Below are 56997 nucleotides of genomic sequence, written 5' to 3'. Positions count from 1 at the left end.
TGGCCTGGAAGCAGTATCCCGTTGTTCTGACTGCCGGGTACATCATCGGCTTCCCGAACGACACCCGGGAATCCGTCCTGAACGATATCGGCGTCATCAAAAGGGAGCTCGCTGTCGACATTCTGTCTCTGTCGATCCTCACTCCCCTGCCCGGTTCAGAAGACCACCGCAATGCGGTTGCCGCTGGTACCTGGATTGATCCGGATCTCAACAAATACGATCTCACCCACAGCGTCATTCGCCACCCGAATTTTCCGGACGGAGAGCTGGACAGGCTCTATCTGGACGCCTGGGCCTCATTCTATGAACCTGAACATTGCCGCACAATCTTGCGCCGGGCGGCAGCCCTTGGCAGCAATAAAAAGATCTCCACCATGAACCGCCTCCTGATCTATGGAACCGGATCACGGCTCCACAATGTCTTTTCTCTCGATGGCGGTTACCTCAGGCTGAAATACCGGAAAGACCGGCGCCCCGGCCTGAAACTTGAAAACCCACTTGTTTTTTATCCGAAATACTATCTCAGCACGGTCCGCAACATGTCACTTCTGGCTGCCCGGCGCTGGCAATACCTGCGTTTCATCAGGAAACTGTGGTCGGACCCCAAACGCTTTGACTATACCGACCAGGCCATCGCGCCGGCCGGACATGGCGACTTTGAAACTCTCGACCTTTATACCGCCACCCGGGGCGGGCGGCAGGCCGTTGCAAGCCATCGCAAGATGGAAGGCATCAAACGGAAAGCCCGCAGCAAGACCGTCGCAAGCGCCTGACCCGGAAACATTTAGTTGGAAGCAACACGAAGCAGCCCCAACCGGCTGAGCGTCTGACGCGACTGGCGGCAGAGACCCTCATGGCTCCTACCGCGATAGTAGCTCAATGCGATCACCGCGTTATGCAGAGCCCAGGCACGCGCGCGGCACCAGTCGGGGTCCGAAACACCCGCTGTTTCCCGGAAGGTTTCGCGTGATGCGGGAAGCACCCACGACCAAGCTGCGGCAAAATCGGCAGCCGGGTCGCCGACAGCGGTCAGCCCCCAGTCGATGACAGCCGTCAGTCTGCCCTCACTTGCAATCAGGTTGTCGGCCTTCAGGTCACCGTGCAGCCATTTGGCCGGTCCCTCAAACGGGGTTTGCAAAGCCATTTGCCAAAAGCTCCTGGCCTTGCCGGCATCGATCTCATCGGCCAAGACATCGATACAAGACAGCACGAAATCGGTCAGCTCTTCCAGGGCGGCACCCCGTTTATGATTGCTCTCCCCGGCATGCGGCGCGCCGTCAGTCAGCACACCCTGCAGGCCCTTCAGGAACACAGCTAAATCCCGTGCCGCCTGCTCCTGGTCCACAAGGGCATCAGGCGTTGCCTGCACCCCTTCGATCCAGTCATAGATTGCAAATCCATGTTCGCAGCCCGCGCCCGGGCGTTTGCGAAAGCGCACAACAGGCACGTTCAGCGCAAGGCCAGACAAACGGGGCAGCCAATCGGCTTCCTTTTGCAGAAGACCAACGGCAGAAGCGCGCTTCGGCAACCGCGCCACCCGCTCCTCGCCGATCCGGTAGAGCGCATTGTCCGTGCCGCCTGATGCCACAGGCCGGACTTTCAGACCGCTCCACTGCGGGGCATGCTCATCGAGGAGCTGTCTCAAGAGCCCGTCATCGGACGGCAACTCATCCTGCTGGTCCGGCATGAAGGTCCTTCCCGCGTCTCGTCCAGGCGTACATGTAAAAGTCTTCGCCGCCTCGCCCATAGCTTTTAAGCAGTCCCTCCCGCTCCGCGCCAAGCGCTTCGATCCAGCCATGCGCGAGATCGTGGTTCTTATAGCTGATCACCTGCAACCGCCGGCAGTGCTTTTCGATCTCTGGCCGCAAATTCAGGATATGGCGTGTCATGAGGGGCACACAACGCCGGAACCTGTCGGTGCCGAATGCCCAGGCCTGCCAGAAATCCGGGTCGAAAGCAGACGCCCGGCTGAAACCGAACGCCGCCGCGGGCTGCCCTTGGTACCACACGGACCAGACCCAACCGGGCACCGCGGTTTCCATCGCGCAGATCCCGAGCGCGCGCGTATCCCAGTTTTGCCAGAGACAGGCAATTTCACGATAGTCTTCCGGGCGCATGTTGGCCGCGATGAAACTCGCGTCGCGCACGCAGAGATCCTTGATCAGAAGCCGTCCAGAGGGTCGTCCAGCGGGCGGGCGCGGGCGGTGTTCTGCTGCCGTACGATTTTCTTCGCGTCCGCTTTGTCTTTCCATCCAAGTGCCTCGACGATTGCATCGGCCTCGTCCGGGGACGCTCCAAGCCGGTCTTTGATGTCTTCCTTGCTTTCAATCAGGATCTTGCCGTTTCTGATTTTCCAGCGATGTGCCGTCAGCTGCGCCTTGATGGTCGCTGAGCGCTTGATTGCCAGCCCCGATCCGCTCTTTGGATGCAGGGCCTCCCGCAGCCGCCAGTAGAGCTGAGCACGCAAGTTGTAAAACGGCATGCGGCTGTCCTTGGCCGTTTCCCCCGACTGGGCCGAGAAGACGCATTTTTCGACCGGGATATTGTTTTCACGGCTGAGAAACCCGACCGTGTCCCCGCCCCAGCCGCCGGTGCAATCGACAACAATCAGCGCATTGTCGCGCCGTTCCTTGATGATCAATGCGCCGACATCCGATCCGTCCTTGGTGTCGGCGCCTTTGCGCACGATGCTTTCGCCAAACCGTCTGCCATGGAGCGGCTGCAGCACGGTCTTGTCCTTGCCGCCCTGCGCCACGTCGACGGCCAGCACATCCATCGGCTTGTCCGCGTCCACACCCTCTTCATAGCGCTGGAAAGCCAGATCCACCCAGTCCGATGGGATCACCTGCCAGTCATGGTCCTGGCGCGCTGCCTGAAAGTCCCCGGTCTTCAGCGCGGTGCGCATCGGCTCGGGCATCTGGTCAAGCTGTGCATCGTAACTCTCACCCAGATACTGGTTGTCCTGCCGTTTTGCCGGAATGAACGTCCGGCTCTTCGGCGTGCGAACCTCGCCCTCGATCTCGACCGGCTCCGGTCCATCCACCCAGACGGTGCGCACAGCGTCGCCATCGTCGATAAAGACCGCCCATAGCAGAGCGCCCGGCTGCACCGTTCCATAAAGCGGATGCAGCGGATCAAGCCAGGGCGCAAACCACTCCATCAGGTAGTCGCCTTGTCCGCCCAAAGGCGGGTTGGTGGCGATCAACCCCCGGCAGCGTTGCCCCGGCCGTGTCGACCGAAGCCACCCAAGAACGAAGATGATCTTGCGTGGATCCATCTGTGCGCCTTCATCAAAGGCTTTCAGATCATGGTCCCGCCCCTGCCAATCTTCTTCAGAGCCCGGCAGACCCAGATGCCCGAACTCGATCATCCGCTCCTCCGGCCCGACCCAACGCGGTGGATTGCCCGATATCTTGCCCATGCCGGACGTCCGCATCAGCGCATTCATGCGCTCGATCAAACCTTTGAGCGACTTCAGCGATTGACGGAAAACGGCCGCCTTGTGATGTGCAAAAAGGGCAAGCCCGGCAATCAGATCCGTCTTCCCACCCCCGGCCGCACCGCCATAAAGCGTCAGGTCGGCTTCGGAAAAATAGCCCTCCGTTTGCGGCCCTGCCTGGGGCCGCCAAACCTTGAACTGGTCCAAAACACCCGCTTCATCCAGTTGTTTTTGCAGGGCAACGCGGTCATTCGCTGCCATCTGGTCAATGTGGTCAATCAGCGTATCAAGCGCCGTTGTCATCCCGCCTGCTGTCCTTTTCGGTTAGAAGCGCCATCACACCCAGGGCAATTTCCTCTGAACTGCGCGGCTTGAACTTGTCGATTTGCCCAGCCTCCTCCGGCCCGCCCCAAATTCCCCAGGCCTCCACCTCGGATCGATCCCGCCAACCGGCCCGGTTCTTCATATTGAAGCTCCAGGCGCTGGCATTGAATTTGGCAAGGTCTCCTCGAGCTCCCTCCTTGCCGATCTTTTCCCATTCCAGCAGCCCGCGCCGTGCCGCCTCATCCAGTTTTTCCGGCGGAAAGTCCTCCGGAAACTGCTCTGCGTAGTAGCGAATGGTCTTGCGGTCGGCGTCCGGGAAACTCTCGATCGAAAACCCCGCCGCCAGATGCCCGCAAAACGCCTCGCAAACCCGCCTCCGCATCTCCGCCGTCGGCCATTTCAAGGCACGCTCTTCATCAGTCATGTCACCCATGCCTGTTTTCCGTTTGATTGGATTGATTGTTGAGGTTGGATCGTCAGCGCCAACGTGTTCAGCTTGAACACGTACCAGCGACCACAAACGTATCGAGCGTCAGACGAAAATCTGACAAGAAGGGCAGTCGCAACTGCCCCCTTTAGAACTTCAACTAAAAAAATAACTCTGTTTTGACGATACTGTCCAATTGCAAGTCTGTCTTGAACACCCTGTTTAGACACGTGCTTTCAATTTCGACTGGATGCACAAGGTGCTGTTGTCGATCTGACGTTAAGCGCCACAACTCCTAACTTCTGGCCGGGCGGCTTCGCTCCTTTCCTGTGAGACTTCAGCATATGGCCAGGCGGCCCCTTTCTCGGCCAGCTTCTTCAAAATCGCCCGGTTACGGCTCGCCACCGTCGTTCGCTTCCAGCCATATTTTTCGCAGATCCGACTGAATTTTCCGCCGCCTGCCTTACACATGACTTCAAACTGCAAGGCACGGCGGCTGTCGGGGTCTTCCACTAGCGAGAACCAGGTGATTGCTTCTTCAGCTCGGCTGATCGCTGATGGCGGAAAGACCCTGCCCCTTTTGGCAATCTTGCGTCGATAATCCGGCCAGGCGCTGAACAGGTTCCGTGGGCCATCACCTTTACCGGTCACTGCAATAATCTCGGTCGCCTCGATCAAACGATCGAGAATTTCTTCCGGCGTGTTCGGCAGCATTTGATATCCTTTCCAATGAATTGTGTGCTTGTTCACGTCATCGACACGACTGATCCGGCGCGGCTGAAATGCCAGAGCGCGCCGAAGCATTCATTCGTCGGAGGGAAAAACTAGGCCGCTGCCTTAAACGGCGAGCTGTCTGTTGAAGCCATCCGTTTCTCCAGCTCATAAGAAAGCAGCACGGCCAAAGTGATCGTCGGCGCGCCTGGGTTGATCTCCTTGGCCTTTGTCATCAGGTCCTCAAGATCGAGCTGATCAAAGCAGTCCAGGAAATTCCGTCTCTCAATCCATTCCGGCTTGTTCAACACCAGCCAGGAGACCGCAGTGACACAAGGGGCCGACCAATTGCCCCGGTTTTCAGCCGTGTTGATCAGCCCGAACACAAGCCTCAAGTGCTCCGCACCGTGTTTATTCAGCAGCGTCTGACAGGTTCGTCTGGCCTTGGATTGGTGCCGTCCTGAGATCCGCTTGGTGTGCGTGACAAAATGCACCCCATATTCCGCAGCGATCCTGTCCACTATTCCGCCTGATGCCATCAAGTGGTTTCCTTCTTTGGTCCGTTCTTTTGCCCCAACGCGCTGAATGCAGCTTCCGCCCGCTCGCGCGCTGACGAAGGACGCCGCCTAAATTGTTCTCTATTTGTTCCTACAAGTTTGCTGCGCCTTTCGCTTTGCCGATGGCTTTCGCCACGCGTGACCGATGAAACACTTGTGCTGCGTTGCTTGAGATGCCGCAGCTCAAGCGTCAGCAGCCTCGTTCGCGCCTTTTCAAGTGCAAACTCATCCTCAAGCCTTGCGTCCGGCCGCTCCGCCCTGATCCTCAAATGCGCGACTTTCGCACGGGCTGCATCGATTTGATCCCTAAGCTCGCTCATCGCCGCCCCCCCCAATCACCTCGGCACATAGGGCACTTGTCGCCTGCGCCTCCGGATCGGCTGAAAGCCGGGTCGATTTCATTGCAGTTTTCATTGTGCTTCCCTGAACATACTCTTTACACGAGCAATTCGTACGCGTATTGCGTATACACGTCAAGATGGATTTCAGCAAATTTGTATGTTATTGCGTACGTCATCACGAACAAACGGCATCAGCGAGCATGAGTGAAATTGAACAATCCGCTGTCTCAAAACAGCTTGTCGACCTGAAGGACCGAAGCGGCTTATCCATTCGCGCGATCGCTCGCGAAATGGGCTATCAGAACGCTTCGTCCATTCAGCGCTATTTCAGTCAGGACTTTTCAAAACCTGCCCTGCCTTCGGACTTTGTTGCAAAGCTGCTGCCCGTTCTCGTCGGAAAGGGTGAGCATCCGATCACACGCGAAGATGTACTGACTCTTGCCCCCGATTCCATAACCGATCTGGAGGCGGCAAGCACGCCAGCAAGAGCTGCTCAGGCCCTGGAAATCAAGGGGCAGGTTGCTGCCGGTCTTTGGATGGAGGCTGGCCTTTTTGAAACGGACGCAACAAAAAGGGCGACACTTTCCGGTGATCTGAGATTTCCTTCAGAAAGCCAATATCTCCTAGAAATCAATGGCGAAAGCCTCAATCGAATTGCGCGCAATGGCGATTTCATTCTGTGTCTGGACTTCATGGAAGCCGGCATCGAAATCAAGTCTGGTGATCTTGTCGTGGTGGAACGCTCTCGTGATGGCGGACACACGATCGAACGCACCGCAAAACGTATCTTGCGTCACAATGGTCAGATTGAACTCCATCCTGAATCGGACGATCCTCGGTTCCAGGAACCGGTGGTTTATAACGAGCATGATGAGGAAGCCACAGAAGTCCGCATCATTGCAAAGATACTGAGCGTAATCCGTCAAATCGTCTAACGATCTTAAATCACGTCGCTGTATCGACGCATGAAAACGTGCTGAATTATGCGCTTCGATTTGGCGCAATACTTTAGGTATCGCGGTCGAACGAAGCTCCTTATCTTTCTACGCATCAGGCATACATCCAGATTCAATTCGCTTGAAATGTACGCAATATGCGTATAAGTTGATTGCGTATTAACATACTGGAGGTTTTTGAATGGCGCTGAACTTGGATCGATCATACTTTTCCATCGTCTGCGATCTCGGCAATTGTCTCTATACGCCCGAACGAGAGCTTGAGGAAATGAGCCTCACGAAGCTCGTTGAAGACGTTCGAGGCGGCCAATTGGAAAACATCATTGCAATCTTCGAATTCAATCCGGAAGAAGGTTGGTGCAACGACATCACAGATGCCGTGCTGTCAGATGCCTGCCCGGAACCTGGACAAAAGACCGGACAAGGCGCTACCTGGTCCGACTATTCAGACGAGCTGATCGATGGAAAGCGCGCTGGCGTCCAACTCCTTGCAGCCGCATGAAACACGAAACTGTTGCAAGCAATGGCAACGTTTAGTTCAGATCCTTCAAAAGCCTGCCATGCCGCCTGGTTTGCTGAACAACTTGCCCGAATGTTTCAAATCCAAGCGAGATCAGGACCGGCAACAACTTGCATAACGCCTCGGCGGTTGCCCGCGCATCGCCCAGCGCGGTGTGGCGAAGGTTATCAGGAATTTCGACACCAAGCCTGTCGCATAATCCGTCGAGGGAATGATCTTCACCTGTCCCGAATACAACGGCCGAAAGCAGCACTGTATCCAGGATCGGGTGCTCCCACGCAAGCCCTGACAGCCTGCCATGCCGCCGGAGAAATGCCATATCGAATGGCGCATTATGCGCAACAATCACGGCATCCCGGGCAAAATCGTGAAAGAGCGAAACAGCTTGCTCTGCGCCCGGCGCATCCGCAACCATGTCGTCACTAACCCCGTGAACCTTGGTTGATGCCGGCGGTATAGGACGCCCCGGATTGACGAGCTGATCAAGCGTTTCACCTTCAACAATGCGCCCATTCACAACCCTGACTGCGCCAATCTGCACGATCTCGTCTTTGTTGGGCATCAATCCCGTCGTCTCGGTATCGAACACAACGAAACTGATATCTTTTAGCGGGATATTCTCAATCTCGCGCTCCGTCTCGCGCGCCGACAAATCAAAATCATAGATCAAGGGCCGTGCCGCATCCGGTGCGATGGAGGCGTCTGTGCCATCGATCAGGATCATGTACCCGGTGGCTGCGGAAAGCTTTTTCAGGCGCAACCTGAATTTCAAGTTGCCACGTGTGCCGCGCACACTTGCCTCAACCTCCTGTCGGGCTTCATCGAGCTGTTCAAGTCCCGATGTCAGATCGGCTTCCTCAAAATAGTCGAAGATGGACGCGCTTAAGCGCGGCACCTGAACCTGCCCCAACACATCCGCCGCCTGACCGTCATAAAGCATGATGCGGTTTGCGGGACTGACGAGAACGATCGCCACCGGAATTTCGGTCAGCAGCAAAGCCAGATGCGCTCGCTCAGCTGTCAGCCGGCTGGTTTCCTCGGCAACCAGCTGGTCAGCATCTTCTGATACTTCAGACAATCTGCCCGATACGGCCCGAAGAGCCGGCGCAAGATCACCAAGATAACGTGCCTGATCCAGATCGAATGGAGCGTCCGTGTTGGCATGAATACGCGTACGCATCGCAGATGCCATATGTTCAATTGGCTTGGCGACGTTTTCATCAAACAGCAACCAGACGCCAGCACTAATCGCCAGCAGCCCAAATCCGGAAAGGATAGCTGCAAACACAAATCCAGAGGCCGGGCTGGTTTCCGTTGTTCTCAAAAATCCGAAATAGAGCGAAAACCCAACTACTAGAATGCTACCGGCGGTGACCCCGGCAAACAGCAAGAAAATACGGAAGCGAAGGCTGAGCGAGGTAAACATCACTCTGTCCTGCAGACTGTGGAAACGATCGGGTCTTCGGCTGCAACTTGCGTCCAGGTGATGCCGTTTATCGCCCCGTCATCTTCAAAGCTCACGCCATCCATCAGAGCGGCCCGCTTGAGGGCAACGCAATCGGCAACGACAGGCAATTTGCTAACTGGAGACCATCGACCGAAAAAATAGGTTTCTGCCAGCCTGACTGCTGGTTGCGCCGGATGGGTGCGAACCGATGCCATGTCTATGGCAACGAACCGCTCAACAAACGGAAAGACAAATGTCCATGGTCGATAAAACGCTGTGTTCTCAACGGTCTGTGCAACCACGACATCTTTCGGCAACGAGTCCTTGACCCTAGGATACCAACCATATTCATTCGCAATGGTTGTTGCCAACATCGCAAAACCGGCAGCGACAGGCGCAAACCAGCGTGGAAGACGTCCCTTTAGCAATCTGTTCAGCAGCATCACGAGACCGGCGGCAGCTACCCCTGCAACGATCGTCGCGATCAGTTCCACAAACATGGCTTCCTCCCGTGGGCCACTGCGTTCTTGGCTGTAGCGGCCTCTTTGTAATCTGTCAGCTTAGCATGCCTCTTCCGTGCCCCACGGCGGACTGCATCGTCTTCACCACGACAAAGGCGTCCCGGAGATGGCTCCGTTCGAAATCGGACAGGCTGGACGGTTGTAAGAAGTTGTCCGGCGCTTGTCCCTGCTTGATCAGGTTGGATTGATGCTCCAACCGGGTCTCTGCGATCAGGTCATAAGCATCCAACAGATCCCCTGCACCCGATTGACTGAGCTGCCCCGTTTGCCGCGCTTCTTCAAGCCGCGCCCTCGTATTGACAGCACCGATTTGTCCCCGCAATGCATAAATTCGTGCAAGGTCGACGATCGGCACAACCCCGTTGAGCTTCAGGTCGAGCGCATTTTTGTGCTCACCTGAGCGGATCGTTGCAAGCCCACGCAGAAGATTTAAAGGCGGCATGTGTTTCAGGGAATTGCTGATCATGTGAGCGACAAAAATCGAATTTTCGCTCGCGACTTTGAGAGTCGTTTCCTGCAAATCCTCAAACAGGGAAGCGTCTCCGCCAATCGGTCGCAGATCGAACATGACAGAACTCAACATCTGCGCTTCAGGGTCGGGCTTGGCGATCCATCCCTCGTAGTAGGACTTCCATACACGCACAGGCTGACACCATCGCGGGTTGGTCGCCATCATGTCGCCCGGACAGTAGACGTATCCGCAAGTGTTGAGGCCGTCTGAGACCAGACGCGCCAAATCAGCAAAATAGCCGTTGCGGTCATCGTCGCTCACGTCATCGGACAAAAACAGGCAATTGTCCTGGTCGCTGACGCCTGTCTGCTCCTGGCGTCCCTGCGACCCGCAGGCAAGCCAAAGATATGGTACCGGCGGCGGGCCGAGTTCGTCTTCCGCTAGAGCCAACAACCGACGCGTTGCCGTGTCGGCTATATCTGTAATGAGCCGTGTGACAATCTCGTGCCGACTGCCGCCCGCGACAAGCTGAACCAGTAAGGCCGGTATGCGCGCCGTAACGCTGGAGATCTCTTCAGCATTGGCACAGCGGGAAATCTCTCCGACCAGCTCAGCGGAACTTATCGCCTGAAAGGTCGTCAAATCCGTCTGCGTGACAATTCCGGCAAGGCGCCCACCCTCGACAATCGGCACATGACCAATCTTTCGCTCCATCATCAGATGCAAAAGGTCCGAACCGATTGCAGATTTTGGAAGCGTCACCGGGTTGGCCGTCATGATATTTCTGACGGGCGTCTCGGGATCCAACCCTTCCGCGAGCACTTTTCCAGCAAGGTCACGAATGGTGACGATACCGACAAGCGTTTCGCCCGTGTCAGTGACGCAAAGGGACGACACCCTGTTGTCGCGCATTTCTCTGGCTGCAAGTCGTGCGCTGTCAGAAGGTCGACACGTGAGAGGGTCTTTCGTCATGAGCGTTTCCGCTCGAGTTGTCGCCAACTCATTGCCGCGTGTCTGTTTCTTGTGCGCCCTGTCAAAGAACTTCGAGACAGGCGGATGGGTCGCCATAAGGCCGTTAAACACTGCCGGCGGCAACACCAGCAAGAGAGTATCCTCGCTCGTTCGTGCAGAAGTTACGGCCACACCATCAAGCAGCAATCCCCGTTCACCGAAGGAGTTGCGTAACCCCAGTTGGCTTATGAGTTCGTCGTTTTCGTCGCGAACCTCAACGGACCCGTCATAAATCAGGAAGAGGCCGCGCAGTGTGTCGCCAAGATCGTAAACAACGCTGTTGGCAGTCAAATTCCACACGTCGATCTGACCGGACAATTGCTCCAGCACGGTTTCCGGCAGCACATCATACGGATGGACCGATTTCAGGAACCGCAGGATCTGATCCGGTTTCAGGGGCATGTGAGTCGGCCTTGTCTGAGAAACGCAAGGTTCCTGCCCGTTCAAGAACGGACAGGACAGGTCTGGGAGAAAGGAGGAGCCGAATTTCGGCTCCTCTGTGGCTGCCTTAGTGCGCCTGGGCTTCGCCCGCACCCCGCGGCACGCGTACGCTCTCGACGAGATCTTTTATCTCCTGAGGCGTTTCCTTGGACATGCCGGAAACAACATATGCCACTGCAAAGTTGACCAGCGCGCCGATTGCACCAAAGGACGTTGACTTGATCGGCCCAAGGAGCGGATCGGCGTCCGAGAAGGAATTGGTGTCGGGGATGAACAACCAACCCTTGTGCAGGAAGATATAGACCAGGGTCACAACAAGGCCTGCCAGCATGCCCGCCACAGCACCGGTGTTGTTGATGCGGGTCGAGAAGATACCCATCATCAAGGCAGGGAAGATGGAAGCCGCCGCCAGTCCGAAGGCAAGCGCCACCGTCTGAGCTGCGAAGCCGGGCGGATTGAGCCCGAGATATGTTGCGACGACAATCGCAACCGCCATGGCAATTCGGGCAGACAACAGTTCCTTCCGCTCCGAGATCTGCGGGTTGATCGCCCCCTTGATGAGATCATGACTGACCGCCGACGATATCGCTAGCAAGAGCCCCGCCGCTGTCGAGAGCGCTGCTGCCAGACCACCTGCGGCCACCAGACCGATCACCCAGCTGGGTAGGTTTGCGATCTCCGGGTTCGCCAGAACCAGGATATCACGGTTGAACTTGGTCAACTCGTTTCCAACCCAGCCTTTTTCTTCCGCAACCACCTGCATTTCGGCATTCTGGTCGTTGTAATACTGGATCTTGCCGTCGCCGTTCTTGTCTTCCCAATCAAGAAGACCGGTTTTCTGCCACGTGTCCATCCAGTCGTACTTCGGATCCTCGGCAATCGTTTCGACCGCAACAGCACCCCCGTTGATCCCGCCATTTGGCCACATCATTTCCGTGATGTTGAGCCGCGCCATGGCACCGACAGCCGGAGCAGTCAGATAAAGAAGCGCGATGAACACAAGCGTCCAACCGGCGGACCAGCGTGCGTCGGAGACCTTCGGCACGGTGAAGAAGCGCATGATCACATGCGGCAACCCGGCAGTACCGATCATCAGCGACAGGGTGAAGAGCACCATGTTCAACGTATCGGAGTGGTGCGCCGTATAGGAATTGAAACCGAGATCCGTCACCACCTGATCCAGCTTCGTCAGAAGCGGTACACCGCTGGCAACATCATCTCCAAAAAGGCCGAGACCCGGGATCGGATTGCCTGTCAGCTGCAATGAAATGAAGACCGCCGGAATGGTATAGGCAGTGATCAGAACCACATATTGCGCCACCTGCGTGTAGGTCACGCCTTTCATGCCACCGAAAACCGCATAGGCGAAGACGACGCAGGCACCGATCAAAAGACCGGTCGTGTTGTCCACTTCCAGGAATCGGCCAAAGGCAACGCCTACTCCGGTCATCTGACCGATAACATAAGTGGTCGAGGCAACGATCAGACAGATAACTGCGACGATGCGAGCTGTCTGGCTGTAGAACCGGTCTCCAATGAATTCAGACACCGTGAACTTGCCGAATTTGCGCAAGTAAGGCGCAAGCAGCAATGCCAGCAGCACATAGCCACCTGTCCAACCCATCAGAAAAGTGGAATTGTCATAACCGGTGAAGGCAATCAGGCCGGCCATCGAAATGAACGAGGCGGCCGACATCCAGTCGGCGGCAGTCGCCATACCGTTGGTGACAGGATGAACACCGCGGCCTGCGGCGTAAAACTCGGACGTCGAACCCGCGCGGGCCCAAACTGCGATGCCGATGTAGAGCGCGAAAGAGCCGCCCACAAACAGCAAGTTGATTGTAAACTGATCCATTTGTACGGGCGCCCTTATTCTTCGTCCACACCGTGTTCACGGTCGACCTTGTTCATCCAGAATGCGTAGAAGAAGATGATCGCCAGAAAGACGAGGATGGAGCCCTGTTGAGCGAACCAGAAGCCGAGATCGGTGCCGCCTACTGATATTCCGCTCAGGAGCGGCCGCAGCAAGATGCCGAACCCGAAGGAGACCAGCGCCCAGATAACGAGGCTGATCGAAATGATACGCATATTGGCTGCCCAATATCCGTTTTTGGATGAGTTGTCGGACATGATGTCTCCTCCGCCTAAACCCGTGTTGTCCCTTGAGGTGTGGCTGCAGCCACAACCTGCTCCGCTTGTCCCGCGGCAGAGTGCTTTGCCGTCGCGGTCCATCCTCCCGCCCGACTTCCATGAGCGGGCACCCAGCTGCGGCGAGCACCCCGTGGTGCCGCGGCCGGTTTGCAATTTCAGAAACTTGGCGTCCGGAATAGCCTGTCGCTGACGGAGCGGTCGGCACCTCAGCATCGGACTGGGTCCGGTTGCTGTGGTCGAAGTAGCACCCTCGCCGGCGCAAGTGTCTGATTGCTGCAACGCAGTGTAGTAACAGCACGAACCTGTCAGACAAGACTACTTACGTATGGCCTACTTACGTATATCAATACTTAGGTATATAATCACTTTGGCTGACGAGTACGTATTTTCCCTGATAGGTCGAAAATATCACCTTGAAAAATTGTAAAAATACCCGCAATGACTGTAAATTCGAAGAAACTAACCACAGCACGAAATCAACTTTTGAAGAACTTTAGTTATATAAAACAATTATTTAAATGACTTTCTTTCGAATGCTGACCATTATTTGACAGTCTGAAATTTACTTACAATCAAAATATTAGAGAGTAAATTTGATGTAGTTCAAAGAACTAAAGCGCGCCCTATGAACGATATACATCGTTTGCCACTTTTCGGAAAAGTTGCCAAAGCCAATCGATTGACGGTGTTGGGCAGCAACGCAGCCGAACTTGCCGTCTAAATTCAAAACGCCAATGCCCACCCTGGTCATTTTTAGAGTCTTGACAACATATATACATCGAGATATTTCGATTTATGGACATTGAAAAATCGATATCGGCCCTGAACAATCCGGTTCGTCGCAGGATTCTAGAGTGGTTGAAGGACCGCTCAAACTTTCCGCCTGCTTTGCCGGGCCATGAAGACCTGGAAGGTGTGTGCGTCGCCTATATTCAGGAGAAAGCAAAACTCTCTCAGTCCACAATCTCAAATTATATGGGGCTGCTGAAACAAGCGGGTTTCGTGGTCGCAGAACGCCACGGACAATGGACGTTCTACCGGCGCAACGAAGAAAATATTCAAGCATTCATCTCCGCAGTCAAAGACGAACTTTCGAAGCCTTGAAGCACAGAGGCCGATCTTGATCCAATCAGACTCGTCTTCAATCGAGTCGGTATATCGAAATATTTCGATGGAAAGATAAGATGAAAATCCAACCTGCAACAAATCTGCTGGCGCTGCCACTAGACCTCCCCTGTGGCGTGCGATTGAAAAACAGATTGATCAAGTCAGCTATGTCTGACTCCCTAGGAGATGGGGCTGGAAACCCAACGAAAGCGCAAATCCGACTGTATGAAAGATGGGCGGAAGGCGGTGCTGCTCTGTCGCTGATCGGAGAAGTCCAAACGAGCCCGCACTATCCGGAGAAGCCGGGCAACCTCGTTATGGCAGCAGGCGTGGACTTGACCGCCATGAAGGCACTGGCCAAACGCGGATCAACCAATGGTGCACATATCTGGCCACAGCTTGGTCACGCAGGCGCGCTGGCTCATGAACCGATCAGCACCCCCAAAGGGCCCTCTCCCTTGGATGTCGAAGGTTTGAAATGCGAGGGCATGTCCTTGGCAGAAATCCGTGACCTTCCCATGTCCTACGCACAAGCAGCCAAGCTTGCGCAAAATGCTGGGTTTGACGGTGTCATGATCCATGCCGGTCATGGGTTTTTATTCAGTCAGTTTCTCTCCCCTCTTTTCAACCATCGGTCAGACGCCTATGGCGGCTCCGTCAAGAAACGTTTTCGCATCATCGGTGAGGTAATAGACGCTGTTCGAGATGCTGTTGGACCGGCTTTTCCGATTGGCATAAGGATCAACGCGACCGACAAGCTCGAAGGTGGAATCTCTGCGGTTGATGCGCTGGAAGTTGTGCGACTACTGGACGAAACGTCGGTCGATTTGATCGATATCAGTGGCGGCACTTATTTCCCAGGCGCTAAATCGAGTTCTGATGGCACCTCGTCATCTGGACCCTATTTCACAGACTTCGCCAAACGCGCCAAAAAAATCACGTCCAAGCCGCTCATTTTGACAGGAGGATTTGAGACCCGGGATCAGGCTCGGCAAGCCTTACAGGATGGCTCGGCCGATGCAGTCAGCTTGGCTCGTGCAATGGCGCTGAACCCGTCGCTTGCGAATGAATGGTTAAGCGATACAGCTGGCGATCCTGAGTTTCCGGTGTTCGACAAACCGCCGCGCGGAGGTATCACCGCGTGGTACTCAATGCTTTTGACAGCCTTGGGAGAAGATAGGGAAGATCATTTCGATCAAACTCCGGCAGAAGCTCTGGCAACATATGAAGCGAGGGATGCCGAGCGTTGCACGATTTGGCTAAGTCGGTTCGGTTGATCCGCTCGAAAAGGGCTCCGAATGTTCCTGAACTACTCTGGCCGTAATTACTTTGACGGTAAGGTGAACACCCTCCCATTCGGAATCAATTTGATCCAAGGTGCGACAGTCTGCTTTGTCCGGCTTTGGCTTCCGGTCTATTGGTCCACGTCCACGAAACTACTCAGCCAAATCCTGCTCAAGAGAAACAACAGAGGACGCTCCCTGCCCCTTCTCCCTCGTGTAACGCATTTGGTTGCCACAGCCCTCGATAATTTCACAGTCCAGTTCCAGCGCTTCTCCATTCAGCGTCGCGGTCCTGCAAAAATATCCGTCTTCCCAATACCACTCACCGTTCAGCTCAAGACCATCCACGTGGCCGGAGATATTGCCAGTCGAATGGATCGTAAATCGCAGCTCTTCCCCGACGAGCACCTTGTCCGCATAAGCCTCCACAAACTCTTTCCGAGACGTGACCCGGCGCCAAGCAACATCCTTCATGGGCATTTTTTATCCTTCCGCGCGATGATCTCGCCTGTGCTTCAGATGCCCTTCCAACATTCTTTGGCAGATCAAGCGTTGTCATGAATTGGTATTCTTGAATGTTTTCAACAAATCAGCGACGAGAGGGTTTGGAAACCGCCTTTGCAGCGTCACGGCAAAAAACTCTTCCTTGATGCCCTCAAGTCGTCCAAGTTCCATCAAGGTGCCAGCTGCCAGTTCATCCCTCACAACAATTGGCGGAATCACAGCAAGACCGGCATTCTCACGTGCAAGCAAACGCAACATCGCCATGTCATCAGCTTCTGCTGCGATCTTTGGCACGATCCCAAGCTGCACCAGTAGCGCATCAAACGACGCCCTGAGAGCCGACTCCGGTGTCGGCAGGATCAGGGGTTCTGTTGCAAGCAACTCGGTCCAAGGGCGTTCCGCCAGCTCCGGCAGGCCAATTGGGCCAACCAGACTGACCGGCTGTTCAGACAGAGTGTGAACAAGATACGGGCTCGAGGCATCGCGGGCCGGAACGAGATTGGTCAGCACAACATCTGCCGAAAGCGCTTCAAGCGCCCTCAAGAGGTCTCCTTGCGGGCCAGACCTCAGGACGACTTCGACATCCGGCCGCCGGATCATCGGCTTCAGAAACCCGATCTGGAAATTCCGCGAAAGTGTCGCCAGCGAACCGACCCTCAGGACTTTGCGCTCCGTACCGGAATGTCGAAGCGTTGCCGTCAGGTCTTCAGCCGTCCGAAAAATCGCGTCCGCATGGTCCAGCGCGATCCTTCCGGCCTCGGTCAGCAGGAGGCCGCGCCCGCGCCGCTCAAAAAGATCATGTCCAAGAGCAGCTTCGAGCGTTTTGATCTGAGACGACAGCGCAGATTGTGAAAGGTTCAAGACACGTGCAGCACCCGTCAGTGTTCCTTCCCTTGCAACGGCCCGAAACAATCTCAGGTGATGAAGGTTCAACATAATTAGTTCCAGAAAATAGAACGAATTATGATAATATATCTATTTTTTAAAATTAATACCAGCCGCTATATGCACTGCGACACATGCAACGATCGCGAGGCACCCCATGTCGCAGCTCATTCCATTGGCCCTACTGGCCCCGGTACTTTTGCTTGCAACAGCATTGTTCGCAAAAGTTCGATTTGGCGGTCAGCCGGGTTTTTCGGGAAGGCTTTCGGAATACGCAGCGCTTGCTGCGCTATTTCTTTCTGTCGGCGGCCTTGCGCAGTTACTCACTTTCGGGTCATGGCAATTTGCGCTATCCGGCGGCCCTTTTGCTCTGGCAATTCGACTGGATGCCCTCAGTGCGACGATGACAATGCTTGTGGCATTCATCGGCTGGATCGTCCTGCGGTATTCTCGCACCTATTTGGAAGGTGAGCCACGCGAAAGTTCATTTCACGGATTGATGCTCGCAACGCTTGCCGCGGTGCTGTTCCTTGTGCAGGCTGGAAGTCTTCCGGTGCTTGTGATCGGATTTATCGGCCTTGGATTTGGCCTGCGAAGACTGTTGCTTTTTTATCCTGAACGGGCGGAAGCACGCAGGGCGGCGACCAAATTTGCCATTGTCTGGCATGCTGGAGATGCGGCGCTGATCCTGAGCAGTATCCTGTTCATAACCGCCTATGGGACCACAGATCTTGGAGCGCTTGCCCAGGCTGTAAAACCGGAGCTCACTTTCACGCAGCACCTTGCCATCGTCTTTCTTGTAGTTGCCGCAGTTTTAAAGACTGCAACTTTCCCGCTCCACGGTTGGCTGACGGAAGTCATGGAAGCACCCACGCCGGTTTCTGCACTTCTTCATGCGGGCATCATCAATGCTGGCGGGTTCTTGTTGATCCGGACCGCCGAACTTGTACAGGCCAGCCCGGGTTCCATGAGTGTGCTCGTTGCCCTCGGTGGTCTGACGGCCCTGTTCGGCGCAGTGGTCATGCTAACCCAAAGCGCCGTCAAAACGGCTCTTGCATGGTCGACGATTTCGCAAATGGGGTTCATGTTGCTTCAGTGCGGTCTCGGCTTGTGGCCACTCGCACTCCTGCACATCGTGGCGCATTCGCTCTACAAGGCACATGCATTCCTGTCATCGGGTGAGGCAATCGTCGCTGTTGCCGGTCTGCGCAAGCCTGGCCCAATTGCCGTGCCGAGTATGACAAATGTCGCAAAATCATTTGCGATAGCTCTAGTTCTTTATGGCGCTCTTTCCCTGGTCTTCGCATTGATTGCTGGTCCCAAGTCGCCACAAGTTCTGGCCATTGGCACAATCCTGATCTTTGGTGTCTCCTACCTTGTCGCCCAGGGGCTCGCCGACGAGGCACCAGCGGAACTGACCTATCGGACATCAGTCCTGGCCACGATCGTCGCACTTGCCTACTTCGCCTTTCAGCAAACCTCTTACCTGGTTTGGGGCTCGCTTTTGCCGGCAGCACCAGACCCCGGAACGCTGGAATGGGCACTGATCACGTTGGCAGTCCTGTCGTTCGGCCTCGTTGCCTTCGCGCAGGCGCTTTTTCCACTCTGGACGCACCATCCATCAACGGCTGGCCTGCGCGTCCATGTCGCAAACGGCCTTTACCTCAACGCACTTCTTGATCGCTTCGTTGGCGGTTATCAGGTCACGAAGTTCAAGTAAGCCGGGAGAACGACACATGTTCATCAAACACGCTCAATTCACGTCGGCCCGGAAATCAGGCATCTTGCAGGCAGGGGAAGCCGCCATCCGCGCTATCCCTCCCGCATTCCCGCTTGACGCCACGGTCGCGGTCAATCCGTTTCTCGGTCAGGTGAATGAAAACATTGCAGCTGCCTCGGCACGTCTTGCCCGTGTTGCCGGTGTCAACGCAACACAACCAAGAAATGTTCTCTTTGAAGACATCCAAACCGGACGCATCGGCGATGAAGATTTGATCGCGGCTCTGGGCGCGAGCTCGTCGCCCTTGAAACCGGGCAATCTCGAAGCATTGAAAGGCCTTGCGTCACGGCCCGCACGGAAGCCAAGGACTGCCAGCACAATCGCAGACCTTGCTGCAACCGCCACCGGTATCGACTGGCCATCCGTCATCTCAAGAACATTCGGGCTTTGGGCTTCAGGTCATTTTGACAGGGGTCAAGCTCTCTGGACACCGGCACCAGACGAAGGAGCCCTTGTGGCCTGGCGCGCCTGGGCCAGCCGGGACCTTACGCCAGAAATTGCTGGTCTTGGTGGATTTTGCTCGCGTGTTTCGGCGTCCCCTGACACCTCTGAACAAGCTGTCTTGAAGACAACGGAAAGTCTTGGTCTCAGCATCGCTGCTGCTGAAACAGCATTTCATCGTCTTCTGCTCGACCTTGGCGGCTGGGCACAACACGCCCGCTGGCAGCTCTGGCAAGCCGAATTGACTGGCGGAACAGACACAACGCTTGCCGATCTTTTGGCCATTCGGCTGATCTGGGAGGACGCCCTGCTCATGCAGTTTCCCGAGATCAACGACCAGTGGAAGGATGAAATCTCGGCGCACGAGGAGCCGCTTGCAGCGTCATGCGATCAGGTAGTTGACGGAATTCTGCAGGAAGCTGCCGAGCGCGCCTACCAGCGCGAAATCAAATCTAAGCTTGGATCATCCAACGCTGGGCTCAAGCGCCCTACGGTTCAAGCTGCCTTTTGTATTGATGTTCGCTCCGAGGTCTTCCGGCGCGCGCTTGAAAGCCAGAACACGGGCATAGAGACCATTGGATTTGCCGGTTTCTTCGGCCTGCCACTTGCGCACACAGACCATGGGTCGGACGTCGTTGAAAACCACCTGCCGGTCCTGTTGAAACCCGCTCTGGCATCATCAAGTCAAGGTGACAAAAAAACTGAACACAACGAACGGGTCGGACGCCGTGTGCTGCGGGCCTTTGATCGGTTTCGCCAGGCTGCCGTTTCCTCGTTTGCATTTGTCGAGGCCGCCGGTCCGCTCTATGGGCTCAAGTTGGTCCGAAACGCCATCGGCATTGCTGGTAACAAGTCTGGGCATTCACCAGCCCCGTACCTAGATCCGGATCTGGACACCAAAACAAAGATTGAAATTGCGGCCACCGTGTTGAAGGCCATGAGCCTGACAAAGGGTCATGCCCCGACGGTCCTTCTCGTTGGCCATGGAGCGCAGATGACAAACAATCCTCACAAGAGTGCCTACCATTGTGGCGCTTGCGGCGGATATTCAGGAGAAGTGTCCGCGCGGCTGCTGGCATCACTGCTCAACGACCCAGAAACCCGCGACGGATTTCCCACCAAAGGCATCGAAATCCCTTCAGATACGCACTTCATTGCGGGCCTTCACGACACTACAACGGACAATGTTACCCTCTATCCGGAGGATTGCGGCCAAAGCGGAACGGAAGTCCTTTCTCTGGAAAAGTGGCTGGCACAAGCAGGTGCCGCAGCGCGCGCCGAACGAGCGCTTCGACTGCCGGGCGCCAGAGCCTCCTCCATCGCCTCCAGGGCCATGGACTGGTCGCAGGTCCGACCGGAATGGGGTCTTGCTGGATGCGCCGCATTTGTTGCCGCCCCACGGTATGTCACCGCAACGGCGGATTTGGAGGGTCGCGCCTTCCTTCACAGTTACGATTGGCAATCAGACGAAGACTTCAAAACCCTGGAACTAATCCTGACGGCGCCGGTGGTCGTGGCGAGTTGGATCAGCCTGCAATATTACGGGTCTTCGGTTGCACCGGAAGTCTTCGGCGGCGGCAACAAACTGATCCACAACGCGGTTGGCGGAATTGGGGTGGTCGAAGGAAATGGCGGCGCCTTGAAACCCGGCCTGCCTTGGCAGACCCTCCATGACGGCAAGAAACTGGTTCACAAACCGCTGCGTTTGTCTGTGCTGATCGAAGCCCCTCAGGATGCAATATCTGCTGTCCTTGAGGCGCATCCTGAGGTCGCGGCCCTTTTCGACAATGGTTGGCTGCATCTCTTCGCAATGAAAGAGGGCACAGCTGTGAGCCGCTATCAGCCTGGAGGGAAATGGTCAGTCGAGGATCATTTGGACAAGGCCGCCTGAGCTTTCAGCATATCCGTTGACTGACAAATCAGAACTGGTGGCGGTGTCTTTGCCGCCGCCGATTGGCTCAAGGTTGCGACCCTCAGAATGCAACCCGGTCCCCACCCTTCAGATCGAGGATTTCCCTTGCTTCTTCAGGTGTAGCCACCTCACTCCCCAGCTCTTCGACAATGCGGCGGATCTTGGCGACCTGTTCCGCATTCGAGCGTGCCAGTTCTCCCCGCGCTATAAATAGGCTGTCTTCAAGGCCGACACGCACGTTCCCACCCATCTGGCTGGCCGTAGTGGCCATAGGGATCTGGGCGTTGCCGGCTGCCAGGATCGACCAGCGATAGTCATCTCCAAACAGCTTGTCGGCAGTCTTCTTCATGAACACGAGATTGTCGATATCCGCTCCTATGCCCCCCAGAATACCCATGACGAACTGAATGAAGATCGGAGCCTTGAACAATCCGGTATCCATACAGAATTTCAGATTGTAGAGGTGGCCGACATCATAGCACTCATGCTCGAATTTGATGTCATGCGGGGCAAGTGTCTCGGCCGCTTCGCGGATATCCTTGAAGGTATTGCGAAAGATATTGCCGTCCGAATTCGCGACATAGTCCCGCTCCCAGTCGAACTTCCAACTGTCGTATCGTTTGGCAAGAGGATGAAAAGAAAAGTTCATGCTTCCCATATTCATCGAACACATTTCGGCGCTGAAAGTCGCAGCCGGTCTGATCCGGTCCTGAATGGACAGGGTTAGGGATCCGCCCGTTGAAATGTTGATGACAGCATCGGTTGCCTGCTTGATGCGCGGCAGGAACGGCGCAAAGTCGGCCGGATCAACGGATGGTGCGCCCGTTTCGTTGTTGCGCGCATGAAGATGCAGAATGGATGCCCCTGCTTCAGCCGCTTCAATCGCCTGCTCGGCAATAGCATCATAGGTATATGGCAGAGCGTCAGACATTGTGGGCGTGTGGATGGCCCCGGTCACCGCGCATGTGATGATGGTTTTGTTGCGTTTACCGGCCAAGACCGCCTCCTCATTTGTCCGATTTGTTTTTCACGACCCGGCGCGACAGCGGGAAAAGCTCCAGCCCCGTGCGTTCCTTCAGGGTTCCCCACAGGCCTTTGGGGGCTTTCAGCATGACAACGATGGCCACGACACCAAGAATGAGCAGGTAAGTCGTACCAAGATCCGAGAGCGTCTCTCTCAGCAGGAAGAACACGATCACACCAATAATCGGCCCCTCCAGTGTTCCAATGCCGCCGATAACGACAATGAAAATGACAAAGGCAGTCCAGTCATTGACATTGAAGGCTGCATCCGGGGAAATCCGGAGTTTTTGCAGGAAGATCAATGCACCGGTCATCGCCGTCAGACCCGCAGCAATGATGTAGACAACGAATTTGTGCCGCCAGATATCGATGCCAAAACTCTCCGACGCCACCTCGCTGTCGCGTATCGCGGTCAGCGCCAGACCGTTGCGGGATCGCAGCAACATGTAGATCACCACGAGCACCAGGACGGCCATTCCAAGCGCTAGCCAGTATGTCGTTGCTTCACGCATTGAGCGGTTGGAGGCCATGCCACGCACGATGGCCACAGGCAGGCTGGTGCCGGACCCACCGCCGAGTGCGGAAATCTGCGCAAATGACAGTCGGAACACCTCGGCGATCACCCAGGTTCCAATCGCAAAATAAGCGCCGCGCAGCCTGAAGATAAGCAAGGCCACGGGCACAGCGACAAGGGCTCCAAGTATCCCGGCCAGAGGTATGGCCACGATCGGCGAGACACCGGCAAAGATCGCAAGAGCGAAGAGCATGTAGCCACCAAAGCCGACAAACGCCTGCTGACCGACAGAGACCAGCCCTGCATACCCGGCGAGCAGGTTCCAAAGGCATGCAAGAGAGAGATAGAGAAACATCTCGCTCAACAGTCTCATGTCTGCTCGGCCTGCCCACCAGGGTGCTGCAATCAAACCGGCAACGACCAGAATACCGACGACCGCAGCCGTCCGGGTCACCGTCGAGGATCGGGATATCGAATAAGTTGTCGTAGTCATCAGTCGATCCTCGGAAACAGTCCGCGGGGCCTGACGGCAAGCACGAAGAGGAAGGCGATGTGGCCGGCAAGAAGCTGCCACCCCGGATTGATCTGCGCGCCGATGTTCTGGCTGACCCCCAGGATGATGCCACCAATCAATGTGCCCCAGAGATTTCCGAGCCCGCCGATAATCACGGCTTCAAACCCAAATATGAGACGGCCAGGACCGATCGACGGATCGAAACTGGTTCGAATGCCCAGAAAAACCCCGGCAATGGCGACCACAGCAAGAGACAAAGCCATCGCAAGCCCGAAGACATGTGCCTTGTTCAGACCCATGAGTTCAGCAATATCCTGTTTGTCGGAGACGGCCCGGAATGCTCTGCCCAATGCGGAGCGGTAGAATACCCATTGCAGACCGGCGATCACCACGACAGCCACCAGGAACATGATGAGCGGCAAGACACCGACGTTGAGGTCACCGGGCAGTGCAATGCTGGCTGTCTCTATCGGTCCGGCACTCATCTTCTGAGGGTCGGCGCTATAGATCTCAAGGAGACCGTTCTGGATGATAACCGAAAGCCCGAAGGTCACCAGCAAGGGAGGCAGGATGTCGTCTCCAAGCGTTTGATTGAGGATGCCGCGCTGCAGCACATATCCCAGCGCGGCCATTGCCGGGACCACCAGCAATAGCGCAAGTAAAGGAGAAATCCCGAGCACTGACGTCACCGAAAGCCCCAGAAAAGCCGCCAGAACGATGAAGTCGCCGTGTGCAATATTCACCAGGCGCATCACACCGAAAATGAGTGAGAGACCCGCAGCGAAAAGCGCATAAAGCCCGCCGAGCAGGATCCCTTGAATGATGGCGTTGATCCAATCCATCTCAAACTCCGAAGTAAGCGGCGCTGATGTCGTCGCGGTTCAGCGTCTCAGGACGCCCTTCCAGGGAAATTCGGCCTTCCTGTAGGCAGTAAACACGGCTGGAAACACTCAGGGCTTTGGCTATGTCCTGCTCAACGATGATGGCACTCATGCCCTCACCGATAATGTTTGGCAGCGCTTCGTAGATCGATTTGATGATAATGGGTGCGAGACCAAGGCTGATTTCATCGAAAAGCAGTATTTGCGGGTTCGACATCAGGGCGCGTCCGATGGCGACCATCTGTTGCTGACCACCTGAGAGTGCCGTTGAAGGAACGTTCCTCCGCTCCTTCAGGATCGGGAACAACTCAAAAACCTTCTCGAGCGACCAGGGCCCCTTGCGACCCATCTGCCCGCCGATGATGAGGTTCTCTTCGACCGATAATGACTGAAAAAGCTGGCGCCCTTCCGGAACCATGGCAATGCCTGCCGCAGCGACCTGATCTGCGCGACGCGAACCGATGGCCTCGCCATTCCATAACACCATGTCGGGTTGGTTCCTGATCAGTCCGGTAATAGACCGCATCAGCGTGGTTTTGCCAGCACCGTTGGCGCCGATGATGGCGATAACTTCCCCGGGAAAGACATCAATCGAAATTCCAAAAAGTGCTTGGAAATCGCCGTAATAGGCTTCAAGAGCCTGTGTGGACAGCAATGCATCAGCCATCTGCATCCACCCCCATGTAAATCTCCTGCACGGCTTGGCTCGCCATGGTTTCCTTCGGATCGCCGTCAGCGATCTTCCTGCCGAAATCGATGACGATCAGGCGGTCGACAACGGAGAGAAGCGCGTGAACGATATGTTCGATCCAGATGATCGACAGACCGGTCTGGCGGATCGTGTTGATCGTCGTGACGAGATCCTGGCACTCCTTTTCCGTCAGGCCGCCGGCAATCTCGTCCAGAAGCAGAACTTGTGGCCGGGCGCACAGGGCGCGTGCCAATTCCAGCCGCTTGCGGCCAAGCAATGTCAACTTGCCAGCCGGATCATTCGCACGGTCGATCAAACCAGTCAGCTCCAGAACTTCAAGGCAATGCGCATTGGCTGCAGCTAGCGTGTTCTGGGTTCCGTGTGTGGCCGCGACCAGCGTGTTCTCAAAGACCGTCATCCTGGAAAAGGGCTGCGGGATCTGGAACGAACGTGCGACACCAGCCCGGCAGCGTTTGGCTGCCGAATGTCGTGTCACATCCTGTCCGTTGAGGTAGATCGTTCCCCGGTCGGAGCGAACCGTTCCTGTGATCAGATTGAACATGGATGTTTTTCCGGCGCCATTGGGGCCAATCACACCCAGTGCCTCACCGCTCCCGAGTTGATAGCTCAGGTCATCGGCCACGGTGATCGCGCCATACGCTTTGGAAACGGATTGTAGTTCTAGGACCGGTTTCATGCAGACCTTCAGAGCTGGTGTCTTGGAGGGGCTGGCGCGCGGCCTGGAAGCCACGCGCCGTCCAGGCATCAGGAAAGCAACTGCAAGGTCCCTGTTGTCGGAATCTCGGGTGCGCTGTGATTGGAGGTGATCACCAGCTCCATCCCATTTGCCCCCTTCTGCCACTGTCCTGCAACCAGCGGCGTCTTGGACACGTTCTTGACCGGGCCAAAGTCCCAGTTCACGTGACCAACGACCGTAGCCAGATCGGTTTTGGAGATGGCTTCCAGGATCGCATTCGGATCATCCAGATCAGCACTGCGCCGAATAACGTCTGTCGTCACTTCAAAGAGTGCATGTTTGAAGCCGATGGGCTGTGTCCATGGCCGGCCGGACGATGCTGTATACCCTTCCGCGAGCTGCTTCGCTGATACGCCGGTCAGGGAAGAGCTGAATGGATGGTTCGGTGTCCACCAGATTTCAGATGTCAGACCGTTGCCACGCTCCCCAAGAGACTCAATAACAGAGGGGAAAAGAAGAGCCTTGCCGATGGTCACCACCTTCGGATTGAAGCCTTGTTGCGCGGACTGCGACCAGAAAGTTCCGAAATCGGGCGGTATCATATTGCCGGTAATGATATCGCATCCCGCTTCCTTGAACGCCGAGATCTGACTGGAGAAATCATCCGTTAGAGGCTGATAGCGGCCAGGATCTGTCAGCTCGAATCCACTGCCGATCAAGGCCGGCGGAAAGCCGTGGATCTCGTCGCCCCAGGCATTGCCATCCGCATCATTGGGGAAAAGCCCGCCAACCTTGCGCTCAACGCCGCTTTCCTCCCACAGCGCCAGGAAAGCCTTGATGACGTCTTCCAGGCCCCAGAAGAAATGATAGGTGTAGTCAAACCCGGTTGCCGGGTCGCCGTTTCTTCCAAAAAAGTACGGTTGCCACGGACAATCCGTCGTGACGCAGGGCACTTCGTTCAGTTCGGCCTGGTCAGATACCGGATTTGTGGTGTCCGGCGTGGAGGCCGCAACAATGATGTCGACTTCATCACCCAGGATCAGTTCGGATGCCACTTCAGCCGCACGGTTCGGATTGGATTGGCTGTCCTTGGAAATGATTTCAACCTGATAGGTCTTACCATTGTTCTCAACACCGGCTGCGAGCACCTTGCGGATACCCTCAAGAACGTAGTCGTCAGCCTCGGCAAATCCCGCCAGGGGACCGGTCCGCGGACTGACATGACCGATTTTGACCACAGGATCCGCAGCATAGGCGCGAGTGCGCGTCAAGATCGCGGGCGCGGCTAGCCCGGCCGATGCTCCGGCCAGAAATCCGCGGCGGGTGATACCTTTTTTCTTCCCAATCAGCGTCATCATCTTTCCTCCCAGATGCGCTCAAGATTTAAGCGGCTGTCACGTCAGGATCGTTTCGAGCTTCCTAAGGTGAGTTGCGACACGCGTTCGGACATCCTCCATGTCCTCCGGCGTCCAGCTCATAAATCCTTCACCGCTCTTCATGCCGAGCTTTCCGGTCTCAACCAGATCACGCAGATAGGGTGAAGGGGCTGGCCGATTGTCGAGGTCGGCCAGAACATTTTCATGAATATCGAGTGTCAGGTCCGTGCCCACGAGATCGGCATTTGCGAGCGGACCGAGAACCGAAAGTCGGCGCCCAAAACTGGCATTGACAACTTTGTCGACGGCCTCGGCAGTGCAGACGCCACTTTCCACCAGATAAATGGCTTCACGCCACATCGCATGCTGAAGGCGGTTGCCGATAAACCCGGCAACATCCTTTTCAACTCGCACCGGCGTCTTGCCGACAGAGGTCAGCAGCTCGACGGTTTGTTCGATGGTTGTTTCATCCGTCCATTGCGTCTTGATGACTTCAACAAGCGGTATCAAGTGAGGCGGGTTCCACCAATGGGTGCCCAGTGAACGGTCTTGATGTTCCAGGTCCGCCATGATCGTAGTGATCGGTATGACCGAGGTATTGGATGCAAAAACGGTATTTGCGGATGCATACTGCTCCACTTCCTGGAACAAGGCTCGCTTAAGCTCAGGTTTCTCAGGGGCCGCCTCGAACACGAAGTCTGCGTCGCATACGCACGCGTTGATCTCTTTGTGGGCCGAAATACGGTCAAGGACTTCGGCATTCTCGGCGTTCTCGACACCCATGGCATCAAGGCTTTTGGAAACACGTTCAGGCAAAGCGTCAAGACCGGCCTGAAAGGCATCGAAGACATTGACCTTGTGTCCTGCTCGGGCAAAGGTCAGCGCAATACCATGCCCCATCAGCCCAGCGCCAAGTACGGCTATTGTGAAGGATCGCGCCATCGTTCAGCCCGCCGTGTAGCCGCCATCGGCGTAAAGTATGTGACCGGTGTAGAAGTCGGATGCATGCGATACCAGAAACAACAATGGCCCGATCAGATCTTCCGGTTCACCCAGGCGCCCCTTCGGTACGCGGGCGATAAAACCTTTGCGGAAACCCTTGGCCGTATCGTCTTCCTCGAACATCCATGCTGTCAGCGGAGAGCGGAAAACAGTTGGAGCAATGGCGTTGACGGTGATGTTCTCTTCGCCAAGTTCGCACCCAAGAGCTTTGGTAATGCCGTCAACAGCAGCCTTTGACGCGCAATAGGCTGTGTATCCGGCCGGATGACCAAGCAGGCCGCGCGCGGATGAGACCAGCACGATCTTTCCGCCGGTAGGCTGTTGCTTCATCTTTTTGGTGGCAGCCCGTGTCAGAAGCCAAGACTGAGTCACGTTGGCTTCCATCACGCCGTCGAAATCCTTTGGAGTGAGCGTATCGATCTTCGCGACCTTGTTCATGCCTGAAGCAACAACAAGTATATCCAGCGACCCAAAGCGCTCGACCGCAAGGTCGGCAAGACCGTCGCAAACTGTCTCATCAGTCGGACGCACGGCCTTTGTGACGACATCAGCGCCAAGTTTTTCACATTCGGCAGCCACTTCGCCCAATGCCTTCTCGTTGGCTGCTGCCAGGACCAATTTGCAGCCCGCCCCCGCAAGGGCTCTTGCAGCGACTGCGCCAAAGGCTCCCGAAGCGCCGGTAATCAGCGCAACCTTGCCCGAGACATCAAACAATCCCAGCGGGTTCTTCCAGGCATTACTCATGTCTTTGCCTCCGACGGATACGGGATCACGACAAGCATCGTGCACACCAGGTTTGAGCGGTTCTCGATGGTACGCACTTCATTCGGTGCGATGGTGCAGCTGTCGTACTTTCGCAAAACAGTCTCTGCGCCTTCGGTCATCACGGTCATCTCGCCCTCCAGGACCACGTAGACCTTTTCGAAGGGAGTTGAGTCAGGCCCCGCCCCCCCACCGGGCAGGAACTGGCTTAGCCCGACCCACTGGTTCTCCGGACCACCTTCTTCGAACCCCTGCAACCGCAAACCGACCACATCCCGGTGATTTGGCGCTTCATAAGGGGCAGCGTCTTCAAAGCGTTTCACATGCATTGTCACCCTCCCGAACCTTGTGCATGAAGGTCGCCCACAACGGGGGGCCCGTGATGAAGGATCAGAAGGTTTCGCCTGCCTCGATGCGATACTGTTGGCCGCGGTCGATCATCGCCACAAGGCGGATGATGCACCCATCGCCCCGGTCCCAGTTCCATGGGAAAAATGCAAACGTGCAGCGTTTTCCAGTGACTGCATCAAGATCGCCGCCGACATTTTCGATGCCAAGAATACCGTTGCTGAACAGCTTGTTGTGAACCGGTTCCCACTCGGGAAAATCGTCTTTCCAATCGCGGCCGCCGGACCACTCAAGATACTCCTGCTCCAAATGCGGCAGGATTGGCCCGTTGCGCTGCGGACCGATGGCCGTCGCAAGCGGGTGGTCATTTGCCTGGGTATCGTGACCAACAACCTTAATGCCTTTCTCCACGATCCAGTCGGCGGCGGAAGGCACGAGGCCGGGACAGTAGGCAAAGTAGTCACCATCCTCATATTGCTTGTGCCAGCCCGTGTTGATGATCAGGACATCGTTCTTGCGGATTGCATGGCCACAAGCCTTCTCCAGGTCGTCGCCCGTGATCGGCTCCCACTTTTCCTTCGGCACCGAGACAACCAGCCCGGACCCGAAAAAATGAGGCAACGGCACTTCGTCGATGAACGGTGTTCCGGGAACGACATGAGCCGGTGCATCGATGTGCGTCGTCACATGCATCGTGGTGGTGATTGTCTGGGACAGCACACCGGACTTGGCCATGTAGTGCTTCCGCTCAATCTGGACATCTTTGAAATACGGCCAGTTCGGGCACTGAAATCCATAGCGGTGCGACAGGTTATAGAACTCGACGCCCATATCGTTGTTCAGGTTTTCCTGAAACTCGATCCCGCGAATCATCACTGACATTTTTGATCCTCCCGAAGGCCAGCGCCAATCTGTATTGCTTTACGGTACGAGTGTATCATAATGTGGTCAAGTGTTTTCTCGACACGACGCGTATATTTGCTATATGCAGACAGTATCACGCTGCATTAGCATGCGATTCCAGACCGGAGCTGGACTAGGAACACGGGCGGAAAAAGTCATGAATATCGAAAGGAAAGCGCAAACAAATCAAGGCGTTCAAGTTATTTCTCGAGCAGCCGAGATTCTGCGGATTCTGAAAAAAGACAACTCCGGACTAAGCCTTGGCGGCATAGCTGAGCGCGTACACCTGCCCCGCTCTACGGTACAGCGTATCGTGAATGCGCTCATCGCCGAACGTCTGGTCATGGCAAGTTCTGCCGAAGGGGGGCTAAGGCTCGGGCCGGAAATCCAGTCGCTGGCCGCAGCTGGCCGGATCAATATGGCCGAGCTCATTCGGCCTGTCTTGGTCGACCTCTCTTCAAAGACAGAAGAGACCGTTGACCTGGCCGCATTTAGGGAAGATCACATGGTCTTCGTTGATCAGGTGATTGGTTCCCATCGCCTTAGAACCGTCTCTGCCGTTGGCGAAGTCTTTCCCATGACAACAACAGCCAACGGCAAGGCTGCACTCTCCTTGTTCGAGGACGATGCACTCGTTGCAATCGCAACACCGGAATTGAAAGCGACCGAGGATGACGCCAAACCATTGTCGGAGTTCATGCGGGAGATCGAAGACATCCGGCAAACCGGCATCGGTTGGGACCTGAACGAGCACACAGACGGCATTTCAGCAGCCGGTTTCGCCTTCAAGGATCCAATGGATCAGATCTATGCAGTATCGATACCTGTGCCGTCTCACAGGTTCACGCGTCTCAAAGGCGCTCTGGCGGAGCTCCTCCTCCAGGCAAGAAAATCAATCCTGCAGCTTCTCTGATCGAAACAGCTTGACGATCATGCCGGCATCACATTGTTTCACCGGCACCGGTAGGTCAGGTCTGGCCGTCAATCGGATTCGGCCCAGTATAGGACCAGCGATAAGCTGGCGGCGTCGGCCCCTTGTTCCGGCCACCCTGGTTCATTTGCTCCCAGGAATGCGCGATCACACCGACGGACCTGGACAGGCAAAAAAGCCCGCGCGCGAGCTGCCCGGCGAAACCGAGCTCCGCATAGACAACAGCGGTCGCTCCATCGATGTTCATGGGAACGGGTTTGCCCTTCCGGGTGTTCAGGATCTTCTGGATTGCCCGTCCGATTTCGGCAAACCGTCCGCTCACAACACCGTCCGCAGCGGCCGCGTCCACAAGACCAAGCAGGCGTGGCGCTCGCGGATCTTCTGGCTTGTGAAACCTGTGGCCAAAACCTGGCACGAAAACGGTCCGCTCGGCCTGCCAACGGTCAATCATCTTCGCAGCGGCCTGATCAAGGCCAACGCCGTCTTTCATGACATCATCAATCCAGCCATAAAGTTCTACAGCCTGTTCACCCGCCCCCCCGTGAACGTCGTCGAGCATATTGACTGCAGATGCCATTGCACCGTTAAGACCAAGGCCGCAGGTAACCGCCATGCGCGCCGCGGCAATCGACGGTGCCTGCGGACCGTGATCAACCGCCGCAACGAGAGCGCACTCCAAAAGCTTTGCCTGTTCGGGCGTGGGCAAGCCGCCTCTCGTCATCAGCCAGATCATTTGAGGAAAGGTGACGTTGCCGATCAGCTCTTCGATCGGGTGGCCGCGTAGCCGTATCTGCCCGGGCGCCATGTCTATGATGTCTGTCGCCCACCAATCGGATACATCTTTGCCTGCGTTGCTCATAGTGCACCGTCGCTTCGAAGGTCTTCCAGCTCCTGGCTGCTGAGACCAAGCTCGCTCCAGATTTCATGATTGTGCTCGCCAAGAAGCGGCGGCGGTGCGGACACCTTGGGTGCATCACCATCCAGCTTTATCCCGGTCGTCGTCACGGCGATGTCCCGACCAACACCAGGCACCTGCTGAAAGGTGTGCAGGAAGCCTCGATCCGCGATTTGCGGCATTTGCAGCACTTCCGGAACCGTCAGGACAGCCCCGGACGGCACACCGATACGATTGAGTTCCTTCGCCCAATCACGCGCTGGGCGGGTTTTCAGAACAGTCTCAAGCTCCGCTTTCAGCGCCAGACGGTTTTTCTTCCTGTTTTCGCGCGTCGCGTAATCAGGGCGCTCGCGCAGTGCACTCAAGCCCAGATGATCGGTAAGCAACACCCACTGCTCATCCTTGTTGGCTGCAATGTTCAAAAGACCGCTGCCTGCCTGGAAGGCTCCTGAGGGAGCTGACGTGACGTTCTCATTGCCGTTCGCTGCGGGTTCAACACCAGCATTCAGGTAGTTGGATACCACCCACCCCATGGTCGCGAGCACCGATTCAAGCATGGAGACATCGATGAAGCTGCCCCTCGGCGAAGCATTCAACGCTGAAGCGACCGCAAATGCAGCGGTAATTCCGCCGACAGTGTCGGCGACCGGGTATCCAACGCGTAATGGCGCGCTTTCGCTGTCACCGGTGATCGACATGACACCGGAAGCTCCCTGAATGATCTGGTCATACGCCGGGCGATGGACCCAGGGTCCGTCCTGTCCGAAGCCGGAAATGGCGCAATAGATCAGTTCAGGTCGCTCTTTCTTCAGTGCATCGTAACCAACCTGCAATCGGTCCATAACACCGGGACGAAAGTTTTCGACCAGCACATCTGCGGACCTGACGAGCTTGATGAAAAGCGCTCTTCCCTTCGGGTGTTTCAGATTGACAGTGACGGATTTCTTGCCCGCATTCTGCGCAAGAAAAGAAACACCCATGCCTTTCTCGTTCAGATCGGGATCAGCGCCAAGATTGCGGGCCAGATCGCCTCGGCCCGCGGCCTCGACCTTGATTACTTCCGCCCCAAGATGCGCCAGATGGTGGCAGCAAAATGGGCCGGCAAGAACATTGGTCAGGTCGAGGACCCTAATCCCTTCAAGCGGTTTCGACACCTGATGTGTCCCTTCGTGCTGCCGTTATCAATCGCCGTCAGCGACACCTTCCGCACGCAGGCGTGCACGACGGGCTCTGTAGCCGGGCAGAACAACAAGAACAACGGCAAGGATCAGCAACCCGAGCGTCATCGGCCGTTCCCAGATAAATCCGACACCGTCGTAAAGCTGCATGGCACGGGAGAAGTTATTCTCAAGCAAAGGCCCAAGAATGAACCCGATCAGCAAGGGAGCCAATGGATAGTCTGCAAAGCGGAACAGCGTTGCACAAATCCCGAAACCGACAAGGAGAAGAAGCTCCGTGGCGTTGTTCTGGCCGATATAGGCGCCCATCAATGTGAAGAACAGGATGAACGGGATGAGATAGTTGCGCGGAACCGCCAGAACCTTTGCGATGTAAGGGATCAGCGGCAGATTGAGGATCAGAAGAACCAGATTGCCAAGATACATTGAGATGATGACGGCCCAGAAAATCTGAGGCTCATCAACCATCAGGCGCGGACCTGGACTGACATTAAGCGCGATCAACGCCCCCAGCAGAATTGCAGTTGTTCCTGAACCGGGGATGCCCAGTGTCAGCAGAGGAACAAATGAACCGGTGCAGGCGGCATTGTTGGCGCTTTCAGGAGCAGCAATGCCTTTCACTGAACCTTTGCCGAACTCTTCCTGCTCTTCCTTGTTCGCGATGTTGCGCTCAACCGCATACCCAAGGAAAGAGGCAATCGTCGCCCCTGCGCCGGGCAGAACACCGATAAAGAAACCCTGGAGCGACTGCCGGCCGATCACCGGTGTGATCTTGCGCGCTTCGTCCTTGGTAATCCGCAAGTTCTTGATCTTGCCACCATCACTGCCGTCGCCGGTTTTTGAGCGCGCAGGGTCAAGCACAAGGAAAATGGCTTCAGGGAGCGCGAACATCGCCATGGCAAGCGTGATGAAGCCAAAGCCGGACTGGAGATCCATGACGCCCATGGTGAAGCGCGGCATATTGAAAAGAACGCCTTCGCCAACCGTTGCCATCATCAGTCCAAGGAACGTCATCAGCAGCGCCTTGCCGACTTGTCCGGTGCCGGCAAATGCGGCAATCGCTGACAACCCGACAACCATCAGTGCAAAATATTCAGACGAATGAAACAGCAGCGCGACGGAGGCCAGCGCCGGAGCAAACACCATCAGCAGGATCGCACCGATGGTGCCCCCCGCAAACGAGGAGATCGCGGCAACCGTCAAGGCCTTCCCGGCCTGCCCCTTACGTGCCAGCGGATAGCCGTCGAAGGAAGTAGCAACAGTCGAAGCGACGCCTGGAGCATTGATCAGGATCGAAGACGTCGAACCACCAAAAACCGCACCATAATAAACGCCAGCAAGCAGAATCAGTGCAGCTGACGGGTCACCGATTGTGATCGCGACCGGGATCATGATGGCAATGATCGACATCGGGCCAAGCCCGGGCAGCATGCCGATGAACGTACCGATCAGACAGCCGCCTACAACCATCATGATGTTTGTGAATGTGAAGGCCGTTGCGAGGCCCGTCAGAAGTCCTTCGAGCATCTCAGCCTCCAATCAGAAAAGACGGGAATGGACTTAAGAAGATGCCCAGCACCACGTCCACAAGGTACCAGACCGTACCGGCAGCAATAGCCGCGACAACGATCATCATGACATAGCGGCGCTCACCGAGAATGAAGCTGCCAACCGTGAGAAAAAGAAAAGTGGAGGTTAGGAACCCAAGCGGCCGCAGCAGCAACGCATAGGCAACCATCAAGCCCAACAGGAGAAGCGCCTGGCCGACCTTGTATTCATGTAGACGCGACAGATTGATGTCTGCAGCGTCCTTCTTGTCGGGGGATTTTTCCAGACCGAGCAAGATGCTCAGCGACAGAAGAATTCCGCCAATGGCCAAGACTTTGGGAAAGCTTGAGGGCCAAATTGGGCTGCGTTGCATGATCGGCGGCAAAAGCGCGTCCATGGTGAAATAAGCTGCATAGCCATAAGCCAGACAGATCAACAAGATGACCAGTGCTAGCCAGCGATCAAGCGCCATCGTTCCCCCCACATTTTTTGGATTGGGCGGCACGTCCGGGAAGTCCCGGACGTGCCTTGCGTTTCAGCTCTGCTGAACGTCGATCAGAGGAAGCCGAGCTTCTTCATCAGATCGCCGATGGACTTTTCCTGCTCTTCAAGGAAAGAGCGGAAGTCGTCGCCCGGATTGTGGATGTTCACCCAACCGTTGCGAGCCCGAACTTCTTCCCACTCATCGGTTTCGTACATCTTCGCAATGGCATCCTGGTAAGCGGCCAGTTTGTCCGCCGGAAGACCAGGTGCAGCGAAGAAACCGCGCCAGTTGACGAAGGTCGTGTCATTGCCCTGCTCGACCATGGTCGGGGCATCTGCATAGGCGTCGACGCGTTCAGGTGCAGTTACACCGATGATGCGCACTTCACCTGCCTTGGCCAATTCAACGGCTTCTGAGAAGCCGGTGGAAACGGCCTGAACTTCACCGGAAAGCAGACCAGCCATGGTCTTGCCGCCACCGTCATAAGGCACGTATTTCATCGCGACTGGATCAGCACCGGCTGCCTGGAACACCATTGCCGCAACCAGATGGTCCATGCCGCCCGGCACAGAACCTCCACCAATCGCGGTCCCGGCAGGATCCGCCTTGAAGGCTTCGATCAGACCGTTGACGTCCTTGATATCGCCGTCGGCAGGCACCACGAGAGCCGCATAGTCACCGATTGTGCCGGCAACCAGAGTCAGATCACGGAAGTTCTGCGGGAACACACCGGTCAGCGAGCGGATCACGATCGGCGTGGAGTTGACCATGAGCGTGCCATGGTTGCTGTCCGCGTTTTCAATCAGGAAGCCGATGGCCTTGCCGCCACCGCCGCCGGACATGTTCTCGTAAGATGCCGTGCCGACTAGGCCTGCCTTCGTTAGCGCTTCACCGGTGCCGCGTGCTGTGCCATCCCAGCCACCACCTGCACCGCCTGGAATCAGGAAGTGGATGCTATCGACAGCCGGTTCTGCAAAGGACGGGGTTGCAAATGAAAAAGAGACTGCAGCAGCAGCCAGAACGACCCGACGGGTCATTTTCAAAAGTGTCATATTTTCCTCCCAGACACGCTGGGGCTTAACGAGCCCCTTGCAAACATTAAAAGTATTGGGAAAGCTGACAGGAACCTGTCACGCTACCAAAAAACAACGACAAACGGCTAAATTGGCATGCGCTTCCTACTGATCGAGGACAATGAGAAACTGGCTAAGGCCATTGTCGAACGGCTGAGCCTCGACGGTCATGTCGTTGATCATGCACCTGATCTGGAAACGGCCGCCGCCTGTTTGGCCAGCACCGGTTATGAGCTCATTCTGCTTGATATCATGCTGCCCGACGGGGATGGACGCACGTTCCTGGAAAGGCATCGCACAGGCGACAATGACACTCCTGTTATCGTTCTGACGGCGCGTTCTGAAGTATCGGACCGCGTCCGGATGCTCGACCTGGGTGCCGACGACTACATCACCAAACCCTTCGACTTTTCCGAACTCGAGGCCCGTTGCAGGGCCGTGCTTCGTCGAAGACAAGGCGCATCGCGCAACCAGAAAACCTTCCAGGATGTTGTGTTTGATCCGCTTGCAGGAACCGTTGCGGTTGCCGGAAACGTCTCCGACCTCAGGAACCGGGAACTGCGGCTGCTCGAAGTCTTTTTCTCGGCACCCGACATGATCTTTTCAAAGTCACACCTGGTCGACCGCCTGTTCTCCTACGACGAAGACGTTTCTGAAAATGCGATTGAGGTCTATGTGGGGCGCGTCCGCAAGAAGCTTCAGGGAGGGCGCGTCAAGATCGAAACTGTGCGCGGTGTTGGCTACAGGATGACGGCCTCATGACAGCCGTCCGTACTAAAGGCTCGCTCAGACGGCGGCTTCTCCTTCAATTGCTGCTTGTTGCGGCCATTCTGTCGGTTGCGCTCTATTTCACGGTACGTGCGCTCGCCCAGCAGGCGGCTGAAACCACCCAGGACAACATCCTGATTGCCTCGGCAACTGCAATTTCGGAGGCCGTTCGCGCCGAACGCGGCCAGATCCTGGTCGACGTACCTTATTCAGCCTTGTCGATGCTTGGATCTATAGCTGAAGAACGGGTGTTCTACCGCATCACCGCAGACGATCTGACCGTCACGGGATACGATGACTTGCCGGCACCTTCTGCCACTTTTGACGCTGGCAATCCGGTTTTTGCAACAGCCATCTACCGCGAGGACGAAGTGCGCATCGCAGCGCTGCCAAGACGTTTGACCGTGGGCGATGAAACAGTCATTTTGACGGTGCTTGTCGCTCAAACCCGGCTGGGACTTGCTGCTGTTTCTCTGCAGATCTCGATTGCTGCGGCTGCGGCTGGTATTGGATTTTTCGTTCTCTCAGGGGCACTTAGCTGGTTTGCGACCAACAATGCCATGCGGCCATTGAACAGGCTTGCCCAGTCGGTTGCGCGCCGCGGCCCGCAGGATTTGAGCCCGGTCGAAACGTCGGCCCCGACCGAGCTCGTACCCTTGCTACAGTCCCTCAATACGTTCATGGGCCGACTCAGCGCCTCACTGGCGAGAACCGAAGACTTCATCGCCGAAGCAGCACATCACGTGCGCACACCGCTCGCAACGGTCAGAACACAATCAGAGATCGCCATGCGCAGCGTCCGAAAACCGGAAAACAAACAGATCCTGCGAGAAGTCATACGCGCTGCAGACGAGAGTTCGCGCTCTGCAGGTCAGCTGCTTGATCATGCGATGGTCGCGCTGCGGTCCGACAATCTTGAGAAGGAACGCCTCAATGTGAAGGAGCTCGCTCAGGATGTGATCAGGTCAATCAGTCCGACTGCGGACTTGAAGGATATAAGGATCACCTGCTCTGGTTCGGACACAATCGGCTCGGTTGAAGGTGACCCGATCCTGTTGCAGAACGCGCTGCAAAATCTCCTGGACAACGCTGTGAAATACTCGCCGGAGGACAGCGTCATCAAGGTGGAAATCCTGCAATCGGGATCAAGTGTCAGGGTCGATGTCATCGACGAGGGCCGTGGTCTCGGTGACGGCGACCGGAAACACCTGACCGAGCGCTTCGGCAGAGGTGACAATGTCCGCGACATTATTGGCTCCGGCCTCGGGCTCACCATTGTCGAGGAAGTCATGCGCGCTCATGGCGGCACGCTGGAACTGTCTGACAACCCGGAAAAGAGAGGCACATGCGCGTCCATATCCTTACCATTGGCCTGATCGCATCGTTCTGCGCCCTGATCACGACGGCAAGCGCATTCGTTGCCGAAGAGGAGCGCCTGTTTGAGGTCGAAAACCGAACGGCAACACTCAACATTCTGTCGACGGGCGACCTCAGTATCTTCGCACCGCTCATCGAGGCTTATCAGGCACGCAACCCGGGCATTGAAATCCGTTATGTCACCGCTTCCAGCAGCGAGTTGATGAAGGCACTTTTTGAAGAGAATGCGGAATTCGACATTGCGATGTCATCGGCAATGGACCTGCAGACTAAACTCGTCAACGACGGCTTTGCCTTACGCCACGTGTCAGCGGAAACCAGCACCCTGCCCGACTGGGCCAAGTGGCGAGATCGTCTGTTCGCCTTCACCCAGGAACCAGCAGTCTTGGCCTTTTCCAAATCTGCATTTGAGGGATTGCCGACGCCGACCAACCGGGACGAACTGATTGCGCTGCTGCGCGAGAACCCGGACCGCTTCAACGGCAAGGTCGGGACTTATGACATAAGGGAAAGCGGGGCTGGGTACCTTTTTGCCACGCAAGACTCCCGACAGTCTGAATCCCTCTGGCGAATGGCCGAGGTGATGGGCAGATTGAACGCGCAGCTTTATTGCTGTTCAAACCAGATGATCCGGGACGTTGCCGACGGACGACTGGCGCTCGCCTATAACGTTCTTGGTAGCTACGCGGCGGCACACCTTCCAGACAACCCGGATCTCGATGTCCTGCAGTTCAACGATTTTACCACCGTCATGTTACGGACGGTACTCATTCCAAAGACCACCCAGGATGTGGACCTGTCCGGCCAGTTCATAGATTTCCTGGTATCGGGTTCCAACCGTGAGCTGATCGAGGAATTGACCGGTTTGCCTGCGATTGATCCAGGGGTCTTACAGCGTGAGGCTGCCTTCCGCCCCATCCGTCTCGGTCCGGGCCTGCTCGTTTATCTTGACCAGCTCAAGCGTCGCACATTCATCCGCGCCTGGCTGAACGCCATGGTGCAGCCCTGAAATCGACAATAGAAAAATTTGAACCGCTCTTCGGCGAAAGACACCCTCCAGATAAAATCCGGACCTGCTTCGGATCTCAAAGTTGAAGCGGTTCGTCAGAGATCAGAACTCCGTCTTCGTCGCAGTAAAGGCACTTCCCCGGTTCAAAGAAAGCACCGCCGAACGCGACAGGTACATCGATTGCGCCCTTGCCGGTCTTTCCCGAACGAACAGGGCTTGTTCCCAAGGCTTTGACGCCGATCTCAAGATCGGCCAAACGATGGCTGTCTCTCACCGCACCGTTTACGATAATGCCCGCCCAGTCATTTTGGATAAGCCGCTCCGCCATCCGATCACCAAGCAGCGCAGTGCGGTTGGAACCGCCACCATCCAGAACGATGATGGCGCCGTTGCCTGGTTGAGAAAACAACGCCTCCTGAACCAGCTTTGTATCATCGACCATGACCGCCGTCCTGATACGGCCAGAAAACCTGCGTTTGCGTGCGAAATCGCGGAACGGCAACTGAACGAAAGTTACCTTCTCCGGATAGGCATCGTTCAGATCGCACGTTGCGAAAAAAGCCAGGGCCTCGCTCACGGCTCTTGCCCGAGCAAGGCTGCGGGGTAAAGGACCGCACCTTCCATGATACGCCTTTGAGTGCGAAACGTTCCGGCCGTGACCGCTTCGGGCCCGAAGGCACCTGTCCGCACATCCGCTGTCACGGTCAGAACTCCGGATGGCGTCCCTATTCTCAGATCTTTTCCCTCAATCTGTGCAAGTTCCTGAACCAGCGAGCCCGGCACCTGAGCGGCAACAGCCGTGCACATGCCGCCCGTCAGTGTAATCGCGCGATGGAAATTGCCCATCGAGATCAGCCGGACGTTGATGTCATGCGTTTCCGGTCCATGCCTCGCGCCATCCAGAGACGTAAATTCAGAAGAGCCGCCGAGGATCGCCACCTTCGGCGTCGATCGTTTGACCTCGCTGACAGACCCTTCCATGCCCATGGCGACAGCGCCCGCGCAACGCACATTCTCCAGGCGCGCCATCAGACCGGCATCTGCATCAAGTTGTTCAGGCAACTTTGAGGCAGATGTGCCTAGATCCGCCGCGCGGACATAGACCACTGCATTGGCTGCATCGATCAGAGACACCGTGACCGGACCAATATCCGCCACTTCGATCTGATCAACGACATGACCGCTCGGAAGCAGTTTTCCGGTGGCCGCCCCTCCCGGCGTCAAGAACTCAAGCACCACCGGCGCTCCCGTTCCTGAAACACCCGGTATGGAAACATCGCCCTCTTCGACAGCCTTACCGTCCCCTACGGGAAAACGGGCATGATACAACCGATCGGTGTTGGTGTCGTAGATGCGTACAAGAGCATCGGATTGCCCGGGCGCAAGTTCGACCATGCCCTCATCGACGGCGAATGGGCCAACACACGACGCCATGTTCCCGCAAGCCGATCCGTAGTCGGCCAGAGCTTCGTCAACGGCGATCTGAACGAAGGTATAGTCGACATCCGCATCGTCGCGATCCGAAGGGCGGACAATGACAACTTTGGAGAGCGATGACAGACCACCGCCCATGCCGTTGAGCTGGCGGCCATACGCGTCCGGACTGCCAAGTACATGCAGAAAAATCCGGTCACAAAGGGCACGATCAGTCGGCAGATCCGCACCGTTGAACACCACTGCCTTGGAAGTTCCGCCCCGGTAAAAGGCAGCTCGCAACCGGTTCTGCATCACGCTGCTCCTGCAAGGAATGACCGGAATGCACGTGGCAATAGTCCGCCGGCGGCAAACGTTGCACGCTCGCCGTCATTGTAGAGCCGCAAATCCAGAGGTGTTGTTTCGACACTGCCATCCTTGCGATTGATGGTCAGCGTTGCCCCGGTGAGGTCCTTGTCGAACGCAATATCAAATGTCTCGCTACCATCGAGGCTTAAGGTCTTGCGCGTGACACCATCTGGAAAACACAGTGGAGCGATGCCCATATTGACCAGGTTTGAACGGTGGATCCTCTCGAAACTCTCAACGATCACGGCTCGGACACCGGCAAGCCAAGGCGCTTTTGCAGCCGTGTCTCTTGAAGAGCCACAACCATATTCCTTGCCGCCGACCACAACAAGTTTCTGGTCTCGCTCGAGATAGGTCTGGATGGCCTTGAACACCGAGGTGACTTCGGCCTCTGGCTCGATCCTTGCCCATGAGCCTTCCTTGTCCGGTGTCATTTCATTGCGCAGCCTGTAATTGGCAAAGGTCGAACGCACGACGACGTCGGAACACCCGCGCCGGGTTCCGAAGGAGTTGAAATCGCGGGGAGCGACACCTTGTTTCTGAAGGAACTGGCCAGCTTCAGATTCCGGAGTGATGATACCCGACGGCGATATGTGATCCGTCGTCACACTGTCACCCAGAATAACCAGAGGCCGAAGGCCCAAAATAGGCGCAACCGGTGAAGCGTCACGCTCGATTTCGCGAACGAACGGCGGGAAGGAAACATAGGTCGACGGAACCCAGTCATAGGTGCCGGCATCCGTCTCAAGTGCGTTCCACTCGGCATTCACGTCGTTGATTGCAGCGTAGTTTTTGTTGAATTCATCCGGCGTGACAAACGTCTCGACGATCTTTGTAACTTCGTCAGCGCTGGGCCAGAGGTCGGTCAACATGACCGGATCGCCGTTCTGGTCGCTGCCAAGCGGCTCTAGAGTGATGTCCTTCAAGATTGTGCCCATCAAGGCGTAAGCCACGACCAGGGGCGGAGACGCGATCATGTTGCGCGACGCAAGCGGGTGGATCCGCCCGGCAAAATTGCGGTTTCCCGACAAAACGGCGATGCCCTTCACATCATGCGCCTTGATCGTCGCTTCATGCGCAGGATGCAGCGGCCCGGACATGCCGTTGCAGGTCGAACACGAAAACGCGGCGACCTCGAAGCCAAGTGTGTCCAGCGAGCTTTGCAGTCCGCTCTCCTTTAGGTACTTCGCAACCACCCGGGATCCAGGTGCCAGAGAGGTTTTGACATGCGGCGGGACCTGCAGCCCTCTGGCAACCGCATTTCGGGCCATCAGGCCGGCTGTGACCATGTTCCGCGGATTCGCCGTGTTGGTGCAGCTGGTAATTGCCGCGATGATCACATCGCCATCGCCGATATCATGCGCTTCCCCTTCGACCTGAACCCGGCGCTCGGTTTCACCTTTCAATTTCAGTCGCTCGGTCGCATCCGACAAATCAATCCTCTGTTCAGGGCGCGACGGGCCTGAAACCGAACGCCCGATCCGGCTGAGGTCAATTTCGACGACTTCGTCATAGTCAACAGCGCTATCAACTCCTTCCAGCCAAAGGTTCTGCGCCCTGCAATAAGCTTCCGAGCGCGCAGCGCTTTCATTGCGCCCCGTGTCGTTCAGATACCCGATGGTGCGCTCGTCAACCGGACAAAAGACCATGGTCGATCCATATTCGGGTGCCATGTTCGCGATCGTTGCCCTGTCGGCAACGCTCAAGGCGCGGTACCCTGAGCCGAAGAGTTCAACAAATGTGTCGACAACGCCAAGTGCCCGGAGTTTTTCGGCAACGACAAGAGCAATATCGGTCGCGGTGATGTCGTCCGAGGGCGCACCGGATACTTCCAGCCCGATAACACGCGGCACGTTGACCGGAGATGTCTCGCCGAAAAGAATGGCTTCCGCCTCCAGTCCACCAATTCCCCACCCCATGATACCCAGAGCATTGATCATTGGCGTATGGCTGTCGGTGCCAAGACTGGAGTCGGGTACCAGAAGATCGGCATCATCCTGAGACGGCAAAACGGTTTGGCCGAGATACTCAAGATTGACCTGATGGCAGATACCACCTCCCGGCGGAATGACCCGCAAGCGGGGAAATCGTGTTTCACAGGCCTTCAGAAAGGCAAATCGTTCACGATTGACTTCAAATTCACGGTCCATGTTTTTCTGGAGAGCAAACCTGTCAGCCCAGTGATTGATCGACATGGAATGATCGATCACGAGATCAACGGGCAGGCTCATGTCGACCGTGCCCGGATCACCACCCTGTTCTTCCAGCAGATTGCGCATCGCCATGATGTCGATAAGCGCCGGGATACCGAGCATATCATGCAGCAAAAGACGTGCGGGCCGGAACGGGACGGCGTCTCCTTTGCGCGCCAGAACGTCCAGTGCTGCAGCACCGTCTTTCGAATGGCGGGCCGCATTCTCGGCCAAGAGGCGCAGAGAATAAGGCAGGCTGCGAAAGCCTTCTCCGAGAAGACCGCAATAATCGGCGGCGCGAAACTGTGTGTGGGGGACCTGATGGTAGCGCACTATACCTCTCCTGAATTGGCGCTAGGCTAGACAGGCTTGCCCGGATGCTGCAAGTTGAACCGGACTGCGTTTCACCAGACAGAACGGCCATGACTGCCAATCGCACTGAATCCGTTGAACGCGCGCTGTCGATCCTGAGCGCATTCTCAACGCAAAAGCCAATCATGACACTTGCGGAAATCGCCGAGGAAACCGGTCTTCACAAGAGCACGATCCTGCGTCTCACCAATTCAATGCGCATATATGGCTTTATTCAGCGCGACGAAAACGGCAGTTTCAGCGTCGGACCGAGCGTGTGGCGACTAGGTCTGATTTTCCGACGTGACTTCACCCGGCGAGAGCATGTGGCCCCGTCTCTAAAGATCCTTGCAGAAGCGACCGGAGAAACCGCATCTTTTTACGTGCGCGCAGGCAATGAACGTGTCTGTTTGTACAGGGAAAATTCCCCAAACCTGTTACGCTTTCATGTTGAGGAAGGCATGCGGCTGCGGCTTTCGACGGGAGCGTCCGGTCTCGTGCTCCGCCGATATTCGGGAGAAGATGTTGGTGATCTTTCCCTCTTCAACGAAAACGGAACGGTGAGTGCCGTCGGACAGACCAACCCCAATATTTCCTCGATATCGACGCCCGTCTTTACTGGGACCAGTGAACTCGCCGGAGCGCTCACCGTCTCCGGTCTCGCCACACGGTTTGATGAGGAAGCGCGTGCCAAGGCAATTCCGCTTCTGGAAAGTCTCGCCAAAAGTCTGACAGCAAATTGATCCTGACAGTTTTACCTGACAGAACGCACTAGAGCACAGCTTGCTTTGTCTTGGCGCGCACAGTACGCCAAAGCCTATGTTCCATTGACCGGAGATCGCTGCAATGATGAACCATGAGATCAACAAAGCGTTTCGGCAACGCCTGAACAAGGGCGGCGCGATATTGATGCCCGGTGCAGCAAATGCGCTGGCTGCAAGCGTGATCGACCGTCTCGGTTTTGAAGCGGTCTATATATCAGGCGCCGGTCTCACCAACACGTATCTCGGCATGCCGGATCTCGGTTTCATCTCCCTCCCGGAAATTGCTCAGCACACGGCCACCATCCGCAACACGACTGAATTGCCGATTGTCGTCGATGCGGACACCGGCTTCGGCAATGCTCTCAATGTAAGCCACACCGTTCGCACGCTGGAACGCGCCGGGGCCAGTGCGATCCAGCTTGAGGACCAGGTCAATCCAAAACGATGCGGTCATTTTTCAGGCAAGGACGTCGTCGATTTGAGCGAAGCACGCAGCAGGATCAAGGCTGCCGCCGACGCACGGCAGGATCCGAATTTTTTGATCGTCGCACGAACGGATGCCTGTGCGACCCATGGCTTTGACGCTGCTATTGAACGAGCTGAAGCCTTCATTGAAGATGGCGCTGACGTGACCTTTATCGAGGCCCCCAAGGATCTTCAGAACATTCGGGACATTCCCCGTCGTCTGCCCGGAACACCGCAACTGATCAATCTGGTTGTGGGTGGCAAGACCCCGATTATCGATTTCAACGAGTTGGACCAAATGGGGTTTGGGCTGGTCCTTTATGCAAACGTCGCGCTGCAAGGTGCCCTCAAAGGCATGCATGACGCTCTCTCAATGCTGAAAGTTGACGGCCGGATGGACGAGACCGGCCCGGTCGCAAGCTTTGAAGTCCGCCAGGACGCGGTCAGAAAGAGTTATTATGATGACTTGGAGAAAAAGTATTCGACAGACTAGTCTGCTGTTCTGATGCAGAGGCGCTCAACTTCGGAAGTTTCCCGACTTCGAACAAACATTGTGGTCGAGAAACCCCAACTGCAGCGAAATCCTCGTTTCAGTCGCGGGAAATATAAAATGGTGGGCCCGGAGGGACTCGAACCCCCAACCAATCCGTTATGAGCGGACGGCTCTAACCAGTTGAGCTACAGGCCCACGGCACCTGCCGGTTCGCGACTGCGGCGGCCGATGCGGATCTTCCCTATACCACGGCAATTTTGTCGGGCAAGTGCTTTGCGCAGACATGATGCAAAAGCTCTTGGAAATCAGGTTTTGCGGTCGCGGATTTTTAACAACACACAGCCCTCAAGCAAAAACAGGTTCCGTTCACGAGCTGCTTCGGGTCTAAATGACATCCAAACAATGCCTGTTCGAATCCCTTTCGCGGAGCTGCCATGCGATCCCCGCTCCTGTCCGTTACCTTAAGTGTTTTCCTGGTCCTGATGATTGGCTGGCTCCTTGTCGTCGGCCGGTCGCTGGTGCTGCCATTCGTCATAGCACTGATCGTCTGGTACATGATCAACTCGTTGTCTCATGTCTTTCAGCTGATACCGATTGGCCGTTGGCGCTTGCCCGGGTTTGTCACCTTTACCCTGTCCCTTCTGTCGATCTTCGCTGTCAGCACGTTTGTTCTCGACATTGTCACGGTCAACCTGACCCAGTTGGCTCAGGACGCACCGACCTATCAAAGGCGCCTTGAGGAATTGTTTGATCAGGCTTCCTCGTTGTTTCACCTCAATGATCCGATCGAGCTGAAAGACCTTCTGCCGGAGTCCGTCGTTCCTCGCATGGTAACGGCAGGGGCCAGCTTGGTGACGACCATAGCCGGTTCAGCCAGCCTGGTTTTCATCTACGTACTGTTTCTTGTGCTGGAGCAATCGACCTTCGACCGCAAGTTCGAGAGGCTCTTTTCAGATCCTGAAAAAGCTCAGGCGGCGTTTGCTATTCGGGCAGAGATCAACCGCTCGATCATGCATTATTTTTCGATCAAAACGGCCGTATCAGTCGCAACCGGCGTCCTGACCAGCCTGGTGCTGCTGGCCATTGGTCTGCCCTATGCAGCTCTGTTCGGCTTCATTGCCTTCCTGTTGAATTATATTCCAACCATCGGGTCACTGATCGGAGTGATTTTTCCCAGTTTGCTCGCAGTCGTCTACTACGACACTCTGGCACCATTCTTCGCCATTGCGACTGGTCTTGGGCTGATCCAGTTCGCCGTCGGCAATCTGGTTGAACCGAAGCTGATGGGTTCCAACCTCAACCTGTCCGGACTGGTCATCATGCTCTCCCTCGCCTTCTGGGGTGCCATCTGGGGCGTTGTCGGGATGGTTCTGTGTGTTCCACTCACCGTCATGATCGTCATTGTGTGTGCGAGGTTCGAAGCGTCCCGACCGATTGCCGTGCTTTTGTCTGAAACAGGCGAGGTCGGCTTTGCGGAAAGCAAAGCCTAAAGTGTGCGAAGCTGACTGCGCCCGTTTTGAGAATGAATGGAACATGAACCGGCTAGCCATACCCAGGCCGCAATAAAGAGCGATATCGCCGCCAAATCGGATGTTTCAGAAAGGACCCTTTTTCATGACCTCCCATTTTTTGCAGGCCCCACTCCGGTCAGTCTCATTCTTCCGTCAACTGACGCTCGCAACATTGCTCGTTGTCGCGCCGCTCGCCTCCGGCCCCGTTTCTGCTGAAGAAGCTCATGCCGTTCAGCCCGGCAACATCACCATGCAGGGCCGTGGGTCCGTTGCAGTGGCACCGGACATGGCGGTCATCACCGCCAATGTGGTGACAACCGCAAAGACGGCCGAAGACGCTCTGTCTGAAAATTCTTCCGCCATCGGCAAGGTTATTGATGCCATCAAAAACCAGGGCATAGAGGCAAAGGACATCCAGACCCGCGGCTTTGGAATCTATCCGCGTTACGAGCAGTCCAACAGCAGCTCGGGACGCCAGCCAAATATCATCGGATATGAAATCCGCAATGGTGTGGAGGTCAACGTTCGCGATCTGGCCAAACTGGGCGGCCTGCTGACGCTTGTCGTTGAAAACGGAGCGAATTCAGTCGACAGCATTCGGTTCGAAGTGAGCGACCCGAATGAGAAGCTCGATGAAGCCCGCAAAAAGGCTGTTGAAAATGCGCGCCACAAGGCGGAGGTTTTTGCAGCTGCTGCCGGCGTTGGACTTGGCAACATTCTGTTCATCACCGAAACCTCTACCCAGATGCCCCAGCCTTTGATGATGCGGGCTGAGAGTATGATGGCCTCATCTGCTGTTCCGATCGAAGCAGGCGAAACCACAATCAGCGCAGATGTTACAATTCGCTGGGAGATTGAAACGAAGTCTGGCGATTGAGACCAGGCTGAGGCGAACATCTATCACCGCGGTTTCGGTCTTGAGTGAACGTCAGGGGCCAAACCTGCGGTGATGGACGTGAACAAACAACATGTTCAACGCGTTGGGAAACACATGTATTCAGCAGATCGTCCTTTAAGAGATCTTGCTGAAGCATTGAAAAATGACGTCAATTTTTCAAGAATGTGAAAGTCGTGCTGCATTTTGTCGGTAGTTCCAAGAGTGTATTTCTGTGACACTGCTTACCCCAACACCGAGCAACCCAGTATCATATCATGGATGCAGAGAAAAATTCTGAAATTATCGCACTTTTACTTAGTCGCCGGCACCCGTAAAGGCTATTCTCACTTTGAAACAGCCAGTCATCATGACAGCAAATGAATATATCTAAAGACTAAATCTAAGGTTGCATTAGGTAAAATCGCTTATATATCTAAAATTTATTTTGCTTCATGTGATCTAGCGAAAGATAGTCTGCGTATTAACTTGTTTTTATTTTTTTTCCTCCAGTCTTAATGAAATTGTTGAAACGTCATCTGCGTAAGGGGATTCGCATGTCGATCGTCAATTGGAGCTCAGCTCAGCCTGTTCTGAACGCGTTCAGTCGCTCACAGGCCATGATCGAATTCCGGCCCGACGGCACTATCTTGACGGCGAACCAGAACTTCCTCGGCGCAATGGGATACGCCCTGACTGAAGTTCAGGGCCAACACCATCGACTGTTTGTTGATCCAGACTATGCCGATAGTCAGGAATACCACGACTTCTGGCAAGACCTTGCAAGGGGTGAATTCAAGTCAGAAGAGTTTCTGCGCTACGACAAAGGTGGCAATGAGGTCTGGATACAGGCCTCTTACAACCCGGTCTTCAATCGTGCTGGCAAGGTTGTGAAAGTCGTCAAGATCGCATCCGACATTACGATGCGGAAGGTTCGCAGTGCAGATTTTGAAGGCCAGGTTGACGCGATCAATCGCTCCCAGGCTGTCATTCACTTCGAACTCGACGGCACCATCACCGATGCAAATGACAACTTCATAGGCGCTGTCGGATACACCCTGGATGAAATTGTTGGCCAGCATCATTCCATCTTCGTCGACCCGGACTATCGCCGGAGTTCCGAATACGCGACCTTCTGGGAAGAATTGGGCGCGGGTCAGTTCAAGGCGGGTGAATTCAAACGTTTTGCCAAGGGCGGCCGTGAAATCTGGATACAGGCCACTTACAATCCGATCCTTGATGCGGCTGGGCGTCCATTCAAGGTGGTGAAGTTTGCAACTGACATTACTGCACAGGTGCAGGAACGCGAGCGTCGCGCCGAAATCCAACAGAAAATCGATATTGATCTTTCGGAGATCGGCAACTCAATTTCGGAAGCCGCCGAGCAGGCAACGAACTCGGCTTCCGCGTCTCAGCAGACGTCCTCCAGCGTTCAGACTGTCGCAGCAGCCGCCGAAGAACTGGTTGCATCTATCCAGGAAATCAGTCGCCAGGTGCAAACCGCCCTTGAGGTTTCCGAAAGTGCGGTCAATCAGGCGGAGCAGTCCAGTGAAATCATGTCGGGGCTATCTGAAGATGCCAAGACCATTGGCTCGGTGATCGAACTGATCGATGGCATTGCCGACCAGACCAATCTTCTGGCTCTCAATGCAACAATCGAAGCTGCCAGGGCCGGTGAAGCCGGCAAGGGGTTTGCCGTTGTGGCATCGGAGGTGAAAAGCCTTGCATCGCAGACCAGCAAGGCGACGGAAGAAATTTCCGCACAAGTCAACTCTGTCCAGCAAACGACAGGACAGGCAGTTGATGCCATTGAAGCAATCATGTCGGTGATCCGGAAGATTGGTGAGATCGCAACAAGCATCTCAACAGCGGTAGAAGAGCAGAACACCGTCACCAATGACATATCGTCGAACATGCATTCAGCTGCTCAGGGCGTCGAGCTCATCACGAACAACATGCAGAGCATTTCCGCAGCGACGGCACAGATCAATGCCGCGACCCAAAACGTTCGCGACGCATCCCGCTCGATCATGTAACTGCCTCCCGGTGCTCAGCACGCAACGACAGACCAGTTTGCAAGCGGTTCCCACGACAGTTTGAGCCGAGCGAGCACCGCTGCACCTCAGGCACTCTGCCGCAGCGGTATCGTCCTTGAAATCCGGATACCTGCGCTCTGACGGACCGCTGTTTGGCATCGGCACCTAGAGCGTGCGGAACCAGACCTGCATCGGTTTTTCCGTTTCCCCATCTTCGCCGAGGTCCTTCCAAGGAAAGGTCACCTGGATACCATCGAGTTTTTGATATCCCCGCTTACGCCAGAACGGATCGAGCGGGCGATAATCTGCCGGTTTCAGGGGATGGTCGTCCGGGCGGATCACGGCACAGAAGACGGCCTTTGCGTAACCGAGCCGGCGCGCATGTGCTTCACGTTCATCAAAGAAGCGATGCCCGATCCCCCGACCTCGATAGTGCGGGTCAAGAACCGATTCAGCCAGATAAAAGATCCGGGAAACATCGTAGCCGCGCTCTTCCAAAGGCGCGCGGAAGTCTTTGAGTTCGTCGCCAAGCGGTTCGCCCGTTGCAGCTCCAACAAGTTTACCACCGTCATAAGCACCGACGATAACAGCACCGTCAGTCTCACCATAGCGGCGCAAGTACCGAGCTTCATATTCCAGCGAGCCGTCATAAAGATAAGGCCAGTCCCGAAAGACCGAAATCCGCAAATCCGCAAGTGCTTCAAGGGCGTCTTTCAGATCACTACCCGTCAGGCTTCGAATTTCCAAGGTCACGGCCAAGCCTCTCTTGTGACGATAAGAATTGCGGCGGCTAAGTCCGACTCGCGATCAAATCATAGCTGAAACTGAGCTTTCCAAAAAAGCACGCCTGTGAGTTCAAACAGCCTTTCATTGAAGTGCGTGGTCCGCAACGTCTCTCGGCAGTCCTGCTGGATCGGATGAGCGCGATCGAAAACACTCCTTCTAATCACCCAGGATCTGCATGACGAATTCAGCCACGGAAATCGCGAAAAATGCCGTTTGCAAACGGACGCGCGAGGGCCTGACCCGACTGCGGAAATGACTTCGGGGGCGCATCCCGGCTTGGACACGCCCCCGAAGGTAAGGTCTGGAAGTCATCGCGCTCTTCTTGAGCGAACCGTTGCGACTAGGCCGCAGCAACGTCTCCAAGGAATTCATCGATCACATGACGCAGCTGTTCGGAATTGTCCGACACGCCATTGGCTGCCGAAAGCACCCGTTCTACCGAGGCCTGACTTTCGTCAGCGGCCTGTCTAACCCCGACAATGTTCTCCGAAACTTCGCTGGAGCCGGCGGCGGCCGAGTGCACGTTGTTGGTGATCTCGGAGGTTGACGCTCCTTGCTCTTCAACAGCAGCTGAAATTGCCTCAGTTGCTGAGGACACTTCACGCATGGTCTCGGCAATTCCGCGAATGGCGTCAACGGAACTTTCGGTCTCCCGCTGAATGTCGGTGATCTGCGTGGAGATTGCCTCCGTCGCCTTGGCTGTCTGGGTTGCCAGTTCCTTGACTTCCGAAGCAACCACGGCAAACCCCTTACCGGCCTCGCCAGCACGTGCAGCTTCAATGGTCGCGTTGAGTGCAAGCAGGTTGGTTTGTTCGGCGATCCCCTGGATCAGCAGGATAACCTCACCGATCTTGACCGCAGAATCTGCAAGTCCAGCGATCTTTGTGTCAGTCTCGATCGTGGCATCGGTCGCCTTGACCACGATGTTCTTGGTCTGGCTGACCTGCCGTGCGATTTCACCGATGGATTCCGACAAGGTTTCTGCCGCCACTGCAACCGCCTGAACATTGGTTGAGGCATCTTTCGAGGCGTTGGCAACGCTGTCTGCCTGCGATGTTGTCTGGGTCGCAATGGACGACAGGGTGCCGGCAGAGATTTCCATTTCTCTGTTTTCTGCGTTGACGGCATCAAGCACACCCAGAACCGTATGTCGGAAGTCAGCGATGAGGTCGTCGACTTTCCCCTGTCGCTCGGCCCTCGCCTGCTGCTCGGCTTCGCTTTCGCTCATGAGCGCGAACCGTTCAACGGACGTCGTCTTGAATATCTGCACGGTATCGGCCATTTCGCCGATTTCCGTCTTTGAGCCGGTTAAGGGAACTTCCGCCTCAACATCGCCAGCTGCCAACGCCTTCATCGAATTGTTCAACTGATTGATGGGGGCAGTGATGCTGCGACCGATCAAAACACCCAGAAAAATCACTACAGCCAGGATGCCTGCACCGGTGATCAAAAATGTCCGATCCATATTGAGCATGGTCGCGGCAAAGTGGTCGTTCGCCGCAAGCTGACCATTTTCAGAAACTTCCCGGATCTTTGCAAAGTCCGGCTGCATGTCAGCAAAGATCTGGCTAAGCTGCTTCGTCTCCAGCTGGAGCAGCATTGCAATTTCGGCATAGGCCTTGAAACCGCTCTGATAAGCATCCATCAGGCTTGAGAGCTCGCCCGTAAGGTCAGCGGGCAACGCGGCTTCCTGAATTAAAGCGTCATACTCTTCCCGCCTCTTGTCGATGCGACCGATGTATTTCTCCGTGCCGCGAAGCATGAAATCCTTTTCGTGACGGCGCATCATCAACATCTTGACGGTCAGCGCATCCATTTCAGCAGACTTCAGCCTTTCCTCGACCTGATGAACGGCCTGTCTCAATTCTCCCTCTAGACCTTCCTTTTCATTCAGTCCGATGGTCTGATGAAGATCTGCGACCTTGTGGAATTGTGCGTTGTGTCGGGCCACGTCTTTCTTGAGGTTTGCGACACTTTCCTTTGCAGCAGCTGAGGCATCAATTTGAGCCATGTCCGTAAGTGCTGAATTGACCTTCGCAACAGCGGCATCGTATTTACCGATATATTTGGTATCGCGCCTCAGCAAGAAGTCCTTTTCACTCCGTCGCATCTGAAGTGCGCCGATCTCGACAGCTTGAACAAGTTCATAGAGCTTTGCGTATTGATCCTTGGTGTCCAGGGACTGCGTGGTCTGCGTCCGTCCGACCAAATACGTGATGCCGAATGCTCCAGTCGCGAGAATGGTGAGCAACACCAGCAGATTGATCCGCATTGCGATGCGCAACCGGCCTAGCAATCCAAAACTCTTGGCGCCGTTCCATGAAAATTTAGATTGACCTGATGGTTTCATGAGCTCCCCCCTGAGCCAAGTCCACAAATCTGAATAGAAGAGTATTCCAACCGAGGACCACTACTTCCCCGATAACTGCTTTAAATAATACTTACATTAGTTAAATTTTACTAAAACGCTTAATAATCGCCAGAACACGGTTGTGTTATCTGATCAAACGCCAGCCTATTTAGACGGCAAATCTGTCGAGGATCATGGCCTGGCAAATAGGGCGTCTGAAAAAACTGGATTTCGCGAGAAGCTTTATTTTAAACAACTTAAAGATGTGACCAGCAAAGCTATTCAGTCGCCACTCTTCATCTACGACATCCAGACAATGGAAACGACGAGAAAACGCTTGCGCGATCATTGAAAGTGCATTCAGGAGAACGTGAAACTCGGCAGGCACACGAAAGTTTTTTGCTCAATGCGACGCCTGTGCTGCGGTGTCATTGCGTCGTCCGTCGCGCCGCATAGCGATGCCGTCAATCACGCGCTTCCAGCCACTCCCGTGCGCTCTCAAGGTTGCCCTCAGTAACACCTTCTGCCAGTTTTTGCCCAACGACGGCACCAAATTTATAGCCGTGCCCCGAACACGCTGAGACAACGGTCGCCCTGTCTTGAGAAGCCACGAAGAAATGCTCATCTGCCGTAAAGGTATAGGCGCAGGTGACGACATCGTCGACACGGTATTCCTCAATGCGCGCAAACGGCGGCGAAAAGTGATTGCGCAAAATCTCGCCTTCACCCGCCAAGGCAACCCGGTCCTGGTCAGGGCCCGCTTTGTATTTGTGAATTCCCGCACCGAATTTCAGACCTGTACCGGGCACTGGTGGCAGAACATAGCCATCAATCGGGCCGCCAGGATCAAGAATTGTTGGCGCTTTGGACCATGCCTGCACCAGGTCGTCCGGGGGCGTCAGGTAAACGACGGCCGTCCGATATGTGGTCAATTTGGCCGCGAGCTTTGGAAACAGGCGCAGCGTCCAGGCACCTGCCGTGACGATGATGTGGTCGGCGGCGAGCACATTGCCGTCAGACAGCGTCACGGATCCTGCCTCTGTGTCGACAGCATGAACCTCGGTATTCTCCCGCAAGTCGGCACCTGCCGCCCGCAACCAGTCTCTGAGATCGGCGGCGATTTTCTGGCATAGCAATACGCCACCTTCCGCGCTCACGGCGCCAAAGCGGATCGTTGTCGGATCGACAAAAGGAAAGCGCTCTGCCGTTTCTTCTGGGCTCAAATCTTCAAAGGGATACCCTCCGTCGATTAGCCCTTGCCGATAAACATCACCGCCATCGCCCGGCTCCTGCGAGAGCAGCATGAAGCCTGTTTCTATGAGGTGTTTGGCATCAAGATCGAGCCACATCTCATCCCAGGCAGCATAGGCATCGTCTATCCTGCGCTGATAACCGCCCTGCCCGCCGTATGCACGCCGAATGATGCGGTGTTGGTCACCGGAAGCGGACAAAGGATTGGGAATGGGTCCCTGCTCCAGCAGGGTCACGGACACGCCGCGCTTCGTTAATGCCCAGGCGGTGGAAAGACCGGAAATTCCGGCCCCGACAATAAGAATATTCATGAGAGAATCCTGCAATCTGTTTGGCCAGACTAACGGGTGAAGCCTGGGGCGCAAGAAGTCTTCTGCTGCAAACAAACGGGAACAATCTCAACACGATCTTGGTCAGGCTTTGGCGCGCGAATAATGCGACGATCATGCAAAGGCGTCTTGCATGCCGACAATTTCGCGCCGGATCGTTACCTCAGCGGCTTCCAGATACCCCTCCTGGTTAACCCAGGCAGGCTCGCCGATCAGTTTTTCGCATTTTATACCGAGTTCGGGAAATGAGAGACCCATGGAATGGGCAACCGCGACCCGGTCGCCTGGTTTTGGATTGAGACCACAACAGATGTCCCGGGTCTCCATCTTCAGGTGATGCGCAATATCCCATTCCAAAACAACACCGTCATGCCGCGTCACAACCCAACAATGCATGTCGCTGCAGCATCCGTTCTTTTCTTCCGGAAAGAAATAGCCAGTGACATAGGCTGCTTCAAAACCTGCGGCTCTCAGGGAGGCAATCAAGTAGGTGTTGATGTCAACGCAAGAGCCCTCGGTCGTGCCGCATGCCAGATAGGGAACCTCATCGCAGCCATCATTGAACCGCACTTTAGGGTGCGCATAGCGAAATTTCTCCGCCGCTGCATTGACCAACGCCTGGATCGCTGCATGCCCGTCCGGTTGTGCCTCGGTGATGTTGATCGCATCAAACACCAGCGCTTCTGCGGCCAACGTGAAGCGATTTCGATGCGGGATAAAAATCGTGTCCGGATAACCCGGGCCTACCTCAGAATAAACATAGCGAATTTCGATTGCTTGGCCGGCATCAGGTGTCACCAAAGCCGCCATCTGTCCGGTTGTGCTTTCACCTGTCAGAGCGAAGGAACCACCGGATACGTCGAAGTGCAATGGCATCTGGTGCGGGGTTGGCAGTCCGGTAGGAACAAGCAATTGCCTGGCGGCGTTCTGATGCGGCTCAACAACAACGGAAACATGCGTTCGCATAGCAACCTCAAACCAGTTGAAAGACAAGCCCCGAGAGGACCGCTCCGACAAATCCTAGCCCGAGATACATTGCAAAGACCGGCGGCTTGACCAGCGACCAGACCGCCGCCATCGCCGGAATGGAACTGACAGCGCCTGCGATCATGAAAGCCATTGCAGCGCCCGCACTCATACCCTGGTCCATCAACCCGGCAAGCAATGGCGGTGCAACGTAGCTGTTCAGGTAGGCGGGCATGCCGACAAGCGCTGAAATCACGATGGAGCCTAGCCCAGTCCCTCCTACGACACCTGCAATCAGATCGGCCGGTACATAGGTGACCAACGCAGCTTCAAGCACGTAGGCAAGTGCAAGCCATTTGATCAGGAAAAGGGCATTGTTCTTGAGCTCATCTGAAAATTTTTGCCGACGCTCCGCCTCCCCCCAGAACCGCCAAACCGGACGGCCTGTCAAAGGTGATGCGCCGCAACCGCACCCACCCGCCATGGAACCGGATTTCACCGGGCTGGAAAAGACGCCCAATTTCAACAGCACCGAAACGAGAAATCCACCAAAGAGACCGAGTGAGACTGCAAACACCGCCTTTCCGATGGCGAACGACCATCCGAGCGCACCGGCCGTGATCAGCAGTGTTGGCGGGTCAATCAGCGGCGATGACAACCAGAACGCCATGATTGCGGAAAGCGGCGCTCCAACCGCCAGCAAACCGGCGATAAATGGAATGACTTCGCAGGAGCAAAACGGCGCGAGCCCTCCGAAAAGAGCCGCAAGGACAATTGCCTGCGCTTCACGACCCTCAAATGCCCGCCCAACATAGGCTTCGGCCCCGGCAGCCTTGAGCCACGCGATCAGCGCAACGGCAAAGGCAATATATGGCAACGTGCCGCCAAAGGCAGAGATCGCAAAACTGACAAATGGAACGAACTGCCCGCTGTCAAAAACCAGGACCAGAAGCGGACCGGCGATCACAATCGCCCAGGTCGACAGAATATGGTTTCGACCGGGGAAGGTCTTCCATGTCCAGCGAGGTTTCAGCGCCTTGCTGTTGTCGGGTTTTGGCGGGCAGCAGCTTGCTTCTGCCACGCTTTGGGGTGTCCGAAGATTGTTTGCCGCGTCAGTCATTTGCCGCCCGCCTCGCCATTTTCGGTTCACCGCAATCGGCTTCGTCAGCACAGCATTCCTTCAGGATATAGCCGGCAAGGTTCTCCAAATGAGCAAAGGCGGCACGATTGATCACCGTGCGCCCGTCCTTTTCCTGCAACACCAATCCGGCGGAAGACAGAAACTTCAAGTGATGCGCAAGGGTTGATGCAGCCATTCCTGTGCGGGATTGAATATCCCCCACACTCAAACCACTCTGCCCTGCTTTCACCAGCGTCAAAACCACCTGGAGCCGGGCTTCAGAGCCCAGCGCGGCAAAGCCTTGTGCAGCCACTTCCGGTTCCATGTCGACCTCATTAATATAACTATATTTCTAGTTATATAGTTTTTATTGCAGTGTCAATGCTTCCAAATCCAACGTCCTCACTCCAAAGGTCAGAATTTTCATCGACTTGCCTCTTGGAAAAATCGGCAAATGCCGCCGTGGGACGGCTGACCTGATTTTGCTGCCAAGGCAACCACGAGCACAGGGAAAAACAACCTCTGGCTTATTTGCGAAAGGCCG

General features: G+C 55.8%; 54 protein-coding genes and 1 tRNA gene (1 of these 55 only partly in view). 16 read left to right on the top strand and 39 right to left on the bottom strand.

Annotation, left to right across the window (positions count from 1 at the left end):
* Window positions 1–773 carry the 3' end of a B12-binding domain-containing radical SAM protein gene (locus K1718_RS09545; RefSeq protein WP_265684094.1) on the top strand. The gene continues 1012 nt to the left of window position 1, outside the view, so 773 of the gene's 1785 nt are visible here — the last part of the coding sequence; its start codon lies beyond the left edge, outside the window; its stop codon occupies window positions 771–773.
* Between the two features lie 11 nt (window positions 774–784).
* On the opposite strand, the gene K1718_RS09540 is transcribed toward K1718_RS09545, so the two are convergent.
* The 7 genes from K1718_RS09540 to K1718_RS09510 form a co-directional block, all read right to left on the bottom strand.
* Complete coding sequence (locus K1718_RS09540; RefSeq protein ID WP_265684092.1) at window positions 785–1687, bottom strand: aminoglycoside phosphotransferase family protein; 903 nt, start codon at window positions 1685–1687, stop codon at window positions 785–787.
* Window positions 1668–2147: a hypothetical protein gene (locus K1718_RS09535; RefSeq protein ID WP_265684090.1), complete on the bottom strand. Its 480-nt coding sequence runs from the start codon at window positions 2145–2147 to the stop codon at window positions 1668–1670. The genes K1718_RS09540 and K1718_RS09535 overlap by 20 nt, the downstream gene beginning before the upstream one ends.
* Window positions 2148–2161: 14 nt before the next feature.
* Window positions 2162–3742, bottom strand: a complete 1581-nt coding sequence (locus tag K1718_RS09530; RefSeq protein ID WP_265684088.1) for a hypothetical protein — start codon at window positions 3740–3742, stop codon at window positions 2162–2164.
* Window positions 3726–4196, bottom strand: a complete 471-nt coding sequence (locus K1718_RS09525) for a hypothetical protein (RefSeq protein WP_265684086.1) — start codon at window positions 4194–4196, stop codon at window positions 3726–3728. The genes K1718_RS09530 and K1718_RS09525 overlap by 17 nt, the downstream gene beginning before the upstream one ends.
* A gap of 273 nt (window positions 4197–4469) precedes the next feature.
* Window positions 4470–4904, bottom strand: a complete 435-nt coding sequence (locus K1718_RS09520; RefSeq protein WP_265684083.1) for a DUF6362 family protein — start codon at window positions 4902–4904, stop codon at window positions 4470–4472.
* A gap of 110 nt (window positions 4905–5014) precedes the next feature.
* Complete coding sequence (locus K1718_RS09515) at window positions 5015–5440, bottom strand: hypothetical protein (RefSeq protein ID WP_152500698.1); 426 nt, start codon at window positions 5438–5440, stop codon at window positions 5015–5017.
* Window positions 5440–5778: a hypothetical protein gene (locus tag K1718_RS09510; protein WP_265684080.1), complete on the bottom strand. Its 339-nt coding sequence runs from the start codon at window positions 5776–5778 to the stop codon at window positions 5440–5442. The genes K1718_RS09515 and K1718_RS09510 overlap by 1 nt, the downstream gene beginning before the upstream one ends.
* A 221-nt stretch (window positions 5779–5999) precedes the next feature.
* Here K1718_RS09510 and K1718_RS09505 point away from each other — a divergent pair, with 221 nt between their 5' ends.
* The gene (locus K1718_RS09505; protein WP_265684078.1) at window positions 6000–6734 is read left to right on the top strand and encodes a LexA family protein; all 735 of its coding nucleotides are present in this window, start codon (window positions 6000–6002) and stop codon (window positions 6732–6734) included.
* A gap of 202 nt (window positions 6735–6936) precedes the next feature.
* A complete protein-coding gene (locus K1718_RS09500) occupies window positions 6937–7257 on the top strand; it encodes a hypothetical protein (protein WP_265684076.1) in 321 nt (106 codons plus the stop codon).
* Window positions 7258–7288: 31 nt separating this feature from the next.
* On the opposite strand, the gene K1718_RS09495 is transcribed toward K1718_RS09500, so the two are convergent.
* The 5 genes from K1718_RS09495 to K1718_RS09475 form a co-directional block, all read right to left on the bottom strand.
* The gene (locus tag K1718_RS09495; RefSeq protein ID WP_265684073.1) at window positions 7289–8701 is read right to left on the bottom strand and encodes a 3'-5' exonuclease; all 1413 of its coding nucleotides are present in this window, start codon (window positions 8699–8701) and stop codon (window positions 7289–7291) included.
* The gene (locus K1718_RS09490; protein ID WP_265684072.1) at window positions 8701–9222 is read right to left on the bottom strand and encodes a hypothetical protein; all 522 of its coding nucleotides are present in this window, start codon (window positions 9220–9222) and stop codon (window positions 8701–8703) included. The genes K1718_RS09495 and K1718_RS09490 overlap by 1 nt, the downstream gene beginning before the upstream one ends.
* A gap of 55 nt (window positions 9223–9277) precedes the next feature.
* Window positions 9278–11107 (bottom strand): DUF294 nucleotidyltransferase-like domain-containing protein, encoded by a 1830-nt coding sequence (locus K1718_RS09485; RefSeq protein WP_265684070.1) that lies wholly within the window; start codon window positions 11105–11107, stop codon window positions 9278–9280.
* A gap of 106 nt (window positions 11108–11213) precedes the next feature.
* A complete protein-coding gene (locus K1718_RS09480; RefSeq protein WP_152500691.1) occupies window positions 11214–13001 on the bottom strand; it encodes a sodium:solute symporter family protein in 1788 nt (595 codons plus the stop codon).
* A 14-nt stretch (window positions 13002–13015) separates the two neighbouring features.
* Window positions 13016–13276 (bottom strand): DUF4212 domain-containing protein, encoded by a 261-nt coding sequence (locus K1718_RS09475; protein WP_265684067.1) that lies wholly within the window; start codon window positions 13274–13276, stop codon window positions 13016–13018.
* An 816-nt stretch (window positions 13277–14092) separates the two neighbouring features.
* Between K1718_RS09475 and K1718_RS09470 the strand changes: the two genes are divergently transcribed.
* Together K1718_RS09470 and K1718_RS09465 are read left to right on the top strand one after the other, a co-directional pair.
* Complete coding sequence (locus K1718_RS09470) at window positions 14093–14401, top strand: ArsR/SmtB family transcription factor (RefSeq protein WP_265684064.1); 309 nt, start codon at window positions 14093–14095, stop codon at window positions 14399–14401.
* 170 nt (window positions 14402–14571) lie between these two features.
* On the top strand, window positions 14572–15681 hold the full coding sequence (locus K1718_RS09465) for an oxidoreductase (protein WP_285806067.1): 1110 nt from the start codon (window positions 14572–14574) through the stop codon (window positions 15679–15681).
* Window positions 15682–15840: 159 nt separating this feature from the next.
* On the opposite strand, the gene K1718_RS09460 is transcribed toward K1718_RS09465, so the two are convergent.
* Complete coding sequence (locus tag K1718_RS09460; RefSeq protein ID WP_265684060.1) at window positions 15841–16161, bottom strand: hypothetical protein; 321 nt, start codon at window positions 16159–16161, stop codon at window positions 15841–15843.
* An 81-nt stretch (window positions 16162–16242) separates the two neighbouring features.
* Complete coding sequence (locus K1718_RS09455) at window positions 16243–17127, bottom strand: LysR family transcriptional regulator (RefSeq protein ID WP_265684058.1); 885 nt, start codon at window positions 17125–17127, stop codon at window positions 16243–16245.
* Between the two features lie 106 nt (window positions 17128–17233).
* Here K1718_RS09455 and K1718_RS09450 point away from each other — a divergent pair, with 106 nt between their 5' ends.
* Complete coding sequence (locus tag K1718_RS09450; RefSeq protein WP_265684056.1) at window positions 17234–18796, top strand: proton-conducting transporter transmembrane domain-containing protein; 1563 nt, start codon at window positions 17234–17236, stop codon at window positions 18794–18796.
* A 16-nt stretch (window positions 18797–18812) separates the two neighbouring features.
* Window positions 18813–21188, top strand: coding sequence for a YbcC family protein (locus K1718_RS09445; protein WP_265684054.1), 2376 nt, complete (start codon window positions 18813–18815; stop codon window positions 21186–21188).
* A gap of 82 nt (window positions 21189–21270) precedes the next feature.
* Here the strand turns inward: K1718_RS09445 and kce are convergent, their stop codons facing one another.
* The 10 genes from kce to K1718_RS09395 form a co-directional block, all read right to left on the bottom strand.
* Window positions 21271–22140 (bottom strand): 3,5-dioxohexanoate:acetyl-CoA acetone transferase, encoded by an 870-nt coding sequence (gene kce / locus K1718_RS09440; RefSeq protein ID WP_285806079.1) that lies wholly within the window; start codon window positions 22138–22140, stop codon window positions 21271–21273.
* 76 nt (window positions 22141–22216) lie between these two features.
* On the bottom strand, window positions 22217–23239 hold the full coding sequence (locus K1718_RS09435; protein WP_152500684.1) for a branched-chain amino acid ABC transporter permease: 1023 nt from the start codon (window positions 23237–23239) through the stop codon (window positions 22217–22219).
* Window positions 23239–24102: a branched-chain amino acid ABC transporter permease gene (locus tag K1718_RS09430; protein ID WP_152500683.1), complete on the bottom strand. Its 864-nt coding sequence runs from the start codon at window positions 24100–24102 to the stop codon at window positions 23239–23241. The genes K1718_RS09435 and K1718_RS09430 overlap by 1 nt, the downstream gene beginning before the upstream one ends.
* A gap of 1 nt (window position 24103) precedes the next feature.
* On the bottom strand, window positions 24104–24814 hold the full coding sequence (locus K1718_RS09425; RefSeq protein ID WP_265684048.1) for an ABC transporter ATP-binding protein: 711 nt from the start codon (window positions 24812–24814) through the stop codon (window positions 24104–24106).
* Window positions 24801–25529 carry an ABC transporter ATP-binding protein gene (locus K1718_RS09420; protein ID WP_152500681.1) on the bottom strand — a complete coding sequence of 243 codons (729 nt, stop codon included), beginning with the start codon at window positions 25527–25529 and terminating at the stop codon, window positions 24801–24803. The genes K1718_RS09425 and K1718_RS09420 overlap by 14 nt, the downstream gene beginning before the upstream one ends.
* 68 nt (window positions 25530–25597) lie before the next feature.
* On the bottom strand, window positions 25598–26887 hold the full coding sequence (locus tag K1718_RS09415; RefSeq protein WP_371419571.1) for an ABC transporter substrate-binding protein: 1290 nt from the start codon (window positions 26885–26887) through the stop codon (window positions 25598–25600).
* Between the two features lie 36 nt (window positions 26888–26923).
* The gene (locus K1718_RS09410) at window positions 26924–27847 is read right to left on the bottom strand and encodes a 3-hydroxyacyl-CoA dehydrogenase family protein (protein WP_265684046.1); all 924 of its coding nucleotides are present in this window, start codon (window positions 27845–27847) and stop codon (window positions 26924–26926) included.
* A 3-nt stretch (window positions 27848–27850) separates the two neighbouring features.
* Window positions 27851–28651, bottom strand: coding sequence for an SDR family NAD(P)-dependent oxidoreductase (locus K1718_RS09405; RefSeq protein WP_265684044.1), 801 nt, complete (start codon window positions 28649–28651; stop codon window positions 27851–27853).
* Entirely contained in the window at window positions 28648–28998 is a 351-nt protein-coding gene (locus tag K1718_RS09400) for a cupin domain-containing protein (protein WP_152500678.1), read from the bottom strand. Before K1718_RS09400 ends, K1718_RS09405 begins: the two co-directional genes overlap by 4 nt.
* A gap of 61 nt (window positions 28999–29059) precedes the next feature.
* Window positions 29060–29899: a cyclase family protein gene (locus tag K1718_RS09395; protein ID WP_152500677.1), complete on the bottom strand. Its 840-nt coding sequence runs from the start codon at window positions 29897–29899 to the stop codon at window positions 29060–29062.
* Between the two features lie 178 nt (window positions 29900–30077).
* Here K1718_RS09395 and K1718_RS09390 point away from each other — a divergent pair, with 178 nt between their 5' ends.
* Window positions 30078–30833, top strand: a complete 756-nt coding sequence (locus tag K1718_RS09390; protein WP_265684040.1) for an IclR family transcriptional regulator — start codon at window positions 30078–30080, stop codon at window positions 30831–30833.
* A gap of 55 nt (window positions 30834–30888) precedes the next feature.
* Here K1718_RS09390 and K1718_RS09385 read toward each other — a convergent pair whose 3' ends face one another.
* From K1718_RS09385 to K1718_RS09365, 5 genes are all read right to left on the bottom strand, one after another.
* Entirely contained in the window at window positions 30889–31710 is an 822-nt protein-coding gene (locus tag K1718_RS09385; protein ID WP_265684037.1) for a citryl-CoA lyase, read from the bottom strand.
* Complete coding sequence (locus K1718_RS09380; RefSeq protein WP_265684035.1) at window positions 31707–32900, bottom strand: CaiB/BaiF CoA transferase family protein; 1194 nt, start codon at window positions 32898–32900, stop codon at window positions 31707–31709. Before K1718_RS09380 ends, K1718_RS09385 begins: the two co-directional genes overlap by 4 nt.
* Window positions 32901–32927: 27 nt before the next feature.
* Window positions 32928–34451 carry a tripartite tricarboxylate transporter permease gene (locus K1718_RS09375; RefSeq protein WP_152500673.1) on the bottom strand — a complete coding sequence of 508 codons (1524 nt, stop codon included), beginning with the start codon at window positions 34449–34451 and terminating at the stop codon, window positions 32928–32930.
* A 1-nt stretch (window position 34452) separates the two neighbouring features.
* The gene (locus tag K1718_RS09370) at window positions 34453–34944 is read right to left on the bottom strand and encodes a tripartite tricarboxylate transporter TctB family protein (protein WP_152500672.1); all 492 of its coding nucleotides are present in this window, start codon (window positions 34942–34944) and stop codon (window positions 34453–34455) included.
* A gap of 83 nt (window positions 34945–35027) precedes the next feature.
* A complete protein-coding gene (locus K1718_RS09365; RefSeq protein WP_152500671.1) occupies window positions 35028–36008 on the bottom strand; it encodes a tripartite tricarboxylate transporter substrate binding protein in 981 nt (326 codons plus the stop codon).
* A gap of 117 nt (window positions 36009–36125) precedes the next feature.
* On the opposite strand from K1718_RS09365, the gene K1718_RS09360 reads away from it, so the two are divergent.
* Genes K1718_RS09360 through K1718_RS09350 form a run of 3 tightly spaced genes read left to right on the top strand, consistent with a single transcriptional unit; the run spans window position 36126 to window position 39183 of the window.
* Entirely contained in the window at window positions 36126–36791 is a 666-nt protein-coding gene (locus tag K1718_RS09360) for a response regulator transcription factor (protein WP_152500670.1), read from the top strand.
* Entirely contained in the window at window positions 36788–38173 is a 1386-nt protein-coding gene (locus tag K1718_RS09355) for a sensor histidine kinase (protein ID WP_265684031.1), read from the top strand. The genes K1718_RS09360 and K1718_RS09355 overlap by 4 nt, the downstream gene beginning before the upstream one ends.
* Complete coding sequence (locus K1718_RS09350) at window positions 38143–39183, top strand: ABC transporter substrate-binding protein (protein ID WP_152500668.1); 1041 nt, start codon at window positions 38143–38145, stop codon at window positions 39181–39183. Before K1718_RS09355 ends, K1718_RS09350 begins: the two co-directional genes overlap by 31 nt.
* A 76-nt stretch (window positions 39184–39259) precedes the next feature.
* On the opposite strand, the gene rraA is transcribed toward K1718_RS09350, so the two are convergent.
* The 3 genes from rraA to acnA are packed head-to-tail and all read right to left on the bottom strand — an operon-like array spanning window position 39260 to window position 43490.
* Window positions 39260–39760: a ribonuclease E activity regulator RraA gene (rraA, locus tag K1718_RS09345; RefSeq protein ID WP_265684028.1), complete on the bottom strand. Its 501-nt coding sequence runs from the start codon at window positions 39758–39760 to the stop codon at window positions 39260–39262.
* Complete coding sequence (locus K1718_RS09340; protein ID WP_265684026.1) at window positions 39757–40911, bottom strand: 2-methylaconitate cis-trans isomerase PrpF family protein; 1155 nt, start codon at window positions 40909–40911, stop codon at window positions 39757–39759. The genes rraA and K1718_RS09340 overlap by 4 nt, the downstream gene beginning before the upstream one ends.
* Window positions 40911–43490: an aconitate hydratase AcnA gene (gene acnA, locus K1718_RS09335; RefSeq protein WP_265684024.1), complete on the bottom strand. Its 2580-nt coding sequence runs from the start codon at window positions 43488–43490 to the stop codon at window positions 40911–40913. The genes K1718_RS09340 and acnA overlap by 1 nt, the downstream gene beginning before the upstream one ends.
* A 44-nt stretch (window positions 43491–43534) precedes the next feature.
* Here acnA and K1718_RS09330 point away from each other — a divergent pair, with 44 nt between their 5' ends.
* Both K1718_RS09330 and K1718_RS09325 read left to right on the top strand, forming a co-directional pair.
* Window positions 43535–44251: an IclR family transcriptional regulator gene (locus K1718_RS09330; RefSeq protein ID WP_152500665.1), complete on the top strand. Its 717-nt coding sequence runs from the start codon at window positions 43535–43537 to the stop codon at window positions 44249–44251.
* 103 nt (window positions 44252–44354) lie between these two features.
* Window positions 44355–45230, top strand: a complete 876-nt coding sequence (locus tag K1718_RS09325) for an isocitrate lyase/PEP mutase family protein (RefSeq protein ID WP_265684022.1) — start codon at window positions 44355–44357, stop codon at window positions 45228–45230.
* A 118-nt stretch (window positions 45231–45348) separates the two neighbouring features.
* Here the strand turns inward: K1718_RS09325 and K1718_RS09320 are convergent.
* Window positions 45349–45425: transfer RNA gene (locus tag K1718_RS09320), tRNA-Ile, on the bottom strand.
* A 239-nt stretch (window positions 45426–45664) separates the two neighbouring features.
* Between K1718_RS09320 and K1718_RS09315 the strand changes: the two genes are divergently transcribed.
* The 3 genes from K1718_RS09315 (at window position 45665) to K1718_RS09305 (ending at window position 49651) form a co-directional block, all read left to right on the top strand.
* Window positions 45665–46720, top strand: coding sequence for an AI-2E family transporter (locus tag K1718_RS09315; RefSeq protein WP_152500663.1), 1056 nt, complete (start codon window positions 45665–45667; stop codon window positions 46718–46720).
* A gap of 124 nt (window positions 46721–46844) precedes the next feature.
* Window positions 46845–47618: an SIMPL domain-containing protein gene (locus K1718_RS09310; RefSeq protein ID WP_265684020.1), complete on the top strand. Its 774-nt coding sequence runs from the start codon at window positions 46845–46847 to the stop codon at window positions 47616–47618.
* A gap of 554 nt (window positions 47619–48172) precedes the next feature.
* Window positions 48173–49651 carry a methyl-accepting chemotaxis protein gene (locus K1718_RS09305; RefSeq protein ID WP_265684018.1) on the top strand — a complete coding sequence of 493 codons (1479 nt, stop codon included), beginning with the start codon at window positions 48173–48175 and terminating at the stop codon, window positions 49649–49651.
* Between the two features lie 165 nt (window positions 49652–49816).
* Here the strand turns inward: K1718_RS09305 and K1718_RS09300 are convergent, their stop codons facing one another.
* The 6 genes from K1718_RS09300 to K1718_RS09275 form a co-directional block, all read right to left on the bottom strand.
* On the bottom strand, window positions 49817–50404 hold the full coding sequence (locus K1718_RS09300) for a GNAT family N-acetyltransferase (RefSeq protein ID WP_152500660.1): 588 nt from the start codon (window positions 50402–50404) through the stop codon (window positions 49817–49819).
* A 373-nt stretch (window positions 50405–50777) separates the two neighbouring features.
* A complete protein-coding gene (locus K1718_RS09295) occupies window positions 50778–52787 on the bottom strand; it encodes a methyl-accepting chemotaxis protein (RefSeq protein ID WP_265684015.1) in 2010 nt (669 codons plus the stop codon).
* Between the two features lie 464 nt (window positions 52788–53251).
* A complete protein-coding gene (locus tag K1718_RS09290; protein WP_265684013.1) occupies window positions 53252–54349 on the bottom strand; it encodes an NAD(P)/FAD-dependent oxidoreductase in 1098 nt (365 codons plus the stop codon).
* Window positions 54350–54481: 132 nt separating this feature from the next.
* Window positions 54482–55333, bottom strand: a complete 852-nt coding sequence (locus K1718_RS09285) for a transglutaminase-like domain-containing protein (RefSeq protein ID WP_265684012.1) — start codon at window positions 55331–55333, stop codon at window positions 54482–54484.
* 7 nt (window positions 55334–55340) lie between these two features.
* Window positions 55341–56453 carry a permease gene (locus K1718_RS09280; protein ID WP_265684010.1) on the bottom strand — a complete coding sequence of 371 codons (1113 nt, stop codon included), beginning with the start codon at window positions 56451–56453 and terminating at the stop codon, window positions 55341–55343.
* Window positions 56446–56778, bottom strand: coding sequence for an ArsR/SmtB family transcription factor (locus tag K1718_RS09275; protein ID WP_265684008.1), 333 nt, complete (start codon window positions 56776–56778; stop codon window positions 56446–56448). Before K1718_RS09275 ends, K1718_RS09280 begins: the two co-directional genes overlap by 8 nt.
* Between the last annotated feature and the right edge of the window lie 219 nt (window positions 56779–56997).

The organism is Roseibium porphyridii (assembly GCF_026191725.2).
In the GTDB taxonomy this organism is placed as follows: Bacteria; Pseudomonadota; Alphaproteobacteria; order Rhizobiales; family Stappiaceae; genus Roseibium; species Roseibium porphyridii.
This window is presented reverse-complemented; position numbering and strand designations above follow the sequence as displayed.

What these genes read in the sequence shown, in the direction of transcription:
- K1718_RS09465 (WP_285806067.1), top strand. Translation starts at nt 14,572, where the DNA reads ATGTCTGACTCCCTAGGAGATGGGGCTGGAAACCCAACGAAAGCGCAA.
- K1718_RS09350 (WP_152500668.1), top strand. Translation starts at nt 38,143, where the DNA reads ATGCGCGTCCATATCCTTACCATTGGCCTGATCGCATCGTTCTGCGCC.
- K1718_RS09420 (WP_152500681.1), bottom strand. Translation starts at nt 25,529, where the DNA reads ATGAAACCGGTCCTAGAACTACAATCCGTTTCCAAAGCGTATGGCGCG.
- K1718_RS09275 (WP_265684008.1), bottom strand. Translation starts at nt 56,778, where the DNA reads ATGGAACCGGAAGTGGCTGCACAAGGCTTTGCCGCGCTGGGCTCTGAA.
- K1718_RS09325 (WP_265684022.1), top strand. Translation starts at nt 44,355, where the DNA reads ATGATGAACCATGAGATCAACAAAGCGTTTCGGCAACGCCTGAACAAG.
- K1718_RS09460 (WP_265684060.1), bottom strand. Translation starts at nt 16,161, where the DNA reads ATGAAGGATGTTGCTTGGCGCCGGGTCACGTCTCGGAAAGAGTTTGTG.
- K1718_RS09385 (WP_265684037.1), bottom strand. Translation starts at nt 31,710, where the DNA reads ATGAGCAACGCAGGCAAAGATGTATCCGATTGGTGGGCGACAGACATC.
- K1718_RS09280 (WP_265684010.1), bottom strand. Translation starts at nt 56,453, where the DNA reads ATGACTGACGCGGCAAACAATCTTCGGACACCCCAAAGCGTGGCAGAA.
- K1718_RS09470 (WP_265684064.1), top strand. Translation starts at nt 14,093, where the DNA reads ATGGACATTGAAAAATCGATATCGGCCCTGAACAATCCGGTTCGTCGC.
- K1718_RS09520 (WP_265684083.1), bottom strand. Translation starts at nt 4,904, where the DNA reads ATGCTGCCGAACACGCCGGAAGAAATTCTCGATCGTTTGATCGAGGCG.
- K1718_RS09330 (WP_152500665.1), top strand. Translation starts at nt 43,535, where the DNA reads ATGCTGCAAGTTGAACCGGACTGCGTTTCACCAGACAGAACGGCCATG.
- K1718_RS09400 (WP_152500678.1), bottom strand. Translation starts at nt 28,998, where the DNA reads ATGCATGTGAAACGCTTTGAAGACGCTGCCCCTTATGAAGCGCCAAAT.
- K1718_RS09340 (WP_265684026.1), bottom strand. Translation starts at nt 40,911, where the DNA reads ATGCAGAACCGGTTGCGAGCTGCCTTTTACCGGGGCGGAACTTCCAAG.
- K1718_RS09410 (WP_265684046.1), bottom strand. Translation starts at nt 27,847, where the DNA reads ATGGCGCGATCCTTCACAATAGCCGTACTTGGCGCTGGGCTGATGGGG.
- K1718_RS09540 (WP_265684092.1), bottom strand. Translation starts at nt 1,687, where the DNA reads ATGCCGGACCAGCAGGATGAGTTGCCGTCCGATGACGGGCTCTTGAGA.
- K1718_RS09430 (WP_152500683.1), bottom strand. Translation starts at nt 24,102, where the DNA reads ATGGATTGGATCAACGCCATCATTCAAGGGATCCTGCTCGGCGGGCTT.
- K1718_RS09365 (WP_152500671.1), bottom strand. Translation starts at nt 36,008, where the DNA reads ATGACACTTTTGAAAATGACCCGTCGGGTCGTTCTGGCTGCTGCTGCA.
- K1718_RS09480 (WP_152500691.1), bottom strand. Translation starts at nt 13,001, where the DNA reads ATGGATCAGTTTACAATCAACTTGCTGTTTGTGGGCGGCTCTTTCGCG.
- K1718_RS09390 (WP_265684040.1), top strand. Translation starts at nt 30,078, where the DNA reads ATGAATATCGAAAGGAAAGCGCAAACAAATCAAGGCGTTCAAGTTATT.
- K1718_RS09510 (WP_265684080.1), bottom strand. Translation starts at nt 5,778, where the DNA reads ATGAGCGAGCTTAGGGATCAAATCGATGCAGCCCGTGCGAAAGTCGCG.
- K1718_RS09490 (WP_265684072.1), bottom strand. Translation starts at nt 9,222, where the DNA reads ATGTTTGTGGAACTGATCGCGACGATCGTTGCAGGGGTAGCTGCCGCC.
- K1718_RS09505 (WP_265684078.1), top strand. Translation starts at nt 6,000, where the DNA reads ATGAGTGAAATTGAACAATCCGCTGTCTCAAAACAGCTTGTCGACCTG.
- K1718_RS09500 (WP_265684076.1), top strand. Translation starts at nt 6,937, where the DNA reads ATGGCGCTGAACTTGGATCGATCATACTTTTCCATCGTCTGCGATCTC.
- K1718_RS09285 (WP_265684012.1), bottom strand. Translation starts at nt 55,333, where the DNA reads ATGCGAACGCATGTTTCCGTTGTTGTTGAGCCGCATCAGAACGCCGCC.
- K1718_RS09495 (WP_265684073.1), bottom strand. Translation starts at nt 8,701, where the DNA reads ATGTTTACCTCGCTCAGCCTTCGCTTCCGTATTTTCTTGCTGTTTGCC.
- K1718_RS09295 (WP_265684015.1), bottom strand. Translation starts at nt 52,787, where the DNA reads ATGAAACCATCAGGTCAATCTAAATTTTCATGGAACGGCGCCAAGAGT.
- K1718_RS09515 (WP_152500698.1), bottom strand. Translation starts at nt 5,440, where the DNA reads ATGGCATCAGGCGGAATAGTGGACAGGATCGCTGCGGAATATGGGGTG.
- K1718_RS09455 (WP_265684058.1), bottom strand. Translation starts at nt 17,127, where the DNA reads ATGTTGAACCTTCATCACCTGAGATTGTTTCGGGCCGTTGCAAGGGAA.
- K1718_RS09445 (WP_265684054.1), top strand. Translation starts at nt 18,813, where the DNA reads ATGTTCATCAAACACGCTCAATTCACGTCGGCCCGGAAATCAGGCATC.
- K1718_RS09310 (WP_265684020.1), top strand. Translation starts at nt 46,845, where the DNA reads ATGACCTCCCATTTTTTGCAGGCCCCACTCCGGTCAGTCTCATTCTTC.
- K1718_RS09375 (WP_152500673.1), bottom strand. Translation starts at nt 34,451, where the DNA reads ATGCTCGAAGGACTTCTGACGGGCCTCGCAACGGCCTTCACATTCACA.
- K1718_RS09315 (WP_152500663.1), top strand. Translation starts at nt 45,665, where the DNA reads ATGCGATCCCCGCTCCTGTCCGTTACCTTAAGTGTTTTCCTGGTCCTG.
- K1718_RS09485 (WP_265684070.1), bottom strand. Translation starts at nt 11,107, where the DNA reads ATGCCCCTGAAACCGGATCAGATCCTGCGGTTCCTGAAATCGGTCCAT.
- K1718_RS09395 (WP_152500677.1), bottom strand. Translation starts at nt 29,899, where the DNA reads ATGTCAGTGATGATTCGCGGGATCGAGTTTCAGGAAAACCTGAACAAC.
- K1718_RS09530 (WP_265684088.1), bottom strand. Translation starts at nt 3,742, where the DNA reads ATGACAACGGCGCTTGATACGCTGATTGACCACATTGACCAGATGGCA.
- K1718_RS09435 (WP_152500684.1), bottom strand. Translation starts at nt 23,239, where the DNA reads ATGACTACGACAACTTATTCGATATCCCGATCCTCGACGGTGACCCGG.
- kce (WP_285806079.1), bottom strand. Translation starts at nt 22,140, where the DNA reads ATGTCTGACGCTCTGCCATATACCTATGATGCTATTGCCGAGCAGGCG.
- K1718_RS09305 (WP_265684018.1), top strand. Translation starts at nt 48,173, where the DNA reads ATGTCGATCGTCAATTGGAGCTCAGCTCAGCCTGTTCTGAACGCGTTC.
- K1718_RS09450 (WP_265684056.1), top strand. Translation starts at nt 17,234, where the DNA reads ATGTCGCAGCTCATTCCATTGGCCCTACTGGCCCCGGTACTTTTGCTT.
- K1718_RS09415 (WP_371419571.1), bottom strand. Translation starts at nt 26,887, where the DNA reads ATGATGACGCTGATTGGGAAGAAAAAAGGTATCACCCGCCGCGGATTT.
- K1718_RS09525 (WP_265684086.1), bottom strand. Translation starts at nt 4,196, where the DNA reads ATGGGTGACATGACTGATGAAGAGCGTGCCTTGAAATGGCCGACGGCG.
- K1718_RS09360 (WP_152500670.1), top strand. Translation starts at nt 36,126, where the DNA reads ATGCGCTTCCTACTGATCGAGGACAATGAGAAACTGGCTAAGGCCATT.
- K1718_RS09290 (WP_265684013.1), bottom strand. Translation starts at nt 54,349, where the DNA reads ATGAATATTCTTATTGTCGGGGCCGGAATTTCCGGTCTTTCCACCGCC.
- K1718_RS09475 (WP_265684067.1), bottom strand. Translation starts at nt 13,276, where the DNA reads ATGTCCGACAACTCATCCAAAAACGGATATTGGGCAGCCAATATGCGT.
- K1718_RS09405 (WP_265684044.1), bottom strand. Translation starts at nt 28,651, where the DNA reads ATGAGTAATGCCTGGAAGAACCCGCTGGGATTGTTTGATGTCTCGGGC.
- K1718_RS09425 (WP_265684048.1), bottom strand. Translation starts at nt 24,814, where the DNA reads ATGCAGATGGCTGATGCATTGCTGTCCACACAGGCTCTTGAAGCCTAT.
- K1718_RS09370 (WP_152500672.1), bottom strand. Translation starts at nt 34,944, where the DNA reads ATGGCGCTTGATCGCTGGCTAGCACTGGTCATCTTGTTGATCTGTCTG.
- K1718_RS09355 (WP_265684031.1), top strand. Translation starts at nt 36,788, where the DNA reads ATGACAGCCGTCCGTACTAAAGGCTCGCTCAGACGGCGGCTTCTCCTT.